We start from the raw sequence: 56,874 nt of genomic DNA on the forward strand, positions 1-56,874 counted from the left end.
TGCCTCCCCATCCGTTGCACGCTGTCCGACGCCGAAACCAATTGTGCCCACAGTCCGCCGCTATGCACGACACGCGGCGGCGGACGATGGTTGTGCGCCTACCCCCGCCTCAGCGACCCAGACGCCCGCGGACCATCCCCACGAGCGAGTTGAGTTCCTCGATCCGCATCCGGCGGGCGGCGACGAAGAAGACGCCGACCAGCACCGCACCACCGGCGACCAACGCGGCGAAGGAGCCGATGACGCCCTGGCCGAGCGTGTGGCCGATGCCGTAGCAGGCCGCGCCGCTGAGCAGGGCCGCCGGTACCGAGGCGATGCCTAGCCGGGCGTAGGTCCGCAGCACCCGTGTGCCGTCCAGATCGCCGCCCAGCCGCTGGGACAGCCGCCGCCAGGCGACGCCCACACCGATCGCGTAGGCGAGGCCGTACGCGGCGGCCATGCCGGCCACCGCCCAGCGGGTCGGCAGCAGGAAGTAGCAGAGCGCGGAGGCGCCCGCGTTGACCGCAGCCACGATGACGGTGTTGTAGAAGGGGGTGCGGGTGTCTTCGTAGGCGTAGAAGGCACGCAGGACGACGTACTGCACGGAGTACGGGATCAGGCCCAGGCCGAAGGCCATCAGCATGTAGCCCATGTTGGTGGCTTCGCTGGTGCCCGAGGAGCCGAAGATCAGCGTGCACATCGGGATGCCGAGCGCGACGAAGCCGAAGGCGATGGGGACGATGGCGACAGCGGTCGTCCTCAGGCCCTGGGAGATGTCGTCACGGACGGCGCCGCTGTCACCCTCGGCGGCCGAGCGCGAGATGCGCGGCAGCAGCGCGGCCATCAGGGACACCGTGATGATGGCCTGCGGCAGGCCCCAGATCAGCTGGGCGTTGGCGTAGGCGGCGAAGCCGGTGCCGTCGATGTGGGAGTGCTTGCCGGCGGCGGTGGACAGCTGAGTGACGACGATGGCGCCGGCCTGGTTGGCGAGCACGAAGAGCACGGTCCACTTGGCGAGCGTCGCCGCCTTGCCCAGGCCGTGGCCCTTCCAGTCGAAACGCAGGCGCAGCCGGAATCCGGTCTCGCGCAGGTACGGGATCATCGCCAGAGCCTGGACGACGAGACCGAGGAGGATACCGACGCCGAGAAGGCGCTGGGCCTCCGGCGGGATGTTCGTGACCTTCATCCCGGAGTCGGCCGCGGTGCCGTACACCCAGATGAACATGCCGAGCGTCACGATGATGACGATGTTGTTGAGGACCGGGGTCCACATCATCGCGCCGAACTTCCCGCGGGCATTGAGGATCTGCCCCATCACCACGTGGACGCCCATGAAGAAGATCGAGGGAAGGAAGTAGCGGACGAAGGTGATGCCGACCTGGTTGGCCGCCGGATCGTCCGCCACCGACGGGGACAGCGCGTGGATCAGCAGCGGTGCGGCCACGACCCCGAGCACGGTGAGCGCGCCGAGCGCCACCATCACCAGGGTCAGAAGCCGGTTGGCGTACGCCTCGCCGCCGTCGTCGTCCTCCTTCATCGAGCGCACCAGCTGCGGTACGAAGACCGAGTTGAGGCCGCCGCCGACGGTCAGGATGTAGATCATCGTCGGCAGCTGGTAGGCGACCTGGAAGGTGTCGCCGAGCACACCGACACCCAGTGCCGAGACGATCAGCGCGGAGCGGACGAACCCGGTGAGGCGGGAGACCATCGTGCCGGCCGCCATGACGGCGCTGGACTTGAGCAGCCCGGAGGCGCGCCCGCCCTTCTTCGCGGCCGGAGCCGCGGGCGCGGAGACCTCGGATGCACCGGTGGGCTCAGGGGCCGCGGCCGGGGCCGGTACGGGGGGCTGCACCGGGTTTCCGGCTGTGGGGCCACCGGCCTGGTAGGGCGACTCGGAGTAGTGGCCCGCATACTGCGGGTTCTGGGTGTGCGGCGGCGCCGGGTACGGGGTCACGGAGCCCTGACCGACACCCGGTGCGGCGGCCGGGCCGGGGACGGCCGGGGGATTCACCGGCGCGGGCGCCCCGCCCTGCTGCTGGTCCCGGAAGAGGTGTGCGAAGGCATCCGGCTGGTGGTACTCCTCGCCGGAGTGCGTGACCAGGTCGTCCACGCCCACGAACTGGGTCGTGCGGGGGTCGTCGCCGTACGGCAGGTACTGGCTCGCGCCGTCGGGCTCCGGCGCCGGGGTCTGCGCCCACACGCGCGGATCGGGCGCGTACGGCGACTGGGCCGGCGGAGCGTACATCGGCTGCTGCTGCTCGTATGAGCCCGCGGGCGGCGGCGGGTGCGCGGCACGGTCGTAGAGCGCCTCGGCGACCGGGTCCTGGGCAGTCAGATCGTGCGCCCGGTAGGGGTCCTGGTCGTAGGCGTCCTGGAGGTACATGTCCGCCGGGTGCTGCGGCGGCGTCTGACCGGGCCCGGGCGGCGGCTCGGGGTAGCCCGAGTCGGCCGCGCCCTGGCCGCGTTCACCGTCGTACGGCGCGTTCATGGTTACCCCACCTCATCGTCCCGGGCCACACCGGCCACGACATCGCTCAACGGTCCACTCTCTCACCCGTCCCGGACGGGTCGGCGCTTTCCGGTGCGGTGTCCGGTGCAGGGTCACTCGGCTGCCCCGGGGCGTCTGCCCCGGAGGAGGCATCGGACTCCTCCGGGAGACGGTCTCCGGGGCTGCCGGGGTTCCCGGGGCCGTCGGGGGTGCCCTCTCCCGCCGGGTCGGGGCCGTCGTCCTCGGCCTGCCGGGCGGCCGCCCGCTTGCGCTGGGTGTACATCCGGAACCCGGCGAGGACCAGGAGGAGCACGCCGCCGCCGATGACCAGCATGACCGTGGGCGTGACCTCGGTGACCTTCACGTCGAAGCTGACGGGCTGGCCGTACTCCTGGCCGTCCTCGGTGAAGAGCTGTGCGGTGACCGTGACCCGGCCGTTGGCATTGGCCGCGGTGGTGAACTTCACGGACTGACTGTGTCCGCCGGACACCTCGACGCGCTGCTCCTCGTAGGCCTTGCCGCCGATCTTGAGGCGGGTGGGCATGGCCGAGGTGAGCCGCAGAACCAGATGGCCCACGGGCTGGACGAGGTTGTTCTGGACGGTGACCGGGATGGTGGCGCTGCGCCCGGAGAGCTTCGTCTCGGACTTGTCGATCAGCTTGACCTGGTCGATGAGTTCGTCGAGCCAGTCCTCGACGCCGGCGCGGAAGCCGTCCGCCTCCCCGCTCCGGCCCCGCCACGACGTGGACATCTCACGGTTTATGGCTCGCCCGAACGGCGTGACCACGCGGGACTGGTCGCTGAGGATCACCTTGAAGTTGTCGAGCTTGTCCTGGGTGCGCGCGATCTGTTCGAAGGCCGTCCCCGGGAGCTCCCGCTTGCGCAGCGAGGACGGGTACACGGACGTCGACGGGATGCGCGTGGTGGCATCCGGGTCGGGCTTGGCCTTGGCGGTCGCGGTCAGGTCCTGTGCCTGGGACCAGGTCCCGCCCTGGAGCGCCTTCAGCGCCGCCGCCATCGCCTGGGCCTGGCTCGCCGAGGGCATGCGCTGCGGGGCGACGACGATGCTGCGCTGCTGGTCCGTCTGCGCGGTCACCTCAAGGCTCTGCGCCAGGAACTGCTGGACGGCGAGCGTGGCCGAGTCCGCCTTGGTCAGATCTCCCTCGAAGGACGTGGACAGCCGGGCATCGGCGACCACCGCGGTCGTACCGCCACCGATGGGCCGGGCGGCGGAGGGGGTGTAGGACAGCCCGGCGGTCTCCTGGAGGCTGTCGCTGCGGGCGATCACCCGGTCGGCGCCGGCGGAGGTGGCGACCTTGATGATCGACGGATCGACGGCGCCTTCCACCGGCCAGGCGAAGTCGGTCGTCGGTGTGACGTGAAGCACGGTCTTCACGGTGGTGGCGGCGACGTCGGTGGCGTCCTTGAGGTGGCTGAGCGAGCCGGTGACGCGGGTGCCGTTGTGCGCGAGGGAGGCCAGGTCCGGGTCGGCGTAGGGGAGCGCGACGACCTCCTTGCCCGCTACGGCCTTCTGCAGGCCCGCCAGCCACTGCTTGGCGACCGCCTGATGGGTGCCGGCCGTGGTGGTGCCGTCGTCGTTCTGAACGCGGTAGTTGCCCGCCATCGCGTCCACCGAAGCCAGCAGGTCCGGGTCGATCACCCAGGTGACATCGAGGTCCTTGCCCAGCTCCAGCATCTGCGCCAGCCGGCCGCCCGGCGCGATCTCCTTGGCCAGGTCGTCGTTGAGGAAGACCGGCGTCTGCAGCTCACCGGCGCCAGTCTTGGCCGTCATATGGGCCGTGGAGATCAGCGGCCACAGGAACGTCGTCTTCGTCTTCGTGTCAGCCTCGGACGGCTGCCACGGCAGGAAGGTCCGCTGGATGCCGAGCACCTGGTCCCAGGGCTGCGCAGACGTCTGACCGGACAGCGAGACACCGAACTGGTAGACGCCGTCCTCGCCGAGGTCCAGCTTGTCCACCGGCACGGAGATGCTGAAGTGCTCGGCGATCCCCGGAGCCAGCTTGGGGAAGTTCTCCACATACTTCCCGCCGACCTCGGCGCCGGTGCCGCCCTGGAGATCGTCGGAATGCCGGGCGATACCGTCGATCGCCGACCGGGTGTTCAACAGGGGACCCACACGCAGACCGACGTGGGCGCCGGTGACGGACTGCTTGCCGTTGTTGGTCACCGTGCCGGACACCGTCAGCGTGTCCCCGTCGGTGGGGGCGCTGGGGCTGAGCGAGTCCACGGCGACGGATACGGTGTCCGAGGTGGCGGCCTGCGCGGGCGCTGCAGCGGGCAGCTGAAGCAGCCCGGCCAGCAGGGGCGCCCCGGCGAGCAGTGCTCCGGTGCGCCGGACCCACCGGCGGGCAGGTGAGGGACTGATCCCCTGGAAGTCTGCCGCCTCGGCCACGCGCTCGTCCGTCCCTCGTCGTCTTCAGTGGTCGTCGGAATGTGCGTCCACGCATGGTAACGATGCGCGCCGAGGGGAAGTGCCGCGGTCTGCCTCACAAGATCGGTAGCCGGCGACCACGCGTCCTCTATATCCAGTATCGAGCGGACAGCGGCGGTGTACGTCACAAGGGCAGCGCTTGTGCGGGTATGGCTGGAGGGGTCCGCGCCCGCGTAATGGAGGCGCCCCCGGTCGCCCGGGCCACGTACCCTGTTCTGTTGTGCCGAACCCCAACGAAGACACTCCCTCTGCCCTGAGCCAGGCGCAGCAGCGCGCGGTGAGCGAGCTGCTGCGGGTGGCTCCCGTTGCCGATGACCTCGCCCGCCGATTCCAGGAGGCCGGGTTCTTGCTCGCCCTGGTCGGCGGCTCGGTCCGGGACGCGCTGCTCGGCCGGCTCGGCAACGATCTGGACTTCACCACCGACGCGCGGCCCGAGGACGTACTGAAGATCGTGCGGCCATGGGCGGACGCCGTCTGGGAGGTCGGGATCGCCTTCGGCACGGTCGGCGCGCACAAGGGCGGCTACCAGATCGAGATCACCACCTACCGGTCGGAGGCGTACGACCGCACCTCGCGCAAGCCCGAGGTGTCCTACGGCGACTCCATCGAGGAGGATCTGGTCCGGCGCGACTTCACGGTCAACGCCATGGCCGTGGCGCTGCCGGAGAAGGAGTTCATCGACCCGCACGGCGGCCTCGAGGACCTCGCGGCCCGGATGCTGCGCACCCCCGGCACACCTGAGGAGTCCTTCTCGGACGATCCGCTGCGGATGATGCGGGCCGCCCGGTTCGCCGCCCAGCTGGACTTCACGGTCGCCCCCGAGGTCGTCACCGCGATGTCGGAGATGGCCGGGCGGATCGAGATCGTCTCCGCCGAGCGGGTCCGGGACGAGGTGAACAAGCTCGTCCTCTCCGCGCACCCGTGCAAGGGACTGACCCTGCTGGTCGACACCCGCCTCGCCGACCACGTGCTTCCGGAGCTGCCGGCCCTGCGCCTGGAGCGTGACGAGCACCACCGGCACAAGGACGTCTACGAGCACACCCTGATCGTGCTGGAGCAGGCGATCGCCCTGGAACAGGACGGTCCCGACCTCACCCTGCGTCTGGCCGCGCTGCTGCACGACATCGGCAAGCCGCGCACGCGCCGCTTCGAGAAGGACGGCCGGGTCTCGTTCCACCACCATGAGGTGGTCGGCGCGAAGATGACCAAGAAGCGCATGACCGCCTTGAAATACTCCAACGAACTGGTGAAGGACGTCTCGCAGCTGGTCGAACTGCACCTCCGGTTCCACGGATACGGCACCGGGGAGTGGACGGACTCGGCGGTCCGCCGCTACGTCCGTGACGCCGGCCCGCTGCTGGACCGCCTGCACAAGCTGACGCGTTCCGACTGCACCACGCGGAACAAGCGCAGGGCGGCCGCGCTGTCACGGGCCTACGACGGCCTGGAGGGCCGCATTGCCGAGCTGCAGAAGAAAGAGGAGCTGGACGCCATCCGCCCGGACCTCGACGGCAACCAGATCATGGAGATCCTGGGCGTCGGGCCGGGCCCCGTCATCGGCAAGGCGTACAAGCACATGCTGGAGCTGCGCCTGGAGCACGGCCCGATGGAGTACGACGCGGCAGTGGCGGCCCTCAAGGAGTGGTGGACCGAACAGAGCTGAGGCCGTGGGACGGGTCATGTTTCACGTGAAACATGAGCGGCCGGACGGTGTCGAGGGGCGATGTTTCACGTGAAACATCGCCCCTCTTGCTGTCCCGCCCTCCGGAGGAAACGTGCCAGAGCTACGGCGACCCCGGCATAGATCAGAGCGACCAGTGCCACCAGCACCGCCGAGCGACCGTCTGGCGGCAGCATCAGGGCGGCGACACCGGCGGCGCCGACGAAGGCCACGTTGAAGAGCACGTCGTAGACGGAGAAGACCCGACCACGGAAGCCGTCCTCGACGGAGGCCTGGACGATCGTGTCCGTGGCGATCTTGGCGCCCTGGGTGATCAGACCCAGAACGAAGGCGGCCACCAGTAGGGGGGCAGTGGCGAAGGGAAGGCCGAGCGCGGGTTCCAGAAGGGCGGCGGAGCCGGAGCACACCACGATCCAGTAGCCGGGGCCGAGCCGGTCCACTGCCCACGGAGTCACCACGGCCGCCGCGAAGAAACCCGCGCCGGACACTGCCAGCGCCAGCCCCAGCAGCCGGAGCCCGACATCGGGGCTCGAGGAGAGGGTGTACCGGCACAGCATGAGCAGCAGGACGAGCAGGGCGCCGTAGCAGAAGCGCATCAGCGTCATCGCGGCCAGCGCCCACACCGCCTTACGCCGTCGGGGTCCAGCCAGATGCCGGACGGCGGCGAGAAGGTCGCGTGCGGTGTCGCTGAGCGCGGTCCGCAGCCGGGGCTGTGACCGTGCCCGGTCGGGGCCGAGCAGGGCGGGCGCCATGCGGAGCGAGGTGAGCCCGGCGCACAAGTAGAGGAAGGCGCCGAGAAGTACCACCGCGGCATCGGATCCCGACGCCACGAGCCGAACGGCGAAGGCAAGGCCGCCGCCCGCGGTCGCGGCGAGCGTGCCCGCTGTGGGAGACAGTGAATTGGCCAGCACCAGACGCTCGGCGTCGACCACGCGCGGCAGGGCGGCGGACAGTCCCGCGAGGATGAACCGGTTGACGGCTGTGACACACAGTGCGGAGACATAGAACAGCCAGTCCGGTACATGGCTGACCATCAGTGCGGCCGTGGCTGCCGCCAGCAGCGCGCGCAGCAGGTTGCCGTACACGAAGACCTGTCGGCGCCGCCAGCGGTCCAGCAGGACGCCCGCGAAGGGGCCGACCAGTGAGTAGGGGAGCAGCAGGACGGCCATCGCCGAGGCGATCGCCGTGGCCGAGGCCTGTTTCTCCGGGGAGAAGACGACATACGCGGCGAGCGCGACCTGGTAGACGCCGTCGGCGCCCTGGGAGAGGAGACGGACGGACAGCAGACGTCGGAAGTCCCGCAGGCGCAGCAGGACGCGCAGGTCACGGACGACGGGCATGGGGCACAGCCTCACACATGCAGAGGGTCCCCGGGTCGGAACCCGGGGACCCTCATAGCCCTGGCAGGAGCGTTCTCTGCGGTGCGCTCAGCACACCGCGCCGTGTCGATCTAGCGCACCGCGCGCTGTCGACCTAGCGCTCGACTTCGCCGCGGATGAACTTCTCGACGTTCTCGCGGGCCTCGTCGTCGAAGTACTGAACCGGCGGGGACTTCATGAAGTACGAGGACGCGGACAGGATCGGGCCGCCGATGCCGCGGTCCTTGGCGATCTTGGCAGCGCGCACGGCGTCGATGATGACACCGGCGGAGTTCGGGGAGTCCCAGACCTCGAGCTTGTACTCCAGGTTCAGCGGGACGTCACCGAAGGCGCGGCCCTCGAGACGGACGTAGGCCCACTTGCGGTCGTCCAGCCAGGCCACGTAGTCGGACGGGCCGATGTGGACGTTCTTCTCGCCGAGGTCCCGGTCGGGGATCTGGGAGGTGACGGCCTGCGTCTTGGAGATCTTCTTGGACTCCAGGCGCTCGCGCTCGAGCATGTTCTTGAAGTCCATGTTGCCGCCGACGTTCAGCTGCATCGTGCGGTCCAGGATGACACCGCGGTCCTCGAACAGCTTCGCCATGACGCGGTGCGTGATGGTGGCGCCGACCTGGGACTTGATGTCGTCACCGACGATCGGCACACCGGCCTCGGTGAACTTGTCCGCCCACTCCTTGGTGCCGGCGATGAAGACCGGGAGGGCGTTGACGAAGGCGACCTTGGCGTCGATGGCGCACTGGGCGTAGAACTTCGCCGCGTCCTCGGAGCCGACGGGCAGGTAGCAGACGAGAACGTCGACCTGCCTGTCCTTGAGGACCTGGACGACGTCGACCGGCTCGGCGTCGGACTCCTCGATGGTCTGGCGGTAGTACTTGCCGAGGCCGTCGTGGGTGTGGCCGCGCTGGACGGTGACACCGGAGGTGGGCACGTCGCAGATCTTGATGGTGTTGTTCTCGGAGGCGCCGATGGCGTCCGCGAGGTCGAGGCCCACCTTCTTGGCGTCGACGTCGAACGCGGCGACGAACTCGACGTCACGGACGTGGTAGTCGCCGAACTGCACGTGCATCAGGCCGGGGACCTTGGACGCCGCGTCGGCGTCCTTGTAGTACTCGACGCCCTGCACCAGCGAGGCGGCGCAGTTGCCCACGCCGACGATGGCTACGCGAACCGAACCCATTCCGGTTGCTCCCTGTGTGTACGAGTGAGGCCCTGAGTGGGTCTCACGTGGCGGTGTCGCCGGGCGTATCCGTCCGGGGGGTGTCCCCGGGACGGGGCAGGCCGCCCGTCGCTCCATGTGTGGTGTCCTGCTGAGCGGACCCCCCGGATGCGGAACCCTTCAGGTCCCGACCGGCCCGCTCGCTCTCGATGAGCTCGTTCAGCCAGCGCACTTCGCGCTCCACGGACTCCATCCCGTGGCGCTGGAGCTCAAGCGTGTAGTCGTCGAGGCGCTCCCGGGTGCGCGCCAGGGAGGCGCGCATCTTCTCCAGGCGCTCCTCCAGGCGACTGCGCCGGCCCTCCAGCACACGCATGCGCACGTCGCGCGACGTCTGCCCGAAGAAGGCGAACCGTGCGGCGAAGTGCTCGTCCTCGTACGCGTCAGGACCGGTCTGCGAAAGAAGCTCCTCGAAGTGCTCCTTACCTTCCGCCGTCAACCGGTAGACGATCTTCGCGCGGCGTCCGGCGAGGGGAGCGGCGAGGGCGTCCTCATGGGTGGTGCCCGGTTCCTCGATCAACCAGCCGTTGGCGACCAGCGTCTTGAGGCAGGGGTACAGGGTTCCGTAGCTGAACGCCCGGAACACACCCAGTGACGTGTTGAGTCGTTTGCGCAGCTCATAGCCGTGCATCGGGGACTCGCGCAGCAGCCCGAGTACGGCGAACTCAAGGATGCCGGAACGCCGGCTCATGCTCGCCTCCTCTCGGTCCGCAGCGTCTTTATCTCGCGCTGATGTATCGACTCGATACATCACGACGATAGAACGGCCTTCCGCACGCGACAAGAGGGAGGACGGTGAACGGGATCACATCACCGATTCGTGGGAGGCGAGTTGCCTGTTTTGGGGTGAACTTCGAGCCTCGACAGGTTTTGGTGGTGCGTAGTCTGTGCGGCATGCAGACCACCGGGAACCAAGTGACGCCTGGGGAGCGTCCTCGTCCCCGGTGCAGTACGGGTGAATGCGAAACCGACCACATCCGTACTTCGGGGGGACCGGAAACCAGCCGCCGTTCCAGGCGCGCAAGGGTGCGCCTGCCCGAGGAGTAATCGTTCGATGAGCGAGCACCGTCGCAAACCGCCGCCGCCGCAGGGAGGCGGACGTGCCGCGGCCCGACGCGGTCAGTCCGGCTCGTCCTCCGGCCGTCGTGCGGCACCGCGAGGCGCCACCGGGTCTTCAGCCGACTCCTATGGTTCCAGTTCCCATGGGTCGGACTCCTACGGCTCCGGGGGTGACGAGCGCCCCTACAACAGTCGTGCCGAGGCCCGGCGGGCGGCACAGAGAGGCAGCGGCCGACGTCGGGCCGCCGACAACGCGGGTCCGGGTGGCCGGCGCGGCGGCCCGGGCGGACCGACGGGTCCCGGGCGCGGCAGAGGCCGCGCGACAACAGGACCTGACAAGAAACGGTTGATCGACTACCCCCGGGCGGGCAAGTACGGCTGGCACCGCTGGGTGCCGTCCTGGAAGCTCGTCACGGGTCTCTTCGTCGGCTTCGTCGGCAGCCTGGTCGCCATGGTGGGCATCGGTTTCGCCATGGTGCAGGTCCCCAACGAGAACATCGCCGCCCAGTCCCAGAACAACGTCTACTACTGGGCCGACAGGTCACAGATGGTGGCCACCGGCACCGGTGTGAACCGCCAGAACGTCACCATCGACAAGATCCCCGATGCCATGCAGTGGGCCGTGATCTCGGCCGAGAACAAGAGCTTCTACCAGGACTCGGGCGTCGACCCCATGGGTATCGCACGAGCCCTGGCCAACATGGCACGAGGCGGTCAGACGCAGGGTGGTTCGACCATCACCCAGCAGTTCGTCAAGAACACGTACCTCAGCCAGGATCAGACGGTCACCCGCAAGTTCAAGGAGATGTTCATCTCCATCAAGGTGGGCACGAAGTTCACCAAGCCGCAGATCCTGCAGGGCTACCTCAACACCTCGTACTACGGTCGGGGCGCCTACGGCATCCAGGCCGCGGCACAGACCTATTTCGGCAAGGACGCCGTCGAGCTCAAGCCGACCGAGTGCGCCTTCCTCGCTGCGCTGCTCAAGGGCCCGACGTACTACGACCCGGCCGGTAATCCGGACCTCGACAAGGCGGCGAGCCAGCAGGCCAACGAGAAGCGCTCCAAGGCGCGCTGGTCCTGGATCCTCGGCGAGATGCACAAGGACAAGCGCCTCACGGACGCCCAGTACCAGGAAGCCATCGCGAAGTACCCCGTACCCGAGGGCCGCAAGGCGACCAAGGGCATGACCGGCCAGATCAGCTACCTGGTGGACACGGCGAAGAAGTACGTCCTTACGCACTCCGACATCACGGAGGCCGAGTTCGACAAGGGCGGCTACCAGATCTACACGACCTTCGAAAAGAAGAAGGTCAACGCTCTGAGCGCGTCCGTGAAGAAGATCCAGAAGGAACGCCTCAACCCGAAGCGGAGCCTGGACAAGTACGTCCAGTTCGGCGCGGCGTCCGTGAAGCCGGCGAACGGTGCGATCGTCGCGCTCTACGGCGGTGACGGCTACGAGAACGGCCACTTCACCAACAACGCCGACACCTCCGGTGTCCCCGTCGGTTCGACGTGGAAGCCGTTCGTGCTGGCCGCGGCCATGGAGTACGGCACGTACAGGTCACCGGGCACGCCGGTCTCGCCGTTGAGCAAGTACAACGGCAACGACCACCTGAAGGTTCTGAACTCGGACGGCTCGTCCTACCTGAACAAGGACAATTCCTTCTTCTTCCAGAACAATGAGAGTCCACACAAATGGGGCTACATCACCTTGCGCAAGGCGATGGAGCAGTCCATCAATACGCCGTTCGTGCAGCTCGGCATGGACGTCGGGATGACGCACGTGCGGGACGTCGCCCGGTCGGCCGGCATTCTCCAGCAGAGCATGTCGGTGGACCTCAACCCGTCGTTCGCCATCGGTACGTCCACTCCGAGCGCGATCCGCATGGCCGACGCCTACGCGACCTTTGCGGCGTCGGGCAAGCAGGCGGATCCGTATTCGGTGACCGAGGTGAAGAAGGACGGCACGGATCAGTCCGGCTTCGAGAAGCCCAAGGTCAAGCAGGCCATGGATGCGGACATCGCCAACAACGTCACGGACGTCCTGCAGAACGTGATCCAGAACGGTACGGGTACGAACGCCAAGGCCCTGGGGCGTACTGCGGCGGGCAAGACCGGTACCACCGACGCGAACAAGTCGGCCTGGTTCGTCGGCTACACCCAGCAGCTGTCGACCTCGGTGGCGATGTTCCGTGAGAATCCCAAGGACCACGAGCTGCTCTCCATGAACGGCACGGCGGGCAAGGACTCCATCCACGGTGGTGACATCCCGACGCTCGTATGGACCGAGTACATGAAGGCTGCGCTGAAGAACGCGAATGACCCCGGTTTCCCGGAGGCCGTCAAGATCGGCAAGGTCCAGGACGAGGCAGGGGCGCCCTCCCCGACCCCGTCGGTCACCATCACGCCGAGCCCGACGCCGAGCAACACTCCGAGCCCGACACCCAGCGTCACGACTCCGTCCCCGACTCCGACGCCCAGTGACTCCTGCCAGTTCGGCTGGGGGAACAACTGCAACGACATCGGCGGCACAGGGAACGGCGGCACCGATGGTGGGACGACACCCACGCCGACAGCCACTGACACCACCGGCACCGGTAACACCAGAGGCAATGGCAACGGAAACGGCAACGGAGGCTTCTTCGCAGGTCAGACCGGCCAGTAAGGCGTTCTGACCGGTTGGCGGTCATTTCGCCCGCCAAGGCTGTTTCACGTGAAACATGGGCCGCCGCACCCACGAGGTGCGGCGGCCCTCGGCGTATTCCTAGACAGGTACGGCAGGATGTGGCCCATGCCCAGTGCAGAGATGACGCCCGCGAGCAAGCACGAGCCCGAGCCCGTGCCGTCCGCCCAGGCGGAACCGGTGCGGCCGACCCGGGAGGACGAGATCGCCGCGGCCGGGAGTGAGCTGATCGGTGGCCCCATCGGGCGTCGCGCCCTGCTCGGGACGTCCTGGTGGACTCCCGTCCGGGTGGTCGCGCTCGTCGCGATCGGCATGTTCGCCCTCGGCCTCATCCAGAAGGCGCCCTGCTACCACAGCGCCTGGTTCTTCGGCGCGAGCTCGCAGTACACGCACGCCTGCTACTCGGACATCCCGCACCTGTACCAGGGCCGCGGGTTCGCCGACGGGCTGGTGCCGTACTTCGACAAACTCCCGGGCGACATGGACTACCTCGAGTACCCGGTGCTGACCGGTGTGTTCATGGAGGTGGCCGCCTGGCTCACGCCGGGCAGCGGCAGCATTCAGCACCAGGAGCAGTGGTACTGGTTCGTCAATGCCGGAATGCTGATGGTGTGCGCGGCCGTCATCGCCGTCTGTGTGACCCGCACCCACCGGCGCCGCCCCTGGGACGGCCTGCTGGTCGCTCTGGCGCCCGCTCTCGCGCTCACCGCCACCATCAACTGGGATCTGCTTGCGGTGGCTCTGACGGCCGCCGCCATGCTGATGTGGTCGCGAGGGCGTGCCCTGGCCTTCGGTGTCCTTCTGGGGCTCGCCACGGCCGCCAAGCTCTATCCGGTCTTTCTGCTCGGTCCGCTCCTGGTGCTGTGCTGGCGGGCCGGCAAATGGCGGGAGTTCTTCCAGGCGGCCGGTGGTGCGGTGGTCGCGTGGCTGGTCGTGAACCTGCCGGTGATGCTCTTCGCCTTCCAGGGCTGGTCGAAGTTCTACACGTTCAGCCATGACCGGGGCGTCGACTTCGGTTCCTTCTGGCTGATCTGGGCGCAGAACTCCAGCAACCCGCCCACCACCGACTTCGTGAACACCGTCGCCACCGTGCTGGTGGTGCTGTGTTTCCTCGGCATCGCGGCACTCGCGCTCACCGCCCCGCGCCGGCCGCGCTTCGCCCAGCTCGCCTTCCTGATGGTGGCGGCCTTCATCGTCACCAACAAGGTCTACTCCCCGCAGTACGTCCTGTGGCTGGTGCCGCTCGCGGTCCTGGCCCGGCCCAAGTGGCGGGACTTCCTGATCTGGCAGGCGTGCGAGGTGGCGTACTTCCTGGGGATCTGGATGTACCTCGCCTATACGACCAGCGGAGACGCCCACAAGGGCCTGCCGACGCAGGGATATCACTCGGCGATCTTGATCCACCTGCTGGGCACGCTGTACCTGTGCGCCGTCGTCGTACGGGACATCCTCATGCCCGAGCGGGATGTGGTGCGCCGGTCCGGGGACGACGACCCCTCGGGCGGGGTGCTCGACGGCGTCGAGGACGTGTTCGTGCTCGGCGCGGCGGCCCGTCCCCCACGGCACGCCACCCCTTTCAGCGGGCCTCAGGTGGACTGGGGAAGGCCGGAACTGCCGCCGTACGGGGAGCGTTCGCTCTGAGTGAACACTCCCCGCGGTGGCCCCTCGATGCCGCCTTCGGCGGGCCTTCGATGCCTCCTTGGTGGGCCTTTGGAGGCCCGGCGGAGGGAGCATGAAGAAGGCCGTACACGAGCGACTCGTGTACGGCCTTTGCGCTTCAGCAGCCCGGACTAGCGGTCCACGATCCGGTCGAACTGCGTGGTGGTGTGCCGAAGGTGGGCGACCAACTCGTCGCCGACATGCGGCTCGGGGGCGTCCGAAGGGACGAACAGGATCGACACCTGCATGTGCGGCGGCTCGGCGAACCAGCGCTGCTTGCCGCCCCAGACGAACGGAGAAAGGTTCCGGTTGACGGTGGCGAGGCCGGCCCGTGCGACGCCCTTGGCACGCGGCATGACGCCGTGCAGGGCCTTCGGGGCCTCCAGGCCCACCCCGTGCGACGTACCGCCCGCCACGACCACCAGGAAGCCGTCAGAGGCCGCCTTCTGCTGCCGGTAGCCGAAGCGGTCACCCTTGGCCACGCGCGTGACGTCCAGGACGGCGCCGTGGTACTCGGTGGCGTCGTGGTCCCCCAGCCACAGCCGCGTGCCGATGCGGGCGCGGAACCGGGTCTGCGGGAACTGCTGCTGCAGCCGGATGAGTTCCTCGGCCTTGAGGTGGCTGACGAACATCGTGTGCAGCGGCAGCCGGGCCGCGCGCAGCCGGTCCATCCAGCCGATGACCTCCTCGACGGCGTCCGAGCCGTCGGTGCGGTCCAGCGGCAGGTGGATGGCGAAGCCCTCCAGCCGGACGTTCTCGATGGCGGCGTGCAGCTGCGGAAGGTCCTGCTCGCTGATGCCGTGCCGCTTCATCGAGGACATCACCTCGATGACGACACGGGCGCCCACCAGGCCGTACACGCCGTCCACGGACGAGACCGAGCGGATCACACGGTCCGGCAGCGGGACGGGCTCCTCACCGCGCCGGTACGGCGTCAGCACCAGCAGGTCACCGCCGAAGAAGTCCTTGATGCGTGCGGCCTCGTACGTGGTGCCGACGGCGAGGACGTCGGTGCCCAGACGCGTGGCTTCCTCCGCCAGGCGTTCGTGTCCGAAGCCGTAGCCGTTGCCCTTGCAGACCGGGACGAGACCCGGGAACTGCTCCTGCACGTGCTTGTGGTGCGCACGCCAGCGCGCGGTGTCGACGTAGAGCGTGAGCGCCATGGCCGGACCCGGAACCTTTCTCGTGGCTGCGGTGAATCAGAGATGTGAAGGCTGTGAAGCCTATGGAATCAAACGCCCGCGGATCAGCGGCGCGACATGTAGATGTCGAGCGCCTTGTGCAGCAGCTTGTTCAGCGGGAAGTCCCACTCGCCCAGGTACTCGGCGGCCTGTCCACCGGTGCCGACCTTGAACTGGATCAGGCCGAACAGGTGATCCGTCTCGTCCAGCGAGTCGGAGATGCCGCGCAGGTCGTAGACGGTGCCGCCGAGCGCATAGGCGTCGCGCAGCATCCGCCACTGCATGGCGTTCGAGGGCCGGACCTCACGGCCGATGTTGTCGGAGGCGCCGTAGGAGTACCAGACGTGTCCGCCCACGATCAGCATGGTCGCGGCGGACAGGTTCACGCCGTTGTGGCGGGCGAAGTACAGCCGCATGCGGTTGGGGTCCTCGGTGTTGAGGGCCGTCCACATGCGCTGGAAGTACGACAGCGGGCGGGGCCGGAAGTGGTCGCGCACAGCCGTGATCTCGTACAGCCGCTGCCACTCGGCCAGGTCCTGGTAGCCGCCCTGGACCACCTCGACACCGGCCTTCTCGGCCTTCTTGATGTTGCGGCGCCACAGCTGGTTGAAGTTCTTGTGGACCTCTTCCAGGGAACGGTTGGCCAGCGGCACCTGGAAGACGTAACGGGGCTGCACGTCGCCGAAGCCGGCGCCGCCGTCCTCGCCCTGCTGCCAGCCCATGCGGCGCAGCTTGTCGGCGACCTCGAAGGCGCGCGGCTCGATGAAGTCGGCCTCCATGTCGCGCAGGCGCTTCACATCGGGGCTCTGGATGCCGCGCTTGATCGTCTCTGCGTTCCAGCGGCGGATGATCACCGGCGGGCCCATCTTCACCGAGAAGGCGCCCTGCTGCTTGAGGTGCGCCAGCATCGGCTGGATCCAGTCGTCCAGATTCGGCGCGAACCAGTTGATGACCGGGCCCTCGGGGAGGTAGGCGAGGTAGCGCTTGATCTTGGGCAGCTGGCGGTACAGGACCAGGCCCGCGCCGACCATTTCGCCCGTGCGCTCGTCGAACCAGCCGAGGTTCTCCGAACGCCACTCAGCCTTTACATCGGCCCAGGCCGGGACCTGCATGTGGCTCGCCGCCGGCAGGCTCTGGATGTAGGCCAGATGCTGCTCGCGGCTGATGGTCCTCAGGGTCAGGCTCATGTCGGGGCGCTCCTCGGGCTGGTGTGTCCCCATGGGTACAGGGGCTCCGGCTCTCGCGCCGAAGCCTACTGCGCCGTGCGAGCGCCCCGACTGGGCGTACGGCACCTTCGCCCCGGCGGCGGGCCGACGAGGCGTTTTCACGGTGTCCGGACAGGTGCCGCAGGGGCGGCGTCCGGATGGTGCGGGACCGCCGGCCGGGAGGGTCAGCCGATGAGCCCGCCGAACAGCCCGCCGTGTGCCATGCCGATCATGAAGCCGATTCCGGAGGCACCGAGACCCAGGATCAGGCCGGTCCGCTCACGCGTGGTCTCCGAGATCCACTGTCCGTACGCGCCGACGAGGATTCCCAGCAGACCGGTCCACGACGTGAGCAGGTGAAGGCCGTGGAAGAAGGACGTGATGAAGGCGATCAGGCCCAGGACCAGCGTCACCGCCATCAGAGTGTCCTGGAGCGGACGGACCTTGCCGTCGGTGGCGAAGAGGGATCCGGCCGTATTGGGTCGCAATGCCTGTGTCATGAGGCACCTCCTGCGGATCGCGGCGCACAGTAGCGCCTTACACACCCGATGTGTACAGACTGACGGCCTCCACCGCCGGATTTCAACCGGAAGCGGGTGTGCAGGTAGTCTGTACCGTCTGCACCGGTGTCTGCCCATGCCCTTACAGGTCATGCGGGGATTCCCAGCGGAGCCCCCCGACTGTCAGTGGTGGCCGATACCGTTGCGTACGCATCACAACCCTCCTGCCACGGAACGACCGTGGCCGCTGAGTCCAAAGGAGGTGGGTTCCACATGCGTCACTACGAGGTGATGGTCATCCTCGACCCCGATCTGGAGGAGCGCGCTGTCGCCCCCCTGATCGAGAACTTCCTCGCCGTCGTCCGTGAGGGCAACGGCAAGGTCGAGAAGGTCGACACCTGGGGCCGTCGTCGTCTCTCGTACGAGATCAAGAAGAAGCCCGAGGGCATCTACTCGGTCATCGACCTGCAGGCCGAGCCTGCGGTCGTGAAGGAGCTCGACCGCCAGATGAACCTGAACGAGTCGGTCCTCCGGACCAAGGTCCTCCGCCCCGAGACCCACTGAGCTCTTCCGCTCAGCTGATCTCGGGATTCGAGTAGCAGCAAGCAGCCAGCAGCAAACCCGCCGAGAGGTTCCCCCATGGCAGGCGAGACCGTCATCACGGTCGTCGGCAATCTTGTCGATGACCCCGAGCTGCGCTTCACCCCGTCCGGTGCGGCGGTCGCGAAGTTCCGCGTCGCGTCCACTCCCCGCACCTTCGACCGTCAGACCAACGAGTGGAAGGACGGCGAGAGCCTCTTCCTGACCTGCTCGGTCTGGCGTCAGGCGGCGGAGAACGTCGCCGAGTCGCTCCAGCGTGGCATGCGCGTCATCGTGCAGGGCCGGCTGAAGCAGCGGTCCTATGAGGACCGTGAGGGCGTCAAGCGCACGGTCTACGAGCTGGACGTCGAGGAAGTCGGCGCCAGCCTCCGCAACGCCACGGCCAAGGTCACCAAGACCGCCGGTGGCGCTCGCGGTGGCCAGGGTGGTTACGGCGGCGGTGGCGGCCAGGGTGGCGGCGGCTGGGGCGGCGGCTCCGGCGGTGGCCAGCAGGGCGGCGGCGCTCCGGCCGACGACCCGTGGGCTTCCGGCGCTCCCGCCGGTGGCCAGCAGGGCGGCGGCGGTGGCGGCGGTGGCGGCGGCTGGGGTGGAAACTCCGGCGGCGGCCAGCAGGGCGGCGGCTACTCGGACGAGCCCCCCTTCTAAGGGCTCGCATCCCCACTTCTTGATCACACAGGAGAAACACCATGGCGAAGCCGCCTGTGCGCAAGCCTAAGAAGAAGGTCTGCGCTTTCTGCAAGGACAAGGTCACGTACGTGGACTACAAGGACACGAACATGCTGCGGAAGTTCATTTCCGACCGCGGCAAGATCCGTGCCCGCCGCGTGACCGGCAACTGCACGCAGCACCAGCGTGACGTCGCCACGGCCGTCAAGAACAGCCGTGAGATGGCGCTGCTGCCCTACACCTCCACTGCGCGATAAGGGAAGGGTGACCGACACATGAAGATCATCCTCACCCACGAGGTCTCCGGCCTCGGTGCCGCGGGCGACGTCGTCGACGTCAAGGACGGTTACGCTCGCAACTACCTGATCCCGCGGAAGTTCGCTATCCGCTGGACCAAGGGTGGCGAGAAGGACGTGGCGCAGATCCGCCGCGCCCGCAAGATCCACGAGATCCAGACCATCGAGCAGGCCAACCAGGTGAAGGCCCAGCTCGAGGGCGTGAAGGTTCGTCTGGCAGTCCGCTCTGGCGACGCCGGCCGTCTCTTCGGTTCCGTCACCCCGGCCGACATCGCTTCCGCGATCAAGGCTTCCGGTGGCCCCGAGGTCGACAAGCGCCGCATCGAGCTGTCCGCCCCGATCAAGACCCTGGGCGCCCACGAGACGTCCGTGCGTCTGCACCCCGAGGTTGCCGCCAAGGTCAACGTCGAGGTCGTCGCGGCCTGATCGCCGCATGATCGCTGCGCTCGCTTGAGCCGGTGAAAGGGGCCGCACTCTTGACGGGGTGCGGCCCCTTCCCATGCCCGAGGTGGCTGCGGCCCGCTCACGTTTCACGTGAAACGGTCACCGCGTCGCGCCCGTCACGATCCAGCGTCCCGATCGGGCGCGCAGCCATAGGGTTGCCATCCTGACCGTCATCATGAGCGTCATGGCTGCCCACAGCGCGGTGAGTCCTCCGCCAAGCGTGGGGACGAGCAGTGCCACAGGCGAGAACACCGCCAAGGTGATCACCATGGCCCAGGCCAGGTACGGTCCGTCGCCGGCACCCATCAGGACACCGTCCAGGACGAAGACGATGCCGCAGATGGGCTGCGAGAGAGCCACCATCAGTAAGGCAGGCAGCGCGGTGTCCTTGACCACGGAGTCACCGGTGAACAGCGGCAGGAACAGCGGCCGGGCGGCCACCACGAGCAGGCCCAGTACGACTCCGGCGGCGATGCCCCACTGGACCATACGACGGCAGGCCTCGCGGGCGCCGTGGGCGTCGTCAGCACCCAGGTAGCGGCCGATGATGGCCTGTCCGGCGATGGCGATGGCGTCGAGGACGAAGGCCAGCAGGCTCCACAGGGACAGGATGATCTGATGGGCGGCGATGTCGGCGTCGCCGAGGCGCGCAGCGACGGCCGTGGCGATCATCAGGATCGTGCGCAGGGACAGGGTGCGGACGAGCAGAGGGACTCCGGCCTGCGCCGAAGCCCGGATGCCGGCGGTGTCCGGACGCAGGGATGCACCGTGCCGCCGGGCGCCGCGGACGACGACGCTCAGGTAGACGGCTGCCATGGCGCACTGGGCGATGACGGTGCCCCAGGCCGAGCCGGCGATGCCGAGCCCGGCGCCGTAGACGAGACCCGCGTTGAGGCCGGCGTTGGCGACGAAGCCCCCGACGGCGACGTACAGCGGGGTCCTGGTGTTCTGCAGACCGCGCAGCACACCGGTGGCGGCGAGGACGACCAGCATGGCCGGGATACCGAGTGCGGAGATGCGCAGATACGTCGTGGCGTAGGGGGCCGCGGTGGCGGACGCACCGAAGAGGTCCACGATGCCCGGGGCCAGAGGGAGGACGAGGGCGATGACCGCCCCACCGAGGAGCAGTGCCAGCCAGATGCCGTCCATGCCCTGGCGGATGGCTGCCTGAAGATCGCCGGCTCCGACGCGTCGGGCAACGGCTGCCGTGGTGGCGTAGGCGAGGAAGACGAAGACACTCACCGCGGTGGTGAGAAGGGCTGAAGCCACACCCAGGCCGGCGAGTTGGGCGGTCCCTAGGTGGCCGACGATCGCGCTGTCCGCCATGACGAAGAGAGGCTCGGCGACGAGTGCGCCGAAGGCCGGGACGGCCAGCGCGACTATCTCTCGGTCGTGCCGCCGTCGGGTGGCCTGGGGTATCGCAGGAGCCTGTGTCATGAGCATCAATCTAATCGTCCACAGGTAAGAGATGCAATTGCCTTATGCCCCTTACTCTCGGTCTCGGCCCGTGCACTTTCGTGCACCGTTCGAAGCGATCTTGAGCCGACCGGGGAAGTTTTTCTTCTGCACAGCCGGTGGACGGTAAAGGTGCAGGTCAGGGCGGTCGTCCTGGTAGGATCGAGGGCTTGTTCACAGCGCTGTCCACCGGGTCGTGCACAGGTTTCGGCGGGTTCTCCACAGCATCGGGGCCGTCGTCCACATGGCCTGTGGATAACCAGATTGGCTGACGGTGCCGCGGGGCCTACCGTGGTCCGGCGCCCGCTCCTGTCCTCGACCCGGTAAACGTCACAAAACCGACGCGTCAGAAGCGGAGTTGGGCCTCTCGATTTGTCAGTGTCGTGCCGTACAAAAGAGACCACGGCGAGGTCCGCCGTGCGGACGGGAGGAGGTTGCTCGGTGAGCATTTCCGAGCCCTTGGACGATCCGTGGGCGGACAGCGGGCCCAGCGATCGTCTGCCGGCCTCCCGTCGGCGGAGTGATGTCGGCCGTGGCCGTGACGAACAGCACGACCGGGGCCGGGAGAACGGCGCCTGGGACGGCGGAGGCTCCTCCTTCGAGCGGGTGCCGCCGCAGGACCTGGACGCCGAGCAGTCCGTCCTGGGCGGCATGCTGCTGTCCAAGGACGCCATCGCCGACGTGGTCGAGATCCTCAAGGGCCACGACTTCTACAAGCCCGCGCACGAGACGATCTACCAGGCGATCCTCGACGTCTACGCGAAGGGCGAGCCGGCCGACCCCATCACCATCGCCGCCGAGCTCACCAAGCGCGGCGAGATCAACAAGGTCGGCGGCGCCTCGTACCTCCACACCCTCGTCCAGACGGTGCCGACGGCGGCGAACGCCGAGTACTACGCGGAGATCGTCCACGAGCGGGCCGTTCTGCGCCGCCTGGTCGAGGCCGGCACCCGCATCACGCAGATGGGATACGCGGCCGACGACGACGTCGACGAGATCGTCAACCGCGCCCAGGCCGAGATCTACGCCGTCACCGAGCAGCGCACCAGCGAGGACTATCTGCCGCTCGGCGACATCATGGAGGGTGCCCTCGACGAGATCGAGGCGATCGGCTCGCGCAGTGGCGAGATGACCGGCGTGCCCACCGGATTCACGGACTTCGACTCGCTGACGAACGGTCTGCACCCGGGTCAGATGATCGTCATCGCGGCCCGTCCGGCCATGGGTAAGTCGACCCTCGCGCTGGACTTCGCCCGGGCCGCCTCGATCAAGAACAACCTCCCCAGCGTCATCTTCTCGCTGGAAATGGGCCGCAACGAGATCGCGATGCGTCTGCTGTCGGCCGAGGCACGCGTCGCGCTGCACCACATGCGGTCCGGCACGATGACCGACGAGGACTGGACCCGGCTCGCCCGACGCATGCCCGACGTCTCGGCCGCCCCGCTCTACATCGACGACTCCCCGAACCTGTCGATGATGGAGATCCGGGCCAAGTGCCGGCGTCTGAAGCAGCGCAACGACCTGAGGCTGGTCGTCATCGACTACCTCCAGCTGATGCAGTCCGGCGGCTCCAAGCGCGCCGAGAGCCGTCAGCAGGAGGTCTCGGACATGTCCCGTAACCTCAAGCTCCTCGCGAAGGAGCTGGAGCTCCCCGTCATCGCGCTCTCCCAGCTGAACCGTGGTCCCGAACAGCGCACCGACAAGAAGCCGATGGTCTCCGACCTGCGTGAGTCGGGCTCCATCGAGCAGGACGCCGACATGGTCATCCTGCTGCACCGCGAGGACGCCTATGAGAAGGAGTCCCCGCGTGCGGGCGAGGCCGACCTGATCGTCGCCAAGCACCGAAACGGCCCCACGGCGACGATCACGGTCGCCTTCCAGGGCCACTACTCCCGCTTCGTGGACATGGCCCAGACCTGATCCGGCCGGGTGCAGGGCCTCGGATTCCGTCAGATTCCGTCAGATTCCGTCAGGTTGGAAGAATGCGAGCATTTTCTGGGCGGCGTCCGGCGACGTCAGCAATTCGTGCATGTCCGCGGACATGCGGGCGGCAGCGCTGGTGCGTTCGAACATCTCGCGTTCGTATTCCTTGACGGCGGAGGCGAAGTCGTCCGGGTGCGCGGCCAGCGCGAGACCGAGCAGGGCGCCGTCGAGCAGTGCCATGTTGGCGCCCTGTCCCACCGGCGGCATCAGGTGCGCGGCATCGCCGATCAGCGTGATGCCTGGCGTCGACGGCCAGGTCAGGCCGATCGGGAGAGTGGTGATCGACCGCGGCACGACCGTGTCGTCGCAGGCCGCGATCAGCGCGGTGAACCGTGAGTCCCAGCCGGGGAGCAGCTCGATCAGCCGCGCCCGGGCGGCGGCCGGTTCGTCGAGCGGTATCCCGCTGGTGGCGAACCAGTCCTCGGCGGTGTTGTAGAAGCTGAGGCCGATGCGAACGCGGCCGTCGCCGTTGCGCTGGGCCGCCAGGGACAGTCCGTTGCCGAGCACCCAGTAGTTGCCGCGCCCGACCATCGCCGCGAGGCCGGGGTGCGTGCGGTCGATGTCGGGAATGCCGATCTCGACGACGTTCTGGCCGATGTGTTCCGGGCGGGCGTCGGTGAGCAGTGCGCGGACCCGGGACTGCGCGCCGTCCGCGCCGACCAGCAGGTCATACGCCGCACTGCTGCCGTCGGCGAAGTGCAGCAGACCGTTGTCGGCGGACTGGAACGCGTGCCCCCAGCGCACCACGTCTTCGGGGAGCGAATCCAGCAGCAGGTTGCGCAGATCGGCGCGGTCGACCTCGGGTCGCTCGAGCGGGGCGTCGTCGGGTGTGTCCTCCTGGAGCAGCAGGGTGCCGTCCGGCTCGAGAAGACGCATGTCCTGGCCTTCACCACGGGCGATCGCGTGGAACTGGTCCATCAGACCGGCCTCGCGCAGCGCCCGCTGGCCGGAGTGGATGTCGAGCATGCCGCCCTGACCGCGCGCATCGCGTGACGATTCACGTTCGTACACGACGGCGTCGATGCCGTTCACGTGCAGTACCCGGGCAAGGGCCAGGCCGCCCAAGCCGGCTCCGACAATGGCGATGGTCATGATTGCCTCCTTCGATACCTTCAATACCGTCGATACGCCGTACTGGCCGATACACTGTATCGCTCGATGCGATGTATTGTTAGCGGCATGTTGGTGTGGGAGAGGCCGGAGCCACCGAATCGACCCGTGCCGGCCCCGTTGAGCCGGGAACGGATCGTGCGAGCGGCGATCCGGCTGGCCGACGCGGACGGCCTGGATGCGGTGTCGCTGCGCAAGGTCGCCACCGAGCTGGATGTCCGTCCGATGCGGCTGTACGGCTACATCGCCAGCAAGGAGGAGTTGCTCGACCTGATGGTCGACGCCGCCTACGCCGAGATCCGGCCGGTCGGAGACGGCTGGCGGGAGGTGCTCCGGTCCCTTGCCGAAGTCACTCGGCACGCCGCTCACGAGCACGAATGGCTCGCCGATCTGCTGGGCGGCCGGCCCCAGCTGGGGCCGCACGCGCTGGCCAGTGGGGAGACCGTGGTGGCCGCACTGGGCGATGTCGGCGTGGACGCCGTCATGCCGGTGGTCGCCGCAGTCCACGCGTACGTGATCGGTGCGGTGCGTCGGGAGATCGCCGAGCGGCGTGCCGAGCGGGCCACCGGGATGGACGAGAAGCGTTGGCAGGCCTCACTCGGGCCGTATCTGGAGCGGACCTTCGCCACTGGCCGATTCCCCGCGCTGGCCACGGTGGTGCGCGATGCCGCCCACCTGGACGCCGACCACACCTTCCGGATCGGCCTCGACTGCCTGCTCGACGGCATCGAAGCCCGCATCTCAAGGTGACGCGCGGAAGAACCACAGGTCACAGCCCCGTCAGCGTGTGCCGTGCCGCCGTACGGACGGGAACGCCAGTACCACTCCGACCGCGGTCAGCTGCCACAGCACACCGAATCCGAGGAGCCGGTCCGCCCCCACGACGTCCGACACCGGCCCGGCCAACGCCAGCCCGAGCGGCCCCAGGGCGAAGGCACCCAGACCGTCGAACGCACTGACACGTCCGCGGACCTCGGCGGGGATCTCGCGCTGGATGACGGTCGTCACGAGGGTGTTGCACACCGCTGCCCCGGCCCCTGCGAGAAGTGCGGCCGCGGCCACCCAGCCCAGCGGCAGCCTCGCCGCCAACGCCGCCGCCGGAGCTGCCCAACCCGCGGATGCGGCCACGGACCAGACGAGTGCCCGGCGGGGGTTCCAGCCGAGCATCGCCAGGCCGCTGCCGATCGAGCCGATGCCGTACAGGGCCAGCACCAGCCCCCAGGCCCTGGCACCGCCGAGCCGCTGCTGGGCAAGAGCCGGTCCCAGCACCAGGAACGGTGCCCACAGGACGAAGTTGAAGAGGCTGATGTGCAGGGTCGTGATCCACAGCCACGTGCGGGAGGTGAACTCCTTCCAGCCGCGCCCCAGGTCGGTGAACAACCTGTGGCGGGGCGTGGCCGGCTGAGAGAGGGGCAGCCCAGCCAGGGCCAGGACGCTCACGCCGTAGCTGACCGCGTCGACGGCCACCACTGTGCCCGCATCAGAAACAGCGATGAGCAGACCGGCCAGACCCGGACCTGCGACCGAGGCCACAGCCTGGGCGATCTGCAGCAGCGAGTTGGCATCCGCAAGGTCGTCTGCGGGGACGAGGCCGGGCACCAGAGCCGTCAGACCCGGGCTGAACCCTCCCTCACCGATTCCGAAGACCACGGCCAGCGTGACCACTTCCCAGATCCTCGCGCTGTGGGTGAGGAGCAGCACAGCCAGCACGCCCTGGGCGGCCGACCGGAGCAGATCCGCTGTCAGCATGACTGCACGGGCTCCGAGCCGATCGGTGAACACGCCTCCGAGCAGCAGCACGACCAGTACCGCGAGGATCCGCGCCGCCATCACCCCGCCGACGGCGTCGACCCCGCCCCCAGGCAGCTGCAGTACGGCGAAGGTCGTAGCGATCGTGTTCATCCCCGAGCCGAGCAGCGATGTGCCCTGGCCGATGAGGAGGCGGCGGAACCGGGGGCGCCGCAGCGTGCGCAGACGGTTGGCGGCTGTCCGGGGCCCGGATGCAGCAGAAGGGCGGGTCCGAAGGGTCATGGCTCCGCACTGTTCCTCCGCCGAACCATTCCCTGCAAGTGCTTCCAGTAAAGAAAACTGAGTCCTTTACGAGCAATTTTACTTACGGGTCAATTGACGCAGTAAATGGCAGGTATTTACTGCAACATGCCTGGTGGTAGGCTCGGAAGTCGAAGAATGGCGCAGGCTGCATACAGTTCATTTACTGCGGATGGTCAGCATGAGTCAGCACCAAACCGACGGTGTGAGCACACCTCGGTCGGCACCGGTGGAGTACAGCGCCGCCGTCGACCGCTACCTCGCCGCGTCCGATCTCGGCAGTGCCTCCCGCCGCGTCTACCGCATCTCGCTGGCCGGGTGGGCGTGGCCGCTGGTCGACCGCCGGGCCCCGACCGGTCGCGAGCGCCGGGGTGCCCACCCGCCCGTCGTTCCTCTCGCCCTGCTCGACGACCCGAACGCCCCGGAGCGGCTGCGACGAGGACTGGCCGACCGGGCCGCCGCTGCGGAACCACGCACACTGGCCCGCGAGCTGGCCTGCCTTCGAGCCGCTACGGCATGGTGGCTGGCTGCAGGCTGGATCACCGCAGACCCGGCCGCCGCACTGGCACCGCCGACGCCCTGTCCCGGACCGGCACCGGCCCCCTCTGGCGCTTCCACTGCTACGAGGGTGATGACCCCCGACCCGGATCGGGCCCGCGCCTGCCTGGCCTTGCGGGCTCCGCTCAGGGAGTTGGCTCTGTGGCACCTCCTGCACGAGTCGAGAGCCCCCGTCGAACAGGTGCTCGCCCTCAACATCGACCACCTCGACCTGCCCGGACGACGCACCAGGGTGCGCGCGGCAGCATCCCTGAGCTGGGGAAGGGGCACGGCACGTCTGCTGCCCATGCTGCTGGCCGGGCGCACCGCGGGGCCGGTGTTCGTCACCGACCGACGGGCCCCCGCCACCACACCGGCGGCCGACCGCTGTCCGGTGACCGGCCGAGGGCGGCTCTCCTACCGCCGGGCCGCAGAGCTCTTCACCGCCGCGACCAGGCCACTCGACCCAGCCGGCCGCGGCTGGACCCTGCTCGTCCTGCGCGACCGGACACCCTGAGACAGGCCGGTCCCCGGATGGCGTACCGGCGAGCTGCTGTCAGCAGACTCTCGACGACGCCCGCTCCCCGGTCACATGACAACGAAGTGGAGGCCCTGCTCCGGGGGCCCGGGGAAATGAACTCGACGCTCGGCGCCCGAGCGGATGGACTGGGCCCATGACAACTTCTCAGGAAGAGCTGCTCCCGGGGACCCGGCGGGCGTTGCTGCACCGGATCGCTGTCGCGCAGGCCGAAGGGCGGGCGCCCTCGCTGGTTGCCGCGGTCGTGCGGGGCGGACGGACCGTCTGGCACGGCGCCCGGACGTCGGTGCACGGACATGCACCGGACGACACGGTGCAGTACCGGATCGGCTCGATCACCAAGACGTTCACCGCCGTACTGGTGCTGCGGCTGCGTGATGAGGGTCTGCTCGATCTGGGTGATCCGCTGGAGAAGCATCTGCCGGGCACCGGAGCCGGGGAGGCGACGATCGCCGAACTGCTCGCGCACACCGGAGGTCTGGCGGCGGAGTCCCCCGGGCCTTGGTGGGAGCGGACTCCGGGCTCACTGCGTCCCGAGCTGAGCGATGTCCTGGGTGAGCAGCCGCTCCTGCACCCGGTCGGCCGGCGCCACCACTACTCCAACCCGGGTTACACGTTGCTCGGCGCGCTGGTGGAGGAGCTTCGTGGCGCCCCCTGGACCGAGGTGCTGCGCAGCGAGGTGCTCGAACCACTCGGCCTCCGGCGCACCAGCGCCCAGCCGCAGGCGCCGCACGCGGGTGGTTGGGCCGTGCATCCCTGGGCCGACGCGTTGCTGCCCGAGCCGCTGGAGGATCTCGGCCGGATGGCGCCCGCCGGCCAGCTGTGGTCCACCACCGGGGACCTCGCACGGTTCGCCGCCTTCCTGGCCGGGGGAGACGACCGGGTGCTGAGCGCGCAGTCGGTGCGTGAGATGCGGACTCCGGCGGCGCCCGCCGAGGCCGCCGACGTGGTGGACGGAGCCACCTATGGGCTCGGCATGCAGATCCAGCGCCGCGACGGCAGGCTCCTCGTCGGGCACTCCGGCTCGCTGCCGGGCTTCCTCGCCAACCTCACTATCAGCGTGGACGACGATGTGGCGGCAGTGGTGCTGGCCAACTGCACCAGCGGCCCGCTGCTGGGAGCGGTGGGTGCCGACCTGGTCCGTATCGTCGCCGAGGCGGAACCGCGTATCCCCGAGCCGTGGCGGCCGCTGCCTGAAGTTGATCCAGCGGTGCTGGAGCTGGCCGGGCAGTGGTACTGGGGGACCCATGCCTTCGGCTTGCGGGTGGCGGCCGACGGGCTCCTCGCGCTGGGCCCGCTGAGCGGCGGCGGCCGCCGGGCCCGGTTCCGCTCGAACGGAGAGGGGACGTGGACCGGTCTGGAGGGTTACTACGCCGGTGAGCTGCTCCGGGCCGTACGCCGTCCGGACGGGTCCGTGAGCCATCTCGACCTGGGGTCGTTCGTGTTCACCCGGCAGCCGTACGAGGAAGGCGCCGGAGTGCCCGGTGGCGTGGATCCGCAGGGCTGGCGAGGGATCGCGGACTAACCGGTCCGTCGGGGGCGGGCGTTTCACGTGAAACGTCCGCCCGGCTGTCGTCAGAGCTGAAGCTTGAAACCCACGTGCGAGGCGATGAAGCCGAGCCGCTCGTAGAAACGGTGGGCGTCCGTGCGGATGTTGTCGGAGGTCAGCTGCACCAACTGGCAGTCCTGGCGCCGAGATTCCTCGATCGCCCACTCGATGAGCTGTGTGCCCAGGCCGCTGCCGCGCTCGTCGGCGTGGATGCGGACGCCTTCGATGATCGAGCGGGTCGCTCCCTTGCGGGTGAGCCCGGTGACGATCGTGAGCTGGAGTGTGCCGACCACCCGGCCCTCACGGACGGCGACCACGAGATGCTGGTTCGGGTCCGCATTCAGCCGCTCCAGCGCTGCCCGGTACGGCGTCAGGTCATCAGGTGACTCGCGTTGGGCGCCCAGGCGATCATCGGCCAGCATGGCGACGATCGCCGGCAGATCGTCCGCGGTCGCACGGCGTATCTCTAGATCTCCCATGCCTGCACCTTATGCGGGCACGTTCTCATGCCTGCACTCTATGCGGGCACGTTCAAGGACTCGACGACCCTCACCAGCGGGGCCAGCTCGGGGTTCCTGGCGGCCTCGTCGAGAGCCTCACGCAGAGCCGCGTCGTTGGTCGGCCGCGCCTCCTCCAGCAGCCGCAGACCCGCCTCGGTGACATTGGTGTAGATGCCGCGACGGTCGGTGGGGCACAGGTAGCGCTCCAGCAGGCCGCGGTCCTCCAGGCGGGTCACCAGCCGGGTCGTGGCGCTCTGGCTGAGGACGACCGCGTCGGCGACCTGCTTCATCTGGAGATGCCCGCCCTCGCCGTCGTGCTGTCGGCTGAGCACGTCGAGCAGCGAGTACTCCCGCACGCTCAGGTCGTGCTGCGCCTGCAGGGCGCGCTCGATGTGCGCCTCGATCCTCCCGTGCAGCAGAGAGAGGGCGCACCAGCCCTGGGCGAGGGCGGTGAGCGCGGGGTCCGTCGCTGTCATTGGCGTTCTCCTCCGTCCCGGAGCGGCTGAATCCAGAGTAGAGCACCTCCGCAATTGTCCGCGCTTGCACTTAGCCCGCGTCTGCAACTATTGTGAACGCAGGCAAAGCGCTCCTGCAATCGTTTGGGAAAGGTGTACCCCTCCATGCCTCTCGCGCTTCTGGCCCTCGCGATCGGGGCCTTCGGAATCGGAACGACAGAGTTCGTGATCATGGGCTTGCTGCCCGAGGTGGCGGGCGACTTCGGGGTCTCCATCCCGACGGCGGGCCTGCTCGTGACCGGATACGCCCTCGGTGTGGTGATCGGGGCCCCGCTGATGACCGTGCTCGGCACCAGGGTCCCGCGCAAGCGCATGCTGATGCTGCTGATGGGCCTGTTCATCGCCGGGAATCTGCTCTCCGCCGTCGCACCCACCTTCGCGATCATGCTGATCGGCCGGGTCGTCGCCTCCCTCGCCCACGGCGCCTTCTTCGGCATCGGCTCGGTGGTCGCCGCCGAACTGGTGGCTTCGGACAAGAAGGCCGGCGCCATCGCCATGATGTTCACCGGCCTGACCGTCGCCAACGTCGTCGGCGTCCCGCTGGGCACACTCATCGGCCAGAACATCGGCTGGCGCGTCACCTTCGGCGTCGTCGCCGCCCTCGGTGTCGTGGGACTGGCCGGCGTCGCCAGGCTGGTGCCCGAGATGCCCAGGCCGCAGGGTGTGCATCTGCGTCACGAACTGGCCGTCTTCAAGAACGCGCAGGTGCTGCTCGCCATGGCGATGACCGTCCTCGGCTTCGGCGGTGTCTTCGCGGCCATCACCTACATCGCACCGATGATGACCCACATCACCGGCTTCGCCGACGGGTCGGTCACCTGGCTGCTGGTTCTGTTCGGCCTCGGCATGGTGGGTGGCAACCTCATCGGCGGCAAGTTCGCCGACCGCGCTCTGATGCCGATGCTGTACGTCTCGCTGGGCGCCCTGGCCGTCGTTCTCGCGCTCTTCACCCTCACCGCACACAACAAGATCGCGGCTGCCGTGACCATCGCCCTGATCGGCGCCCTCGGTTTCGCGACCGTCCCGCCGCTGCAGAAGCGCGTTCTCGACCAGGCGCACGGCGCCCCCACGCTGGCGTCGGCCGTGAACATCGGCGCATTCAACCTGGGCAACGCCCTCTCGGCCTGGCTCGGCGGCATCGTGATTACGGCCGGCTTCGGCTACACGGCCCCCAACTGGGTCGGCGCCGCCCTCGCCACGGCCGCCCTGGTTCTCGCCGTACTCTCGGCCGCCCTGGAGCGCCGTGACGCCGTGCGCAGCGCCGTGGTGGCCTCTGCAACGCCCTCCGAGCAGCGGACCCCTGTCCACCACTGAGCCCGCCCCGGCCCGCACGGCCTCACCGCCCGAACCCGGCCACAGCTCCCACGCAGAGGCGCGCCCTCACCACGGGCCCGGGCGCGCACCGCCCCGGCCCCCACAGCACCACCTCACCGTCCGCACCGTCGCACCAAGGAGAACGCTCCATGAGCACCACCGCCGTCGTTCCGCTCACCACCGAGGACGCCGAGCTGCTCGTCGCCACGGCCCGCCGCGCGGCCGAGGACGCCGGAGTCACCGTCAGCGTCACCGTCCTGGACGTCGGCGGTCATCTGCTCGCCTTCCGCCGGGACGACCGGGCCGTACTCATCTCCGGCGAGACCAGCACCCGTAAGGCCTACACGGCGCTTCAGCTGGACTCGGCCACCGCCGACCTCGTCGACGCCGTCCAGCCCGGAGGTCTCCTGCACACGCTGCCCACGGCCCTCGACCGGCCCCTGCTGTTCATCGCGGGCGGTGTCCCCGTCCACCGGGACGGTCGTCTGATCGGTGCGATCGGGGTCGGCGGCGCCGCACCGGACCAGGACCACGGCTTCGCCACCGCAGCTGTTCAGGCGCTCGCCTGATCAGAGCCCCCGAGCGTGACAACGACGGTCCCCGCTCCTGAGCGGGGACCGTCGCTTGCCGTGCGATCACTCAGCCCGCGGCCACCGTCAGGGGCGCGAACCGTCGTGTCCAGTCCCCCGGCAGATCCGTGATGCCGTAGGTCATGACGGCGTTGAAGGCAACGGAGTCGAGTCCTCGCGCCTTCGCCCAGGCCAGCAATTCCTCGTGTCGTACATCGATGTCGGTACGCAGCGGGCGGTCCGTATGGGCCGCGAGTGAAGTGATGAGGGCCTGGGCCGTCTGTGTGTCCCGGGCGATCAGCGGGCCGACGACATGGGTGTCCATATTGGGCCAGGCGGCCGTGTAGCCGATGATCCGGCCGCGGTCCTCGGCCACCCGCAACTGGTCGGCGAAGGCGGGCAGGCGAGTGATGAGGGGGGTGCGGTCGGTGCCGAACACCTCCTCGTCGAGCCGGACGATCGAGGGCAGGTCCTCCGCGGTGGCAGCGCGGGTCTCCACTCCGGATGCCGGTCCGCCGGGAGTGAAGTGTCCCGTCAGCATCTCCGCCCGGCCGATGACCTTGAACCCCAGCTCTTCGTAGAGCGGGCGTCCGTTCGGGGTGGCGTGCAGGGTCAGCGGTGTGGTGCCCATGGTCGATACGACATGTCGCATCAGGCGGCGTCCGACGCCGCGGCGGGCGTGGCGCTCGGCCACCAGGACCATGCCGATGGCGCCCAGGTCCGACCGTTCCCAGGAGCCGTACTCCGTGACGACACACGCGGCGACGAGTCCGCCGTCGGGGTCGTCGATGCCATAACCCTTGCCGGCCGTGAGGAGGAAGCCCCACTTGTGTTCCTCGCGCGGCCACCCCCGGTCTTCGGACAAGTCGGCGCAGGCGGTGAGATCCCGGAGCGTCAGACGGCGGATGGGCAGAGCAGCGAGGGAAGGAGTCGGCACGCAGGTCAGGCTGTCCGACCGGCACCCCTGACGTCCACCTGTTTCGATGCAGACGCAGGTGCTTTTGGCCATGCCGTGGCCAATCCCACAGGGCGTGAACAGGCATGGGTGTTTCACGTGAAACAACCGAAGCCCATTAGCCTCGGGCTCCATGGCGAGACTTCATCTCTTCGACCTTGACGGCACTTTGCTGCATGGCACCACCGCGCCGGTGGAGATTTCACGCCAGTTGGGCAGAGAGGCGGAAACGGTGGCGCTGGACCGCGCTATTGCCGCCGGGAGGATCGGTCCGCCGGAGTACGCGAGCCAGGTGCATGCCCTTTGGGCGGACCTCACCGACGTGCAGGTGAGCGCGGCCTTCGAGGCGGCTCCATGGCTGGCCCGGATCCGCGAGGTCTGGGCGGAGATCAGAGGCGTGGGCGACTACTGCGCGGTCGTGTCCCTCTCACCGTCCTTCTTCGTGGAACGCCTCCTCGACTGGGGTGCGCACGCGGCCCATGGATCACGCTTCCCTGCCGTGCCGTTCACCGAAACCGTCGACCCGGCCGGGGCGCTCAGCGCCGCGGCCAAGGTGACGATCGCGGAGCGGCTCTGCCAGGAGTTCGGGGTGTCGCGTACGGCGATTCGCTGTCGGACAAGGATCTCTTTGCTGCCGTACCGGTTTCCGTGGCCGTCAACGCGGACAGCCACCTGGCCGGGCTCGCCACGCACTCCTACACGGGGCGGGATCTGTGGGATGCCTATGAATTGGTGAGGAGCGTCCGGTAGTTGAAGGAGCTCACGGTTCGCACCTTGCCCGCTTCGTGAGGAAGGAAGTCGGGACTTGTGTGCGTGGCCACGGCCGGTAGGGTCGACTCCGGTTCACGTCCGGGATGGAGTGCACGCATCCCGTGCGGGCCGAGAGCAGGGCAGGCAGCCTAACGGGACGAAGAGATCGAATACCCGCGTTTCCGAGTACATGGCCGCGGTATCCGCTCACGATGGGATGCTGCGGAAAGTGCTACGGCCGGCCGCCCGCCGGGGGAAAGCGTGCACCTTCCGGGAGGGGGTGCGCAGACCGACCGACAGATGTTCGAGGCGAGGGCACACCATGGACGCTCCGACCACCACGTCGGGGGAGAACGGCATAGCGGGCGGGGGCGGCTGGTTCATGCCGCGCAAGTCTTCGGCCCCGCCGGACGGTGATCAGGGACCGGCCGGGGACCGCGAGCCCGCGGCCGGTGCCTCCGAGGCCCCTGCCGCGCAGCCCGCCGGGCCTCTCACGTCCGGCCCGGCCGCCCGCCAGCACGTGCCCGCCCAACGCTCGGCTCCGCCTGTCGCGGAGGGCTCACCGGATGCGCTTGTCATCCGCCGCACGATGGCCGAGATCGCTCCCGTCGCCGACAAGGTCACGTCCTACTTCTACGCGCTTCTCTTCGTCCGCCACCCCGAGGTACGGCCGATGTTCCCGGCCGCCATGGACACCCAGCGGGACCGCCTGCTGAAGGCGCTGCTCACCGCGGCCGAGCACATCGACAACACGCCGGTCCTCGTCGACTACCTGCAGAACCTGGGCCGCGGACACCGAAAGTACGGCACTCGCCCGGAGCACTACCCGGCTGTGGGCGAATGCCTGATCGGCGCGCTGAGCAAGTACGCCGCCGCCTGGAGTCCGGAGACCGAGGCAGCCTGGGTACGGGCCTACACGACGATCTCCCAGGTGATGATCGACGCCGCGGCGGCAGACGAACTGCGGGCCCCGCCCTGGTGGCACGCCGAGGTCGTCGCACACGACCTCAGGACCCCCGACGTCGCGGTCCTCACCGTCCGCCCCGACCAGCCCTATCCGTTCCTCGCCGGGCAGTACACCAGCGTGGAGACGCCCTGGTGGCCTCGGGTCTGGCGGCACTATTCCTTCGCCTCGGCGCCCCGCTCGGACGGCCTGCTGACGTTCCATGTGAAGGCGGTCCCGGCAGGCTGGGTCTCCAATGCGCTGGTGCACCGAGCCCGGCCCGGCGACGTCATACGCCTCGGCCCGCCGACCGGCTCGATGACCGTCGACCACACCACCGCCAGCGGACTGCTGTGCCTGGGAGGCGGCACCGGCATAGCTCCCATCAAAGCTCTCGTCGAGGATGTCGCCGAGCATGGCGAGCGTCGTCCGGTCGAGGTGTTCTACGGCGCCCGTACCGACCATGACCTGTACGACATCGACACCATGCTCAGGCTTCAGCAGAGCCACCCGTGGCTCTCGGTCCGGGCGATCATCGACCAGCAGGCCCGTCTCCAGCTTCCCGACGCCATACGGGAGTACGGTCCCTGGAACGAGTACGACGCCTATCTCTCCGGCCCGCCCGGAATGATCCGGAGCGGGGTCGACGTGCTGCGGAACAGCGGGGTCTCCTCGGACCGCATACGGCACGACTCGGTCGAGGAACTGGTCGTCACCGGCTATTGAGCGGCTGATGGGCTACCCGAGATCGGGAGCGTGCATGGCGCGGACTCCCTCGATGTTGCCGTCTAGATAGTGCCGCAGGGACAGCGGGACGAGGTGGACGGAAGCGATCCCGACCCGGGTGAACGGTACGCGGACGATCTCGTACTCGCCCATCGGCTCCTCCACTTCAGGGCCGTGGCGCAGGGAGGGGTCCATGGACTCCAGCCGGCAGACGAAGAAGTGCTGTACCTTCACGCCGGTTGCGCCGCCGTCCTCCCCGATGTGCTCCACGGTGTCCACGAAGCAGGGGACGACGTCGGTGATCTTGGCGCCGAGCTCCTCGTACACCTCGCGGTGCAGGGCGTCGACGACGGTGGGGTCCCCGGGTTCGACCCCGCCACCGGGAGTGACCCAGTAGGGATCGACACCGGGCTTGGTGCGCTTGATCAGGATCAGGTCGTCACCGTCCAGGAGAACGGCACGGGCGGTGCGCTTGACCACGGGTCGGACGGTCATGGGAGAAATGTGGCCCGGCTGGTTCCACGTGAAACATCGCGCAGCGCCACCGGCCGAGTGCTTCGCGCAAAGGCCCGAAAAGGCGGGCTCAGCACCAGCTCGCAGCCGCACGTTGGAGCCACTCGTGCGCCCGTGCGATGTGCGGCATTGCGAGGGTGCCCGTACGCACGACCAGGAAATACGTCCGCAGCGGCGGTACCGCCGGGTCGTGCAGCGTGACGACCTCGCCGCGGTCGAGGCCCGACGCGCACAGATAGCGGGGCAGAACCGCCAGTCCGGCGCCTGCGATCGCACAGGCGAGCACCGCGCGCAGATCGGGGACGATGACCATGCCCGAGGCGGCCGGGCGCGAGTCGAAGACGGAGGCCCAGTAGCGCGAGACAAAGGGCAGTGACTCGTGGACCTCCACGACAGGCAGATTCTCCAGGGCGGGTGCCCCCTTGAGGCGCAGCGCTCCCGGGCCGATCCGCTCGGCCCAGCGCGGGGCGGCGACCAGCACATGCTCCTCGTCGCAGAGCGGGGTGGCGGTCAGCAGGGCGCCGCGGGGCCTGGCTGTGCTGATGGCCAGGTCATGGTGGCCTGCGGCCAGCCCTTCCAGTGCTTCTTCTGCGGTACCGAAGGAGGTGCGCAGTGCGAAGCCCTGGCCGTCGTCGCCGGTCAGTTCCGTCAGGGCGGGAAGCGCGCGTTCGGCGGTGAACTCAGGGGGGCCGGCCAGGTGCAGCGTCCGTAGCGAGGAATCGTCGTCCAGGCCGCTCTCAGCGATCTCCACCAGGGCGTCGAGGTGGGGCGCCGCCTTGTGAGCGAGTTCGTCGCCGATGGTCGTGGGGGTCACCCCGCGGGCCTGGCGCAGGAACAGGGGGCGGCCCAGCTGACGTTCGAGGGTGCGGATCTGCGAGGTGACGGCCGGCTGGGAGAGGCCCAGCAGGGCCGCGGCGCGGGTGAAGGAACCGGCCCGGTGCACGGTGACGAAGGTGCGCAGCAAGGCCAGATCCATGGCATGCCCTCCCCTGTTCCCTGCCCCCCTCCGGCCCCCAGGCAGACACCAACTATAAATAAGTCGATAGGTCTCTGTCGCTACCGTGATTGGACACTGACAGAGAGTCAACTAGCCTTGTTCGCGCGGTTCTTCGCGCGCGGAACCGCAGGCGGTCCGAGCCACGAGGGGGGAGGCTCGGACCGCCCAGAAGGCCTCTGGAGAGGCCCCGCCCGGTCACCCGGCGGACTCGTCCAGAGCGCGCAGGACATCCGTCACCAGGTCCTCGGGGTCCTCGGCGCCGACGGACATGCGGATGAAGCCCTCCGGGACCGCGTCGCCGCCCCAGCGGCCACGGCGTTCGGCCGTGGAGCGTACGCCGCCGAAGCTCGTCGCGTCCTCGACCAGACGCAGTGCCGCCAGGAAGTGCTCGGCACGCGCGCGCGTGGGCAGCGTGAAGGAGACCACACAGCCGTAGCGGCGCATCTGCTGCGACGCGATCTTGTGCGAGGGGTCGTCGGACAGCCCCGGATAGCGCAGTCCGGAGATCTCGGGCCGCTGCCGCAGGGCCTCGGCGACCGTGAGGGCGGTGGCGTTCTGCCGGTCGACACGCAGCTGGAGCGTGGCGATGGAGCGGTGGGCCAGCCAGGCCTCCATGGGCCCGGAGATGGCGCCGACGATCTTGCGCCACCGGCGCACGGCGGCCATCGCCTCGGCGTCGCGCCCGGTGACGTAGCCCAGCAGGAGGTCACCGTGCCCGGTCAGCTGCTTGGTGCCGCTGGCCACGGAGAAGTCGGCGCCCAGTTCCAGCGGGCGCTGGCCGAGCGGGGTGGCGAGGGTGTTGTCGACGGCCACCAGAGCCCCCCGCTCATATGCCGCCTCCACCAGCCGCCGGATGTCGCAGACGTCGAGTCCCGGGTTCGACGGCGACTCGATCCACAGCAGCCGTGCGCCGTCGAGGACCTCCAGCTGGGCGTCACCGCCGGTGGGCGCGGTGCGCACCTCGATGCCGTACGCCTCCAGCTGGGCCCGGACCAGGGGCAGCACCTGATAGCCGTCGGAGGGCAGTACGACCGCGTCGCCGGCGCGCAGCTGGGAGAAGAGCACCGCGGAGATCGCCGCCATGCCGGAGGCGAACACCAGCGTCTCGACGTCCTCCCGGCCGGGCGCCTCCAGCTCGCCGATGGCGCGCTCCAGCAGCGTCCAGGTGGGGTTGTCGTCCCGGCCGTAGGAGTACGGGCCCGTCACCTCGCCCGGGAGATGGAAGTGCGCGGCGAACACCGGCCCGGGCAGGGTCGGCTCGTGCTTCACCGCCTCGGGCAGTCCCGCCCGTACCGCGCGCGTGCCGTCGCCGGTGCGGTCCGCGTCCTCGGTGGTGTCGCTCATGCGGCCCGTCCCTCCAGTTGTTCCCGTACGGCGGCGAGCAGCCCGGTGCTCGCCGCCTCCACCATCTCAAGGCACTCCTCGAACCCGTCCCGGCCGCCGTAGTACGGGTCCGGTACGTCGAGGTCGTCGCCGGCCGCGGGGTCGTACGAACGCAGCAGACGCACCTTGCGCGCGTCCTCCTCGGTGGGCGCGAGACGGCGCAGGGCCTTGAGGTGACCGGCGTCGAGGGCTATCACGAGGTCGAGGCGGGCGAACCAGGAAGGCTCGAAGCGGCGTGCCGTGTGGGCGGTGCCGTAGCCGTGTTCGTCGAGGACCGAGACGGTGCGCGGATCGGCGGCGTCCCCCTCGTGCCAGCCGCCGGTGCCGGCGCTGTCGATCTCGACCAGGCCGTCGAGTCCGGCCTCTTCGACGCGCGCGCGGAAGACGGATTCGGCCATCGGGGAGCGGCAGATGTTCCCCGTGCACACAAAACAGACGCGGTAGGTCACGGCGCGCTCAGTCCTCGTCGGGCAGGACGACGTGCAGCGCCCAGGAGACGACGGAGATGATCAGGCCGCCGAGCACGGCTGTCCAGAAGCCCTCCACGTGGAAGCTCAGGTCGAGCTTGCCGCACACCCAGGAGGTCAACAGCAGCATGAGCGCGTTGACGATCAGGGTGATCAGTCCGAGGGTCAGAATGAACAGCGGAAAGGTGAGCACCTTCACGACCGGCTTGACCAGGAAGTTCACCAGGCCGAAGATCAGCGCGACGATGATCAGCGTGCCGATCTTCTTGCCCGTGTTGTCGCCGGTCAGGGTGATCTTGTCGAGCAACCACACGGCGACCGCGAGGGCACCCGCGTTGGCGATCGTCTTGACTACAAAATTCTTCATGTGTCTGATCGTGGCAGACCAGATCTACGGTGAGCAGTGGGGCGAGGACGGACGACGGCGATGAAGGCATTCCGGCTGGACGAACTGGAGGCGGAGCGCGCCGCCAACGAGGGGGCCTACCTTCAGTTTCTGCGGGAGCGGAACATGTCGGTCGGCCTGTACGCCCTGAACGCGGGCGAGCACGACCCGCAGAAACCGCACAACCAGGACGAGATGTACTTCGTCGTCAGCGGACGGGCGTCGATCACGGTCGGCCTGGAGACGACCCAGGTGGCGCGGGGCAGCGTGGTCTACGTGCCGGCCGGCGTCGCCCACAAGTTCCACCACATCAGCGAGGACCTGAGGGTTCTGGTCGTCTTCTCTCCGCCTGAGGCCTGAGTGCCGGCCCCGGGATTCCCTAGGGGGAGGGTCAGGGGAGGAACAGGGATGCGAAGCCCCCGTTCGACCCCCCGGTGGCCCTAGCATCGAGTGCAGACATCGAGAACTGCGTCCACGAGAGTGTGCAGCACGCCGTGGACGCAACGGAACGCAAAGGACGAGGGCATGCGAGAGATCTTCGCGGGGCTGCCGTGGTGGGTGAAGTGGGTCGCGGTGCCGGTCATCGCCCTGGTCGTGTTCGGCAGCCTGATAGCGACCGTGGTGGGCTTCGTGATCGGCCTGCTCTTCAAGGCACTGATCTTCGTCGCCCTCATCGGCGGACTGATCTACATCGTGCGGAAGTTCATGTCGAACTCCTCGTCGCGCAGCGACTGGTGAGGTCCGTGGGAGCCGGTGAGAGGTAACGGACGTCACCGGTTCCCTCGGGCGGGGGAAGTTTCCCCGGGGGGCCGTCTGCACGCGGTGGCGGACGGTTAGAGTCCGGAACCCCACGCGGGGCCCGGGCCCCGCGGGTGGCGTACACCCCCACCCGTGCTCCTCGCACGGGCTGCCCCACCCTCGCGCTTCGGGAGTGCCTCTTGGCCACGGTCGACACCGCATCGACAGAACCACACGCACCCCTCACTCCGCCGCGCTCCTGTACACCTCCCGTGCAGCGGCCACCCGCCGCGGCCGTCCCCGGACAACCGGACTGCGCCGGCGCCCCGGGGCAAGCGCCCGCCGCCACGCTCATCGGATCCGTCCAGCGCGCGATGCGCCTGCTGGAGACCGTCGCGGCACACGAGTTCGGCGCGCCTGCCAAACAACTCGCCCGCGAGACCGGGCTCGCTCTGCCCACGACGTATCACCTGTTGCGGACCCTCGTGCACGAGGGCTATCTGCGCCGCGAAAAGGGACTCTTCTTCCTCGGCGACGCGGCCGAGCGGCTGAGCAGTAGCGGAGCGCAGCAGAAACGTCGCAGCACGGTGGCGGACACCCTTGCACACTGGCGTGATTCCATCGGTGTGCCGGTGTACTACGCGATGTACCGGGACGGCGAGATCGAGGTCGTCTGCGTCTCCGACTCGCCGGAGACCCCGGCGGTCGAGGAGTGGGCCGACTTCCGCGAGACCGGGCATGCCCACGCGATCGGGCAGTGTTTGCTCTCCCAGCTTGACGAGGACGCCCGCCGCGAGCACCTGGCCCGCTATCCCGTGCAGTCCCTCACGCCGTACACCGTGCGCGACAACCATGCCCTGCTGCGCCGTCTGGCCAGGATGCCGCGGATGGAGCCGGTGGTGGAGCGCCAGGAGTACGCGCTCGGGACGGTCTGTGCGGCGATTCCGATCACCATCGGCACCACGGCGGCCACGGTGGCCCTCTCGCTGCCCTTCCACCAGAGCGACCGGCTGCTGCCCGCCGCTCATCGGCTGCAGGCCGAGATCGGGCGTCATCTGGGCTCGCTGGCCCTCTCTATCAGTATCTGAAAACTCACTCCTTGTGATCTGTCGTGTACGTTGAGCAAGATTTGACCACGGTCGAAGGGTATTAATCCCGGCCAATCGATGTCATACGACGGGGTAGGCGATGCGCGAATCCGTACAGGCAGAGGTCATGATGAGCTTTCTCGTGTCCGAGGAGCTCTCCTTCCGCATTCCGGTGGAGTTGCGGTACGAGACCTGTGATCCCTATGCCGTGCGGCTGACCTTCCATCTGCCCGGCGACGCCCCGGTGACTTGGGCCTTCGGTCGCGAGTTGCTGATCGACGGGGTCGGACGGCCGTGCGGGGAGGGGGACGTGCACATCGCACCCGCCGACTCCGAGCTGCTGGGCGAGGTGCTCATCCGGCTTCAGGTCGGGGGCGACCAGGCCCTGTTCCGCTCCTCGGCGCCGCCGCTGGTGGCCTTCCTCGACCGCACGGACAAGCTGGTGCCGCTCGGCCAGGAGGGTGCGCTGGCCGACTTCGACGCGCATCTCGACGAGGCCCTGGACCGCATCCTGGCGGAGGAACAGAGCGCAGGCTGAAGCGCTGCGGCAACGGGCGCCCGGCGCTCCGCCACGCCGTCCGAGACTGTGCAGGAACGCTTCTCCAGAAGAGTTCCGGGTCTGCCCGGCCTTGCTCACCGCTTCCGGCGCCGGCCCCTGCCACCGCTGCGCGCCGGAACGGGCCGGGCCCCTGCGGGGGCTGCCGCGCCCGGTCCGGGCCGGTCGGCCGAGACCACCAGGGCGGCGAGGGCGGTGGTGACCGGGACCGAGGCCACCAGGCCGATCGACCCCACCAGGGTGCGCACGATCTCCTCGGCCACCAGTTCGCTGTTGGCCACCGTGCCCACGCTGCTCTGTGCGATCGAGAACAGCAGCAGCAACGGCAGCGCGGCACCGGCGTAGGCGAGCACCAGGGTGTTGACCACCGACGCGATGTGGTCACGGCCGATGCGGATGCCCGCCCGGTACAACCCGCGCCAGCCCATCGCCGGATTGGCCTCGTGCAGCTCCCAGACCGCCGACGTCTGGGTCACCGTCACATCGTCCAGGACACCCAGCGAACCGATGATGACGCCGGCCAGCAGCAGACCGCTCATGTCGATCGACGGGTACAGGCCGTGGATCAGACCGGTGTTGTCGTCCGTGTTGCCGGTGAGCGCTGCCCAGTCGATGAACTCCGACCCGAGAAAACCGATCAGCAGCAGGGAGACCAGGGTGCCGAGCACCGCAACGGACGTACGGGCCGACAGCCCGTGGCACATGTAGAGCGCGATGAGCATGATCGCACTCGCCCCGACGACGGCCACCAGCAGCGGATTCGAGCCCTGCAGGATCGCGGGCAGGATGAAGAGCGTGAGCACCAGAAAACTCACGGCCAGGGCGACCAGCGCCATGACACCGCGCATCCGCCCCACCACCACGACGGTGAGTGCGAAGATCCCCGCCAGCAGTGCCATCGGGATCTTCCGGTCCACATCCGTGACCGAGTACTGCAGATCCTTCGGCGCCGAGGGCTCGTAGGCGACCACGACCTTCTCGCCCTGGTGCAGCTGCCGCGACTGGTCCGGCTGCACGATCTCGATGAAGGTACGGCCCTTGTCCTTGCCGGTGTCGACCCGGACCGTCGCCTTCTTGCAGGTGCCCTTCGCCTCCTGCTGCGCCGAGTTGCCCTCGGCGGTGGAGGTGTCGCCGGTCGGTGAGTCACCCGAGGCGTTCACCGACTTGCAGCTCACCTCGACCACCTTGGCGACCGTGGCCCGCTGAGTCTGGCGGTCGAAGCCGACGCCCGTGCGCTCGTGCGAGGGAGCTCCCCCGGGCCAGAGCACCACCAGGCCGACGACGACCGCCGCGGCGAACGGGATCAGAATCGCCGCGATGACCTTGCGCAGATGCTTGGAGACGGGCGCGGCGGGGCCGTGGCTGTGGCTGTGACCATGCGAGTGGCCGTGGCCGCCGCCGCCCGAAACCGGGTCACGCGGGTGCCCATGGCCGTGCCCGGCCTCGGTGTCCCGGCCGTGTCCATCACCGGCCGCATGGCCTTCGTGGCCGTGTCCGCCGTCCTCCCCGGAGCCGTTTCCGCGTGGCGGCTCGGGGGGCGGGTACGGGTACTGCTCCATCGTGGTCACCGCCCGATCATCGCAAGAACGATGGGGGCCCTCTGTTCACCGCGCCCGAATTGACGCTAGCGTGGAGGCACCTTTGCACACGCGGGAGCTCGGAGCACCGGGCTGAGAGGGCGCTGACCTCCGTATACGCGATGTTTCACGTGGAACGAGGTTTCACGGGGCACATCGGCGGACGGAAATCGCTGCGTCGACCGCCGAACCTGTTACCGGGTAATGCCGGCGTAGGGAGTAGGTCTCATGACCAACAAGGACGCACGCACGCCTGCCTCCGCTCAGGACGAGAAGTCCCAGGAGGCCGGGAAGTCCATCGGCTGGCACAAGGCATACGTCGAGGGCACCCGCCCCGACCTGCACGTGCCGGTCCGCCAGGTGCACCTCACCAACGGGAAGTCCGTCACCCTGTACGACACTTCGGGCCCGTACACCGATCCGCTCGTCGACACCGACGTCCGCAGGGGTCTGTCGCCGCTGCGGGAGAACTGGATCATCGCCCGTGGCGACACCGAGGAGTACGCGGGCCGACCCGTCCGTCCCGAGGACGACGGGATCAAGCACACCTCGCCGCGCGGCGGGCTGCGCAACCTGGACGCGGTCTTCCCCGGCCGCCCCCGCCAGCCGCGCCGCGGCCGTGACGGTCAGGCGGTCACACAGCTCGCGTACGCGCGCCGGGGCGAGATCACGCCCGAGATGGAGTTCGTGGCCGTCCGGGAGGGCGTCTCTCCCGAGGTGGTCCGCGAGGAGATCGCGGCGGGCCGCGCGGTGCTGCCGGCCAACGTCAACCACCCGGAGATCGAGCCGATGATCATCGGCAAGCGCTTCCTGGTCAAGGTCAACGCCAACATCGGCAACTCCGCGGTGACGTCCTCCATCGAGGAGGAGGTGGAGAAGATGACCTGGGCGACCCGCTGGGGCGCCGACACGGTCATGGACCTGTCCACCGGCCGCAACATCCACACCACCCGCGAGTGGGTGCTGCGCAACTCCCCCGTCCCCATCGGCACCGTGCCGCTGTACCAGGCGCTGGAGAAGGTGGACGGCAGGGCCGAGGAACTGACCTGGGAGATCTACAAGGACACCGTCATCGAGCAGGCCGAGCAGGGCGTGGACTACATGACCGTCCACGCGGGCGTGCGCCTGCCGTACGTCCCGCTCACCGCCAACCGCAAGACCGGCATCGTCTCGCGAGGCGGCTCGATCATGGCCGCGTGGTGCCTGGCGCACCACAAGGAGTCGTTCCTGTACGAGAACTTCGAGGAACTCTGCGAGATCCTCGCCGCCTACGACGTCACGTACTCGCTGGGCGACGGTCTGAGGCCGGGCTCGATCGCGGACGCCAACGACGAGGCGCAGTTCGCGGAGTTGCGCACACTCGGGGAACTCAACACGATCGCCAAGCGTTTCCATGTACAGACGATGATCGAGGGCCCCGGGCACGTCCCGATGCACAAGATCAAGGAGAACATCGACCTTCAGCAGGAGATCTGCGATGAAGCTCCGTTCTATACGCTCGGCCCGCTGACCACGGACATCGCGCCGGCGTACGACCACATCACCTCCGGCATCGGTGCCGCGATGATCGCCTGGTGGGGCACGGCGATGCTCTGCTACGTCACGCCCAAGGAGCACTTGGGCCTGCCCAACCGTGACGACGTCAAGACCGGTGTCATCACCTACAAGATCGCCGCCCACGCAGCCGACCTCGCCAAGGGGCACCCGGGCGCACAGGAGTGGGACGACGCGCTGTCCGACGCCCGCTTCGAGTTCCGGTGGGAGGACCAGTTCAACCTCGCCCTGGACCCGGACACGGCACGGGAGTTCCACGACGAGACGCTGCCGGCCGAGCCCGCCAAGACGGCCCACTTCTGCTCCATGTGCGGGCCGAAGTTCTGCAGCATGAAGATCAGCCAGAGCATCACGGAGCGGTTCGGCGGTGCGGCGGCCGCCGGAGCGTCCTCGGAGGAGATCGCCGAAGGAATGCTCCAGAAGTCGAAGGAGTTCGCCGAGGCGGGCAACCGGGTGTACCTGCCGATCGCGGACTGACCGACGCCACGAGGCGCCGTCCCCGGAGATGTCCGAACTCTGGGACGGCGCCTGGCGGCACGGCCGGGGTGCAGACCGCCGTACGAGGGCTATTCCGGCTGGTGCTCCGGGCCGCCGAAGTCGGGGCTCGTGTAGTCCGGGCTGGTGAAGCTCGGGCGGCCGGAGGCCGAGCCCTCGTCGGGGCTGCTGAAGCCGGGGCGGTCGTAGCCGAGGCGCGGCATGCGGCCGGTGGAGGCGGGCGGGACCGTGGGGTGCAGGGCTGCCGTCCCGGGCTGGGCGAGCGCGTCCCGCAGGAACGGCAGGATGCCGCGCTCCAGCAGGGCATCCCGCCAGGCCTGTCTGGCTCTGGCCACCTGCTCGCTGGCCGCGTCGTGGGCCTTGGCGTCCGCCGCGGCGCTGTTGCGCAGGGCGGTGAGCAGCAGCCCGATCGCGGCGACGAGGATCGCGGCCGCGGCCACGGCGCCGAAGACCCAGCCCGCGGTGAGCATGGTCCGGGCGAAGCCCTGGCCGGGGTCCAGCATCTTCAGGATGTAGCCGACGAGCAGGAAGATCGCGGCGGCGGTGCCGGCGAGCACAGGAGCCAGTACCGCGACGACGGCGATGGCACCTGCTCCGGCGGTCTCCGCGGCTTCGGCGGCCTCGCCCACAGCGGTGGCGAGCCCCATCGCGCCCGAGGCAGGTTCCGCGGAACCGGAATCGTGCGCGGCCGAGGGGGCGGACGGCACCGGGTGGCGCAGTTCCTCGCGGACCTCCACGTAGTGCTGGTACTCGGCGGCCGCGGCCGCCGTGATGAGAGCGGTGGCGTTGAGCGCCATGGTGCGCAGCTGCTCGGGATTGAGCCGCTGTCCGACAGCGGCCAGTTCCGGCCGGTGCGGTGCGGAGCGCAGCGCCTCATCGAGGATCCGCTCGAATTCCTGGCGGTCCTCGTTCAGCAGGTGCTGCGGAACGCTGTTCATGTGCATCCCCCGATGCTCCGTAGGGCTGGGGCTCGCACACCGGCGAGCCGTCGGGCAGAAACGGAGGGGAGCCTGCTACGGATAAGCCGATGGTAGAGCCGTGACGGCACACGGTGACAGGGGGTTGGCGGAAATTGCGTGCCGACCTGCACGCATCCGTTCGTGGACGCGTCTGAGCGGCGCATGCCCAAGGAACGCTCAGATATCCAGGGGAAGTTGCTGGACCAGCAGCTTTCCGGCCATGGTCACGCCGCCGTCCATGGCGATGGCGAGGCCTTCCGCGTAGACATGCGGTCCCTCGACCACGGGTCCGTTGCCCTCTTCGTCGTCCTCGGAGCCGACTTCGCCGAGCAGATAGGGAATGGGGCTGTGGCCGTGAACGACGCGGGTGCCGCCGTACGTATCGAGGAGGGAGCGCACGGCGTCGGCGCCGCCCTCGTCGCGGAAGGAGAAGCGCTTGGTGAACTTGCGGAACAGGTCCCAGACTTCGTCCGCCTCGTTACGGGTCAGCGTCTCGCGGACGGTGTCGTTGACCGCCTCGATCGAGTCGCCGTAGTCGAGGTAGGCGGTCGTGTCGGAGTGGATGAGCAGATATCCGTCGACCGCCTCGACGGCGTCGAGACGGGCCATCCACTGCAGGTGGTGGTCCTGGAGACGGTCCATGTCGGTCTTCTGCCCGCCGTTGAGCAGCCAGGCCGCCTGGAAGGTGGCGGTACCCGCACCGGAGTTGACGGGAGTGTCGCCGAACCGCTTGGCGCCCAGCAGCAGCAGCTCATGGTTGCCCATCAGGGCCTTGCAGTAGCCGCCGGCCGCGGCGGCCTCGGCGGAGAGCCGCATCACCAGGTCGATGACGCCGATGCCGTCCGGACCGCGATCGGTGAAGTCGCCGAGGAACCACAGCCGGGCGGTGCCCGCGCACCACTGGCCCGAGGCGTCGATCAGGCCCTTCTCCTGCAGGGCGGTCACCAGTTCGTCGAGGTAGCCGTGGACGTCGCCGACGACGTACAGCGGTCCGGGCCCCGTCGTCGGCTGCGGCGCCGGGGCGGCAGGAGCCGGGACCGGGTCCACGGAGACCTGGAGGGTGTCACCGCGGTTGATGACGGGCAGGTCGCGCTGGGTGGGCGTGTACCCCTCGGGACAGTCCTCGGCCACGGGCGGGACGGAGTCGTCGGGGCGGGTGGAGATGTACGGACCGGTCTCGTGGACGTACGCGGGTACCCGGAAGTCGCGCAGTGTCGCCGTACGTTCCACCTCGGGTCCCTGCCCGGCCCCCTGAGTCATCCGACCCCTCCACCATCGCGCCGCATCTGCACCGCATCGGACTGCCTGGTCGCAGCGGCCCGCGGTGTCGTGGGCCCATCATAGGAATGCCCGTCGCGCCGTGTGATGACCCAGGGGTGGTGAATCGGAGCAAGACTCCAGTTCACTGCGGCTTTCGCCCCGTTTGGGCCGGGCTTCGACCTGCTGCCGGTCGCCTGCCGGACGCCCGGCGAGCCGTTCGACCCGCCGCCGCGGCTCGCGGCGGGCCGTGCGAAGCGGGGCGGCCGACCCGTGTCGGCCGCGCGGGCGATCCGCGCGAATCGGGCAGGACCGCCCATACGATCGTGCTGCCCATACGATCCCGGCCGCGAGCGCCCGTGCCCGCCGGCCGCGAGCGTCCGCGCACGGGAGGGCCGGGCCGGGCTCGGAGGATGGCCGCTCCATGGCCGCCGAGCCCGGCCCGGCCGTGTGCCGCAGCGGTCCTATCCCTGCTCCGGAGCTCGCGGCGGGCTGACGGTCGTACGCGGGGGACGCCGCTGGGACGAGGTACGCACGATCAGTTCGGTCGGTATCACCTGTTCGACGGGCTGGTCCGACTCGACGCCCTCGATGGCGTCGATGAGGAGCTGGACCACGGCCGTGCCGATCCGGCGCGGTTTGAGGGAGAGCGTGGTGATGGGCGGCTCGGTGTTGGCGTACACCGTGGACTCGCTGCAGCACACGAGCAGCAGGTCGTCCGGGACGCGCAGGCCGTAGCGGCGGGCGGCGGCGAGCAGGTCGGTGCCGTTGGGGTCGAAGAGGCCGTAGACGGCGTCCGGCCGGTCGGGCCGGGCGAGCAGCCGGTCGGCGGCGACGGCACCCGCGCACGGGTCGTGGGCCGGGTAGGCCTCGTAGACCGGGTCCTGGCCCACCCGCTCGCACCAGCGCAGATAGGCGGTGGTCGACAGGTGGGTGTACGTGTCCGTCGTCGTGCCCGTGAGCAGGCCGATCCTGCGGGCGCCCGCGTCGGCGAGGTGGTCGAGGATGCCGAGGACGGCGGCCTCGTGGTCGTTGTCGACCCACGCGGTGACCGGGAGCGAGCCGGCCGGGCGGCCGTCGGAGACGACCGGTAAACCCTGACGGACCAGTTCGCTGACGACCGGGTCCTGGTCGGAGGGGTCGATGACGACCGTGCCGTCCAGGGCCACGTTGGACCACACGTCATGTCGGGAGGTCGCGGGCAGGATGACGAGGGCATAGCCGCGGGCGAGCGCGGCAGAGGTGGCGGCCCGGGCCATCTCGGCGAAGTACGCGAACTCGGTGAAGGTGAAAGGTTCATCCCCGTACGTCGTCACGGTCAGGCCGATCAGCCCCGACTTGCCGGTACGGAGGGTCCGGGCGGCGGCCGAGGGGCGGTACCCCAGCCGGTCGGCGACCTCGCGGACATGGCGTCGGGTGGCATCCGGGAGTCGACCCTTGCCGTTGAGGGCGTCGGAGACGGTCGTGATGGAGACTCCGGCGGCGGCGGCCACGTCTCTGATGCCCGCCCGGCCCGGCCGACTGCCTCGACGTGAGGTTTCCGCGCGGCTCACCTGGTGCTTCCCTGCTGCTGTCATGGCGAGCCGATAGTAGGGCTCATGTGGTGGGGTAGTGCGGACGCATATGCACGCGTTGACAGGCACGTTTCTGCAAGGTCGGTGCAGGCCAACTGCATTAGAAAGCAAGGCAGTTAAGCGCTCTCATCCCAAGACGTGACTTGTCCGCGCGCATGGGCCTGCCAAGTGTCCGATGTCTCGAAGAGGTCTCAACTCACCTTCACGGGTGATGCGCGCCAGGGCGTGAGCTACCGGCGCATAGATATATGTACGGCGCGCCCCCCGATACGTGCGCCTTCGTGTGGCGATGCCCCTGATGCCTCCGGGACGCATGAGGTTCGCCTCTTGCGGCCCGCACCTGTTCGCAGCGGCGCCGAATCCTCATATGGTGAGGAGTATTGGAAGCCGGCGGCGTCGACGGTCCGCCGGTGGTCGCGAGGAGGACTGCGGTGAGCGAGATGAGCCCCAAGCTGCGCGCCGAGCTGGAGGGTATCCCCACCTACAAGCCGGGTAAGCCCGCCGCGGCCGGCGGTCCGGTCGCCTACAAGCTGTCCTCCAACGAGAACCCGTATCCGCCGTTGCCCGGCGTGATGGAGAGCGTGACCGCGGCCGCCTCCAGCTTCAACCGCTACCCGGACATGGCCTGCACCGGGCTGATGAACGAGCTGTCGGAGAGCTTCGGTGTGCCGCTCTCCCACCTGGCCACCGGCACCGGCTCCGTGGGCGTGGCCCAGCAGCTGATCCAGGCCACCAGCGGACCGGGCGACGAGGTGATCTACGCCTGGCGCTCCTTCGAGGCCTACCCGATCATCACGCAGGTCAGCGGCGCCCGGTCGGTGCAGGTGCCGCTCACGCCGGGCGATGTGCACGACCTGGACGCGATGGCGGACGCGATCACCGACCGGACGCGTCTGATCTTCGTCTGCAACCCCAACAACCCCACCGGCACGGTGGTGCGGCGGGCCGAGCTGGAGAACTTCCTCGACCGGGTGCCCGGCGATGTACTGGTGGTGCTGGACGAGGCCTACCGGGAGTTCATCCGTGACCGCGAGGTGCCCGACGGTGTCGAGCTGTACCGGACGAGGCCGAACGTCTGCGTTCTGCGCACGTTCTCCAAGGCCTATGGCCTCGCCGGGCTGCGCGTGGGTTTCGCGATCGGCCATGAGCCCGTGGCGGCGGCGCTGCGCAAGACCGCGGTGCCCTTCGGCGTCAGCCAGATCGCGCAGGAAGCGGCGATCGCATCGCTGCGGGCCGAGGACGAGCTGCTGGGCCGGGTCGGCTCGCTGGTCTGCGAGCGCACGCGCGTGGTCGACGCGCTGCGCGCCCAGGGATGGACGGTGCCGGAGACCCAGGCCAACTTTGTGTGGTTGCGGCTGGGGGAGCAGACGGTCGCGTTCGCGGCAGCCTGCGAGGAGCACGGCGTGGTGGTCCGGCCGTTCCCGGGCGAGGGTGTGCGGGTGACGGTCGGAGAGAACGAGGCGAACGACATCTTCCTGAAGGTGGCGGAAGGGTTCCGCAAGGAGCTGTAGCTCCCGTCGTCGAGCAGGAGTCCTAGGGAGTCCTACTCGGCGATCAGTTCCACGCGTATGGGGTCGCCGTCCCGCACGGTCGCCAGGACGGCGGCTTCCCCGTCCACGCTGCCGAGGACGTTGCACGGGCTCGCGAGGCGGCACTCGTCGCCTCGCGAGATCGGGGTGGGGCCATAGGGGAGTGCGAGGGCGTCGCCGTCCGTCCAGAAGGCCACGGTGCCCGGCTCCACGACCTGCCGGGCATCCGTTTCACGTGAAACAGACACACCCGTGTCGAAATAGACCTCCTCGCCCCAGGTGTGGGCGGTGGAGGCGAGTGGCAGCGCCTTGCCGAGGGCCTGTGCCGTCGGTGTGTTCTCAAGGGTCGCGGTGAGATGGCCCGCAGGCCACGAGATCCGTATCTGCATGAAGTGCAATTCAACAAGATGTTGAAGTTGCCGCCAAGGCCTTGACGCGAAGGCGAAGGAGGGACCCCCCTTCTATTGCCGAAAATCAGTGCGTCATAATGGCTTGTGAATGTGAACGCGTTCACAAGCGTGTCCCGGTTGCTCCCGTGATGTACGTGACAAAAGGGGCAAACTGCCGTTACCACGGCGAAGTAAGGAGCTGACGACGTGGAATTGGCCTTGGCGCCGGAGACACTGGCGCGCTGGCAGTTCGGCATCACCACCGTCTATCACTTCCTGTTCGTCCCACTGACGATCTCCCTGGCCGCCCTCACGGCCGGGCTGCAGACGGCCTGGGTGCGCACGGAGAACGAGAAGTACCTGAGGGCGACGAAGTTCTGGGGCAAGCTCTTCCTGATCAACATCGCGATGGGTGTGGTCACCGGGATCGTGCAGGAGTTCCAGTTCGGCATGAACTGGTCGGACTACTCGCGCTTCGTCGGTGACATCTTCGGCGCCCCGCTCGCCTTCGAGGCGCTGATCGCGTTCTTCTTCGAGTCCACCTTCATCGGTCTGTGGATCTTCGGCTGGGACAAGCTGCCCAAGAAGATCCATCTGGCCTGCATATGGATGGTCTCGATCGGCACGATCCTGTCGGCCTACTTCATCCTCGCGGCCAACTCCTGGATGCAGCACCCCGTCGGCTACAAGATCGACAAGGTGAAGGGGCGCGCCGAGCTGACCGACTTCTGGGCCGTGCTGACCCAGAACACCGCGCTCAGCCAGGCCTTCCACACCCTCTCCGCGGCCTTCCTGACCGGCGGCGCCTTCATGGTGGGCATCGCCGCCTACCACCTGGCCCGCAAGAAGCACATCCGCGAGATGAAGACCTCGCTGCGGCTCGGCCTGATCACCGTGGTCATCGCCGGTCTGCTCACCGCGGTCAGCGGGGACATGCTCGGCAAGGTCATGTTCAAGCAGCAGCCGATGAAGATGGCGGCCGCCGAGGCGCTGTGGGACGGCCAGAAGCCGGCACCCTTCTCGATCTTCGCCTACGGCGATGTCGACAAGGGTCACAACACCGTGGCGATAGAGGTCCCCGGCCTGCTGTCCTTCCTCGCCAACGACGACTTCACCTCGTACGTCCCGGGCATCAACGACGTCAACAAGGCCGAGCAGCAGAAGTTCGGGCCCGGGGACTACCGGCCCAACATCCCCGTCGCCTTCTGGGGCTTCCGCTGGATGATCGGCTTCGGCATGGCCTCCTTCGCCATCGGCCTCGCCGGACTGTGGCTGACGCGCAAGAAGTTCATGCTGCCGAAGCATCTGAGGGTCGGCGACGACGAGGTACCGAACCTGGTCCTGTTCAAGAACAAGGCGCTCGGCCCGAAGCTGACCACCTGGTACTGGCGCATCGCGGTCTGGACCCTGGCCTTCCCGCTGATCGCCAACTCCTGGGGCTGGATCTTCACCGAGACGGGCCGTCAGCCGTGGGCGGTCTACGGCGTGCTGCAGACCCGGCACGCGGTCTCCCCCGGCGTCTCCCAGGGCGAGGTCCTCATCTCGATGATCGTCTTCACGTCCCTCTACGCCATCCTCGCGGTCGTCGAGGTCAAGCTGCTCGCAAAGTACGTGAAGGCCGGCCCGCCCGAGCTGACCGAAGCCGACCTCAACCCGCCCACGAAGATCGGCGGCGACACACGTGACGCCGACAAGCCGATGGCCTTCTCGTACTAGGCCGAGGGGACAGTCATGGAACTTCACGACGTCTGGTTCGTCCTGATCGCCGTCCTGTGGACCGGCTACTTCTTCCTGGAGGGCTTCGACTTCGGGGTCGGCATCCTCACCAAGCTGCTGGCCCGGAACCGGCCCGAGCGCCGGGTACTGATCAACACCATCGGGCCCGTCTGGGACGGCAACGAGGTGTGGCTGCTCACGGCGGGCGGTGCCACCTTCGCCGCCTTCCCCGAGTGGTACGCCACCCTCTTCTCCGGCTTCTACCTGCCTCTGCTGGTCATCCTGGTCTGCCTGATCGTCCGGGGTGTCGCCTTCGAGTACCGGGCGAAGCGGCCCGAGGAGAACTGGCAGCGCAACTGGGAGGCGGCCATCTTCTGGACCTCACTTCTTCCGGCGTTCCTGTGGGGTGTGGCCTTCGGGAACATCGTGCGGGGCGTGAAGATCGACCAGCACTTCGAGTACGTCGGCGGCCTCGGGGATCTGTTCAACCCCTATGCCGTGCTCGGCGGCCTGGTGACGCTCACCTTGTTCACCTTCCATGGAACGGTGTTCACCGCACTCAAGACGGTCGGTGACATACGGCTGCGGGCACGCAGGCTGGCGCTGCGGGTCGGTCTCGTCACCGCTGTTCTGGCGCTCGGCTTCCTGGTGTGGACCCAGGCCGACAGCGGAGACGGCAAGAGCCTGGTGGCCCTGATCGTGGCGGTCGTGGCCCTGGTGGCCGCTCTGGTCGCCAATCAGGCGGGCCGTGAGGGATGGTCGTTCGCGCTGTCCGGCGTGACCATCGTGGCGTCGGTGGCGATGCTGTTCCTGTCGCTCTTCCCGAACGTCATGCCGTCCACGCTCAACGGGGACTGGAGCCTCACCGTCACCAACGCCTCGTCGAGCCCGTACACCCTGAAGATCATGACGTGGTGTGCGGCCATCGCCACACCGCTCGTCCTGCTGTACCAGAGCTGGACCTACTGGGTGTTCCGCAAGCGGATCGGCACGCAGCACATCGCTCCTGACGCTGCTGCCGGCGCCGCACACTGAGTCCACCGAGGGTGTGTTTCACGTGAAACACACCCTCAGGGCCGAAGGGCATGTTTCACGTGAAACCGATCGATCCGCGCCTTCTGCGATACGCCCACGCCACCCGCCTCTTTCTCGTGGCGATCGTCGGCCTGGGGGCCGTCGGGGCCGGGCTGGTCATCGCCCAGGCGATGCTGATGGCCGAGGTGGTGGTCGGGGCGTTCCAGCACGGTCAGTCGGTGACTGAACTGCGCACTCCCCTGCTGCTGTTGGCAGCCGTGGCCGTGGGCCGGTCGGTTGTCGCGTGGCTCACCGAACTCGCCGCACACCGCGCGAGCGCGGCTGTGAAATCGGAGCTGCGCGGACGGTTGCTGGAGCGCACCGCTCAGCTGGGCCCCGGATGGCTGAGCGGCCAGCGGACCGGCTCACTGGTCACCTTGGCCACCCGCGGGACGGATGCTCTGGACGACTACTTCTCGCGCTATCTCCCCCAGCTGGGTCTCGCCGTGGTCGTCCCGGTGGCCGTGCTTGCGCGGATCGTCACCGAGGACTGGGTGTCGGCGGCGATCATCGTCGGCACCCTGCCACTGATCCCTCTCTTCATGATGCTGATCGGCTGGGCCACGCAGTCCCGGATGGACCGTCAGTGGCGGCTGCTGTCCCGGCTCTCCGGCCACTTTCTGGATGTGGTCGCGGGGCTGCCCACACTGAAGGTGTTCGGCCGGGCCAAGGCGCAGGCCGACTCCATTCGCAGGATCACCGGCGAGTACCGCCAGGCCACCCTGCGGACCCTGCGGATCGCCTTCCTCTCCTCCTTCGCGCTGGAACTGCTGGCCACGCTGTCGGTGGCGTTGGTCGCCGTGACGATCGGCATGCGCCTGGTGCACGGCGAGATGGACCTCTCCATCGGTCTGGTCATCCTGGTGCTGGCGCCCGAGGCGTATCTGCCGCTGCGCCAGGTGGGCGCGCAGTACCATGCGGCGGCGGAGGGCCTCGCCGCGGCCGAGGAGATCTTCGCCGTCCTGGAGACACCCGTACCGGCGTCGGGGACCGCGGCGGCGCCCGTGGGCCCTGTGGCCTTCGACGGAGTGACGGTCCGCTATCCGGGGCGGTCGGCGGATGCCGTGACGGACGTGACCTTCACGGTGGAGCACGGCGAGACCGTGGCCCTTGTCGGACCGAGCGGCGCGGGCAAGTCGACACTGCTCCATGCGCTGCTGGGCTTCGTACGGCCGACCGAGGGCCAGGTACGCGTCGGGGGAGTCGATCTCGCCGAGGTCGATCTTGAGCAGTGGCGGTCGCGGATCGCCTGGGTGCCGCAACGGCCTCACCTGTGCGCCGGGACGATCGCGGAGAACGTGCGGCTGGCCCGGCCCGACGCGGACGACGCCGCCGTACGCGGGGCCCTGCGGGAGGCCGGCGCGCTGGAGTTCGTGGATGCGCTGCCCGAGGGGGCCGACACGGCACTCGGGGAGGACGGGGCCGGGCTGTCCGCCGGCCAGCGGCAGCGGCTCGCGCTGGCCCGGGCCTTCCTCGCCGACCGGCCCGTGCTGCTGCTGGACGAGCCGACGGCCGCGCTGGACGGGGCGACGGAGGCCGAGGTCGTGGCGGCGGTGCGGCGCCTCGCGGTGGGCCGCACGGTGCTGCTGGTGGTGCACCGGCCGGCGCTTCTGGAAGTGGCGGACCGGGTGGTGCGGCTGGAGGGCGCGGAACCGACGGCACGTCCGGCGGACACCGGCCCTCCTCCCAGGGGGCTTCACTCCCTGGACCCCGGCTTCTTGGACTCCCGTGTCCTGGACCCCGGCTCCTTGGACCCCCATCCCCTGGATCCCGGCTCCCCGGACCCTCAGCCACATCCCACCGCCATCCTGCGCGCTCAGCGGGAAGACGGCTCGACAGGCCGGTCCCCGGCGGGTTCCCGGCGGGTGCTTGCCCGGGTTCGGAGACTTGCCGGGCCCGGGCGTGGCCGGCTGCTCCTCGGACTGCTGCTCGGGAGTCTGGCGCTCGGCAGCGCCGTGGGGCTGATGGCCACCTCGGGCTGGCTCATCTCGCGGGCCTCGCAGCAGCCACCGGTGCTCTATCTGATGGTGGCCGTGACGGCGACGCGGGCCTTCGGTATCGGGCGTGCCGTCTTCCGGTACGCCGAGCGGCTGGTGTCGCACGACGCCGTTCTGCGCATGCTGGCCGACACCCGGGTCGCCGTCTACCGGCGCCTGGAGCGGCTGGCGCCCGCGGGGCTGCGCACGGCCCGCCGCGGTGATCTGCTCTCCCGGCTGGTCGCCGATGTGGACGCACTTCAGGACTACTGGCTGCGCTGGCTGCTGCCCGCCGGGGTGGCGGTGGCCGTCTCCACCGCCTCGGTGGCCTTCACGGCGTGGCTGCTGCCGGAGGCCGCAGCCGCTCTCGCGGCGGGCCTCGTGCTGGCCGGTATCGGTGTTCCGCTGGTCACCGCGGCCGCGGCCCGGCGTGCCGAGCGGCGGCTGGCGCCCGTCAGGGGTGTGCTCGCGACCCGGGTGACCGACCTGCTCACCGGCACCGCCGAGCTGACCGTCGCCGGGGCGCTGCCGGCCCGTACGGCCGCGGCCCGGGAGGCCGACGGCACGCTCACCCGGATCGCCTCGCGCTCCGCCGCGGTCACCGCGCTCGGCGACGGGCTCACCGCGCTGGTCTCCGGTCTGACCGTCACCGCCACCGCGCTGCTGGGCGCGCAGGCGGTGGCCGCGGGCCGGCTCGGCGGCGTGGCGATGGCCGTGGTGGTCCTCACCCCGCTGGCCGCCTTCGAGGCCGTACTGGGCCTGCCGCTCGCCGTGCGCTTCCGGCAGCGGGCGGAGCGGAGCGCGGAGCGCGTGTACGAGGTGCTGGACGCCCCGGAGCCCGTACGGGAGCCGGAGGTGCCCCGGCAGGCGCCGGCCGCGCCCTTCCCGGTCGTGGTCAAGGCTCTGGACGCCCGGCACGCGGGGCAGCACCGGGACGCGCTCGCCGGGCTCGACCTCACCCTGGAACAGGGGCGCCGGATCGCCGTGGTCGGGCCGTCCGGCTCTGGCAAGACGACGCTCGCCCAAGTCCTGCTGCGCTTCCTCGACCCGCTCGCCGGCTCGTACACGCTGGCCGGAGTGGACGCCTGCGCGCTGGCGGGCGACGAGGTTCGCCGGCTCGTCGGACTGTGCGCCCAGGACGCACACCTTTTCGACAGCACCGTGCGCGAGAACCTGCTGCTCGCCCGGAAGGACGCCACCGAGGCCGACCTGTGCGACGCACTGGCCCGGGCCCGGCTGCTGGACTGGGTGGAGGAGCTGCCCGACGGTCTGGACACGCTGGTCGGTGAGCACGGGGCACGGTTGTCCGGCGGGCAGCGTCAACGCCTTGCCCTGGCCCGGGCGCTGCTCGCCGACTTCCCGGTGCTCGTCCTGGACGAGCCCGCCGAGCACTTGGACCTGCCGACGGCGGACGCCCTCACCGCGGATCTGCTGGCCGCCACCGAGGGCCGTACGACGCTGCTGATCACCCATCGACTGGCGGGGCTCGAGGCGGTGGACGAAGTGGTCGTGCTCGACGGGGGCCGGGTGGTGCAGCGGGGGACTTACGCGGAGCTGGCCGCGGTGGACGGCCCGCTGCGTGCCATGGCGCACCGGGAGGCGGCGGCGGAGGCGTTGGTGGGGGCCGGCTGACGGGGCGCCAGGAGCCCCGTCGGGAGCTCCCGCC

Annotated in this window: 47 protein-coding genes and 1 pseudogene; 24 read left to right on the forward strand and 24 right to left on the reverse strand. The window is 69.1% G+C overall.

Going from position 1 to position 56,874, the window contains the following annotated elements:
- Positions 1–109 precede the first annotated feature (109 nt).
- A complete protein-coding gene (gene murJ / locus ACZ7P3_RS02880) occupies positions 110–2,467 on the reverse strand; it encodes a murein biosynthesis integral membrane protein MurJ (RefSeq protein ID WP_472078584.1) in 2,358 nt (785 codons plus the stop codon).
- 46 nt (positions 2,468–2,513) lie between these two features.
- The gene (locus ACZ7P3_RS02885; protein WP_472078585.1) at positions 2,514–4,880 is read right to left on the reverse strand and encodes a DUF6049 family protein; all 2,367 of its coding nucleotides are present in this window, start codon (positions 4,878–4,880) and stop codon (positions 2,514–2,516) included.
- Positions 4,881–5,139: 259 nt separating this feature from the next.
- Between ACZ7P3_RS02885 and ACZ7P3_RS02890 the strand changes: the two genes are divergently transcribed.
- Positions 5,140–6,582, forward strand: coding sequence for a CCA tRNA nucleotidyltransferase (locus tag ACZ7P3_RS02890; RefSeq protein ID WP_472078586.1), 1,443 nt, complete (start codon positions 5,140–5,142; stop codon positions 6,580–6,582).
- Positions 6,583–6,647: 65 nt separating this feature from the next.
- On the opposite strand, the gene ACZ7P3_RS02895 is transcribed toward ACZ7P3_RS02890, so the two are convergent.
- The 3 genes from ACZ7P3_RS02895 to ACZ7P3_RS02905 all read right to left on the reverse strand — a co-directional run bounded on the left by ACZ7P3_RS02895 (position 6,648) and on the right by ACZ7P3_RS02905 (position 9,883).
- Positions 6,648–7,940 carry an MFS transporter gene (locus tag ACZ7P3_RS02895; protein WP_472078587.1) on the reverse strand — a complete coding sequence of 431 codons (1,293 nt, stop codon included), beginning with the start codon at positions 7,938–7,940 and terminating at the stop codon, positions 6,648–6,650.
- A gap of 133 nt (positions 7,941–8,073) precedes the next feature.
- Complete coding sequence (locus tag ACZ7P3_RS02900) at positions 8,074–9,156, reverse strand: inositol-3-phosphate synthase (protein WP_472078588.1); 1,083 nt, start codon at positions 9,154–9,156, stop codon at positions 8,074–8,076.
- 43 nt (positions 9,157–9,199) lie between these two features.
- Positions 9,200–9,883, reverse strand: a complete 684-nt coding sequence (locus ACZ7P3_RS02905; protein WP_472078589.1) for a PadR family transcriptional regulator — start codon at positions 9,881–9,883, stop codon at positions 9,200–9,202.
- 363 nt (positions 9,884–10,246) lie between these two features.
- On the opposite strand from ACZ7P3_RS02905, the gene ACZ7P3_RS02910 reads away from it, so the two are divergent.
- Complete coding sequence (locus ACZ7P3_RS02910; RefSeq protein WP_472078590.1) at positions 10,247–12,919, forward strand: transglycosylase domain-containing protein; 2,673 nt, start codon at positions 10,247–10,249, stop codon at positions 12,917–12,919.
- Positions 12,920–13,045: 126 nt separating this feature from the next.
- Positions 13,046–14,578: a glycosyltransferase family 87 protein gene (locus tag ACZ7P3_RS02915; protein ID WP_472078591.1), complete on the forward strand. Its 1,533-nt coding sequence runs from the start codon at positions 13,046–13,048 to the stop codon at positions 14,576–14,578.
- Positions 14,579–14,727: 149 nt separating this feature from the next.
- Here ACZ7P3_RS02915 and ACZ7P3_RS02920 read toward each other — a convergent pair whose 3' ends face one another.
- From ACZ7P3_RS02920 to ACZ7P3_RS02930, 3 genes are all read right to left on the reverse strand, one after another.
- Positions 14,728–15,759 carry an alanine racemase gene (locus ACZ7P3_RS02920; protein WP_472078592.1) on the reverse strand — a complete coding sequence of 344 codons (1,032 nt, stop codon included), beginning with the start codon at positions 15,757–15,759 and terminating at the stop codon, positions 14,728–14,730.
- 83 nt (positions 15,760–15,842) lie between these two features.
- On the reverse strand, positions 15,843–16,964 hold the full coding sequence (gene femX, locus ACZ7P3_RS02925; protein ID WP_472078593.1) for a peptidoglycan bridge formation glycyltransferase FemX: 1,122 nt from the start codon (positions 16,962–16,964) through the stop codon (positions 15,843–15,845).
- A gap of 203 nt (positions 16,965–17,167) precedes the next feature.
- The gene (locus tag ACZ7P3_RS02930) at positions 17,168–17,482 is read right to left on the reverse strand and encodes a hypothetical protein (protein ID WP_472078594.1); all 315 of its coding nucleotides are present in this window, start codon (positions 17,480–17,482) and stop codon (positions 17,168–17,170) included.
- A gap of 273 nt (positions 17,483–17,755) precedes the next feature.
- On the opposite strand from ACZ7P3_RS02930, the gene rpsF reads away from it, so the two are divergent.
- From rpsF to rplI, 4 genes are all read left to right on the forward strand, one after another.
- Positions 17,756–18,046 carry a 30S ribosomal protein S6 gene (gene rpsF, locus ACZ7P3_RS02935; RefSeq protein WP_399083134.1) on the forward strand — a complete coding sequence of 97 codons (291 nt, stop codon included), beginning with the start codon at positions 17,756–17,758 and terminating at the stop codon, positions 18,044–18,046.
- Positions 18,047–18,121: 75 nt separating this feature from the next.
- The gene (locus ACZ7P3_RS02940) at positions 18,122–18,727 is read left to right on the forward strand and encodes a single-stranded DNA-binding protein (protein ID WP_472078595.1); all 606 of its coding nucleotides are present in this window, start codon (positions 18,122–18,124) and stop codon (positions 18,725–18,727) included.
- 41 nt (positions 18,728–18,768) lie between these two features.
- Positions 18,769–19,005, forward strand: a complete 237-nt coding sequence (rpsR, locus tag ACZ7P3_RS02945; RefSeq protein ID WP_003949403.1) for a 30S ribosomal protein S18 — start codon at positions 18,769–18,771, stop codon at positions 19,003–19,005.
- 18 nt (positions 19,006–19,023) lie between these two features.
- Complete coding sequence (gene rplI / locus ACZ7P3_RS02950; RefSeq protein ID WP_472078596.1) at positions 19,024–19,470, forward strand: 50S ribosomal protein L9; 447 nt, start codon at positions 19,024–19,026, stop codon at positions 19,468–19,470.
- 117 nt (positions 19,471–19,587) lie between these two features.
- Here rplI and ACZ7P3_RS02955 read toward each other — a convergent pair whose 3' ends face one another.
- Entirely contained in the window at positions 19,588–20,925 is a 1,338-nt protein-coding gene (locus tag ACZ7P3_RS02955) for an MATE family efflux transporter (RefSeq protein WP_472078597.1), read from the reverse strand.
- Between the two features lie 459 nt (positions 20,926–21,384).
- Between ACZ7P3_RS02955 and dnaB the strand changes: the two genes are divergently transcribed.
- Positions 21,385–22,863: a replicative DNA helicase gene (gene dnaB, locus ACZ7P3_RS02960; protein ID WP_472078598.1), complete on the forward strand. Its 1,479-nt coding sequence runs from the start codon at positions 21,385–21,387 to the stop codon at positions 22,861–22,863.
- 39 nt (positions 22,864–22,902) lie between these two features.
- Here the strand turns inward: dnaB and ACZ7P3_RS02965 are convergent, their stop codons facing one another.
- Positions 22,903–24,018 (reverse strand): FAD-dependent oxidoreductase, encoded by a 1,116-nt coding sequence (locus ACZ7P3_RS02965; RefSeq protein ID WP_472078599.1) that lies wholly within the window; start codon positions 24,016–24,018, stop codon positions 22,903–22,905.
- Between the two features lie 87 nt (positions 24,019–24,105).
- Between ACZ7P3_RS02965 and ACZ7P3_RS02970 the strand changes: the two genes are divergently transcribed.
- A complete protein-coding gene (locus ACZ7P3_RS02970; protein ID WP_472078600.1) occupies positions 24,106–24,786 on the forward strand; it encodes a TetR/AcrR family transcriptional regulator in 681 nt (226 codons plus the stop codon).
- A 30-nt stretch (positions 24,787–24,816) separates the two neighbouring features.
- Here ACZ7P3_RS02970 and ACZ7P3_RS02975 read toward each other — a convergent pair whose 3' ends face one another.
- Positions 24,817–26,067, reverse strand: a complete 1,251-nt coding sequence (locus ACZ7P3_RS02975) for an MFS transporter (RefSeq protein WP_472078601.1) — start codon at positions 26,065–26,067, stop codon at positions 24,817–24,819.
- A gap of 199 nt (positions 26,068–26,266) precedes the next feature.
- On the opposite strand from ACZ7P3_RS02975, the gene ACZ7P3_RS02980 reads away from it, so the two are divergent.
- Together ACZ7P3_RS02980 and ACZ7P3_RS02985 are read left to right on the forward strand one after the other, a co-directional pair.
- The gene (locus ACZ7P3_RS02980; RefSeq protein ID WP_472078602.1) at positions 26,267–27,139 is read left to right on the forward strand and encodes a hypothetical protein; all 873 of its coding nucleotides are present in this window, start codon (positions 26,267–26,269) and stop codon (positions 27,137–27,139) included.
- Positions 27,140–27,296: 157 nt separating this feature from the next.
- Complete coding sequence (locus ACZ7P3_RS02985) at positions 27,297–28,685, forward strand: serine hydrolase domain-containing protein (protein WP_472078603.1); 1,389 nt, start codon at positions 27,297–27,299, stop codon at positions 28,683–28,685.
- Positions 28,686–28,735: 50 nt separating this feature from the next.
- Here the strand turns inward: ACZ7P3_RS02985 and ACZ7P3_RS02990 are convergent, their stop codons facing one another.
- Together ACZ7P3_RS02990 and ACZ7P3_RS02995 are read right to left on the reverse strand one after the other, a co-directional pair.
- Positions 28,736–29,188, reverse strand: coding sequence for a GNAT family N-acetyltransferase (locus tag ACZ7P3_RS02990; RefSeq protein WP_472078604.1), 453 nt, complete (start codon positions 29,186–29,188; stop codon positions 28,736–28,738).
- A 38-nt stretch (positions 29,189–29,226) separates the two neighbouring features.
- The gene (locus ACZ7P3_RS02995) at positions 29,227–29,685 is read right to left on the reverse strand and encodes a MarR family winged helix-turn-helix transcriptional regulator (protein ID WP_472078605.1); all 459 of its coding nucleotides are present in this window, start codon (positions 29,683–29,685) and stop codon (positions 29,227–29,229) included.
- Between the two features lie 144 nt (positions 29,686–29,829).
- On the opposite strand from ACZ7P3_RS02995, the gene ACZ7P3_RS03000 reads away from it, so the two are divergent.
- Together ACZ7P3_RS03000 and ACZ7P3_RS03005 are read left to right on the forward strand one after the other, a co-directional pair.
- Positions 29,830–31,038 (forward strand): MFS transporter, encoded by a 1,209-nt coding sequence (locus ACZ7P3_RS03000; protein ID WP_472078606.1) that lies wholly within the window; start codon positions 29,830–29,832, stop codon positions 31,036–31,038.
- 149 nt (positions 31,039–31,187) lie between these two features.
- A complete protein-coding gene (locus tag ACZ7P3_RS03005; protein ID WP_472078607.1) occupies positions 31,188–31,607 on the forward strand; it encodes a GlcG/HbpS family heme-binding protein in 420 nt (139 codons plus the stop codon).
- Between the two features lie 70 nt (positions 31,608–31,677).
- On the opposite strand, the gene ACZ7P3_RS03010 is transcribed toward ACZ7P3_RS03005, so the two are convergent.
- Positions 31,678–32,544, reverse strand: a complete 867-nt coding sequence (locus tag ACZ7P3_RS03010; protein WP_472078608.1) for a GNAT family N-acetyltransferase — start codon at positions 32,542–32,544, stop codon at positions 31,678–31,680.
- 151 nt (positions 32,545–32,695) lie between these two features.
- On the opposite strand from ACZ7P3_RS03010, the pseudogene ACZ7P3_RS03015 reads away from it, so the two are divergent.
- Both ACZ7P3_RS03015 and ACZ7P3_RS03020 read left to right on the forward strand, forming a co-directional pair.
- Positions 32,696–33,312: pseudogene (locus ACZ7P3_RS03015) on the forward strand (HAD family hydrolase).
- Positions 33,313–33,634: 322 nt separating this feature from the next.
- A complete protein-coding gene (locus ACZ7P3_RS03020) occupies positions 33,635–34,981 on the forward strand; it encodes a globin domain-containing protein (protein WP_472078609.1) in 1,347 nt (448 codons plus the stop codon).
- Between the two features lie 12 nt (positions 34,982–34,993).
- On the opposite strand, the gene ACZ7P3_RS03025 is transcribed toward ACZ7P3_RS03020, so the two are convergent.
- The 5 genes from ACZ7P3_RS03025 to ACZ7P3_RS03045 form a co-directional block, all read right to left on the reverse strand.
- Entirely contained in the window at positions 34,994–35,476 is a 483-nt protein-coding gene (locus ACZ7P3_RS03025) for an NUDIX hydrolase (RefSeq protein ID WP_116149827.1), read from the reverse strand.
- A gap of 88 nt (positions 35,477–35,564) precedes the next feature.
- Positions 35,565–36,470: a LysR family transcriptional regulator gene (locus ACZ7P3_RS03030; protein WP_472078610.1), complete on the reverse strand. Its 906-nt coding sequence runs from the start codon at positions 36,468–36,470 to the stop codon at positions 35,565–35,567.
- A 216-nt stretch (positions 36,471–36,686) separates the two neighbouring features.
- Positions 36,687–37,835 carry a cystathionine gamma-lyase gene (locus ACZ7P3_RS03035; RefSeq protein ID WP_472078611.1) on the reverse strand — a complete coding sequence of 383 codons (1,149 nt, stop codon included), beginning with the start codon at positions 37,833–37,835 and terminating at the stop codon, positions 36,687–36,689.
- A complete protein-coding gene (locus ACZ7P3_RS03040) occupies positions 37,832–38,323 on the reverse strand; it encodes a low molecular weight protein-tyrosine-phosphatase (RefSeq protein WP_472078612.1) in 492 nt (163 codons plus the stop codon). Before ACZ7P3_RS03040 ends, ACZ7P3_RS03035 begins: the two co-directional genes overlap by 4 nt.
- Positions 38,324–38,330: 7 nt before the next feature.
- Positions 38,331–38,708, reverse strand: coding sequence for a phage holin family protein (locus tag ACZ7P3_RS03045; protein ID WP_472078613.1), 378 nt, complete (start codon positions 38,706–38,708; stop codon positions 38,331–38,333).
- A 60-nt stretch (positions 38,709–38,768) separates the two neighbouring features.
- On the opposite strand from ACZ7P3_RS03045, the gene ACZ7P3_RS03050 reads away from it, so the two are divergent.
- The 4 genes from ACZ7P3_RS03050 to ACZ7P3_RS03065 all read left to right on the forward strand — a co-directional run bounded on the left by ACZ7P3_RS03050 (position 38,769) and on the right by ACZ7P3_RS03065 (position 41,090).
- The gene (locus ACZ7P3_RS03050; RefSeq protein WP_472078614.1) at positions 38,769–39,086 is read left to right on the forward strand and encodes a cupin domain-containing protein; all 318 of its coding nucleotides are present in this window, start codon (positions 38,769–38,771) and stop codon (positions 39,084–39,086) included.
- 165 nt (positions 39,087–39,251) lie between these two features.
- On the forward strand, positions 39,252–39,464 hold the full coding sequence (locus tag ACZ7P3_RS03055) for a DUF5326 family protein (protein WP_067000501.1): 213 nt from the start codon (positions 39,252–39,254) through the stop codon (positions 39,462–39,464).
- Positions 39,465–39,664: 200 nt separating this feature from the next.
- Positions 39,665–40,552 (forward strand): IclR family transcriptional regulator, encoded by an 888-nt coding sequence (locus tag ACZ7P3_RS03060; RefSeq protein WP_472078615.1) that lies wholly within the window; start codon positions 39,665–39,667, stop codon positions 40,550–40,552.
- 100 nt (positions 40,553–40,652) lie between these two features.
- A complete protein-coding gene (locus ACZ7P3_RS03065; protein WP_067000511.1) occupies positions 40,653–41,090 on the forward strand; it encodes an SsgA family sporulation/cell division regulator in 438 nt (145 codons plus the stop codon).
- Positions 41,091–41,185: 95 nt separating this feature from the next.
- Here ACZ7P3_RS03065 and ACZ7P3_RS03070 read toward each other — a convergent pair whose 3' ends face one another.
- Positions 41,186–42,667: a YibE/F family protein gene (locus tag ACZ7P3_RS03070; RefSeq protein ID WP_472078813.1), complete on the reverse strand. Its 1,482-nt coding sequence runs from the start codon at positions 42,665–42,667 to the stop codon at positions 41,186–41,188.
- 246 nt (positions 42,668–42,913) lie between these two features.
- On the opposite strand from ACZ7P3_RS03070, the gene thiC reads away from it, so the two are divergent.
- Positions 42,914–44,716 (forward strand): phosphomethylpyrimidine synthase ThiC, encoded by a 1,803-nt coding sequence (gene thiC / locus ACZ7P3_RS03075; protein ID WP_472078616.1) that lies wholly within the window; start codon positions 42,914–42,916, stop codon positions 44,714–44,716.
- Positions 44,717–44,805: 89 nt separating this feature from the next.
- Here thiC and ACZ7P3_RS03080 read toward each other — a convergent pair whose 3' ends face one another.
- The 3 genes from ACZ7P3_RS03080 to ACZ7P3_RS03090 all read right to left on the reverse strand — a co-directional run bounded on the left by ACZ7P3_RS03080 (position 44,806) and on the right by ACZ7P3_RS03090 (position 48,527).
- On the reverse strand, positions 44,806–45,678 hold the full coding sequence (locus ACZ7P3_RS03080) for a hypothetical protein (protein ID WP_472078617.1): 873 nt from the start codon (positions 45,676–45,678) through the stop codon (positions 44,806–44,808).
- 192 nt (positions 45,679–45,870) lie between these two features.
- Complete coding sequence (locus tag ACZ7P3_RS03085; protein WP_472078618.1) at positions 45,871–46,953, reverse strand: metallophosphoesterase; 1,083 nt, start codon at positions 46,951–46,953, stop codon at positions 45,871–45,873.
- A gap of 461 nt (positions 46,954–47,414) precedes the next feature.
- Complete coding sequence (locus ACZ7P3_RS03090; protein WP_472078620.1) at positions 47,415–48,527, reverse strand: LacI family DNA-binding transcriptional regulator; 1,113 nt, start codon at positions 48,525–48,527, stop codon at positions 47,415–47,417.
- Positions 48,528–48,955: 428 nt separating this feature from the next.
- On the opposite strand from ACZ7P3_RS03090, the gene hisC reads away from it, so the two are divergent.
- Positions 48,956–50,035, forward strand: coding sequence for a histidinol-phosphate transaminase (hisC, locus tag ACZ7P3_RS03095; protein WP_472078621.1), 1,080 nt, complete (start codon positions 48,956–48,958; stop codon positions 50,033–50,035).
- 32 nt (positions 50,036–50,067) lie between these two features.
- Here hisC and ACZ7P3_RS03100 read toward each other — a convergent pair whose 3' ends face one another.
- The gene (locus ACZ7P3_RS03100; RefSeq protein ID WP_472078622.1) at positions 50,068–50,442 is read right to left on the reverse strand and encodes a cyclophilin-like fold protein; all 375 of its coding nucleotides are present in this window, start codon (positions 50,440–50,442) and stop codon (positions 50,068–50,070) included.
- A gap of 207 nt (positions 50,443–50,649) precedes the next feature.
- On the opposite strand from ACZ7P3_RS03100, the gene ACZ7P3_RS03105 reads away from it, so the two are divergent.
- The 3 genes from ACZ7P3_RS03105 to cydD are packed head-to-tail and all read left to right on the forward strand — an operon-like array spanning position 50,650 to position 56,840.
- Positions 50,650–52,158 carry a cytochrome ubiquinol oxidase subunit I gene (locus ACZ7P3_RS03105; RefSeq protein ID WP_472078623.1) on the forward strand — a complete coding sequence of 503 codons (1,509 nt, stop codon included), beginning with the start codon at positions 50,650–50,652 and terminating at the stop codon, positions 52,156–52,158.
- 15 nt (positions 52,159–52,173) lie between these two features.
- Complete coding sequence (gene cydB / locus ACZ7P3_RS03110; protein WP_472078624.1) at positions 52,174–53,193, forward strand: cytochrome d ubiquinol oxidase subunit II; 1,020 nt, start codon at positions 52,174–52,176, stop codon at positions 53,191–53,193.
- Positions 53,194–53,243: 50 nt separating this feature from the next.
- Positions 53,244–56,840 (forward strand): thiol reductant ABC exporter subunit CydD, encoded by a 3,597-nt coding sequence (gene cydD / locus ACZ7P3_RS03115; protein WP_472078625.1) that lies wholly within the window; start codon positions 53,244–53,246, stop codon positions 56,838–56,840.
- Positions 56,841–56,874: the final 34 nt, after the last annotated feature.

This window comes from Streptomyces sp. NPDC107581, assembly GCF_055657175.1.

Excerpts from the sequence above, each read along its gene's own strand:
- murJ (WP_472078584.1), bottom strand. The coding sequence starts at position 2,467 with ATGAACGCGCCGTACGACGGTGAACGCGGCCAGGGCGCGGCCGACTCG.
- ACZ7P3_RS02895 (WP_472078587.1), bottom strand. The coding sequence starts at position 7,940 with ATGCCCGTCGTCCGTGACCTGCGCGTCCTGCTGCGCCTGCGGGACTTC.
- ACZ7P3_RS02900 (WP_472078588.1), bottom strand. The coding sequence starts at position 9,156 with ATGGGTTCGGTTCGCGTAGCCATCGTCGGCGTGGGCAACTGCGCCGCC.
- ACZ7P3_RS02905 (WP_472078589.1), bottom strand. The coding sequence starts at position 9,883 with ATGAGCCGGCGTTCCGGCATCCTTGAGTTCGCCGTACTCGGGCTGCTG.
- ACZ7P3_RS02910 (WP_472078590.1), top strand. The coding sequence starts at position 10,247 with ATGAGCGAGCACCGTCGCAAACCGCCGCCGCCGCAGGGAGGCGGACGT.
- ACZ7P3_RS02915 (WP_472078591.1), top strand. The coding sequence starts at position 13,046 with ATGCCCAGTGCAGAGATGACGCCCGCGAGCAAGCACGAGCCCGAGCCC.
- ACZ7P3_RS02920 (WP_472078592.1), bottom strand. The coding sequence starts at position 15,759 with ATGGCGCTCACGCTCTACGTCGACACCGCGCGCTGGCGTGCGCACCAC.
- femX (WP_472078593.1), bottom strand. The coding sequence starts at position 16,964 with ATGAGCCTGACCCTGAGGACCATCAGCCGCGAGCAGCATCTGGCCTAC.
- ACZ7P3_RS02930 (WP_472078594.1), bottom strand. The coding sequence starts at position 17,482 with ATGACACAGGCATTGCGACCCAATACGGCCGGATCCCTCTTCGCCACC.
- rpsF (WP_399083134.1), top strand. The coding sequence starts at position 17,756 with ATGCGTCACTACGAGGTGATGGTCATCCTCGACCCCGATCTGGAGGAG.
- ACZ7P3_RS02940 (WP_472078595.1), top strand. The coding sequence starts at position 18,122 with ATGGCAGGCGAGACCGTCATCACGGTCGTCGGCAATCTTGTCGATGAC.
- rpsR (WP_003949403.1), top strand. The coding sequence starts at position 18,769 with ATGGCGAAGCCGCCTGTGCGCAAGCCTAAGAAGAAGGTCTGCGCTTTC.
- rplI (WP_472078596.1), top strand. The coding sequence starts at position 19,024 with ATGAAGATCATCCTCACCCACGAGGTCTCCGGCCTCGGTGCCGCGGGC.
- ACZ7P3_RS02955 (WP_472078597.1), bottom strand. The coding sequence starts at position 20,925 with ATGACACAGGCTCCTGCGATACCCCAGGCCACCCGACGGCGGCACGAC.
- ACZ7P3_RS02965 (WP_472078599.1), bottom strand. The coding sequence starts at position 24,018 with ATGACCATCGCCATTGTCGGAGCCGGCTTGGGCGGCCTGGCCCTTGCC.
- ACZ7P3_RS02970 (WP_472078600.1), top strand. The coding sequence starts at position 24,106 with ATGTTGGTGTGGGAGAGGCCGGAGCCACCGAATCGACCCGTGCCGGCC.
- ACZ7P3_RS02975 (WP_472078601.1), bottom strand. The coding sequence starts at position 26,067 with ATGACCCTTCGGACCCGCCCTTCTGCTGCATCCGGGCCCCGGACAGCC.
- ACZ7P3_RS02980 (WP_472078602.1), top strand. The coding sequence starts at position 26,267 with ATGAGTCAGCACCAAACCGACGGTGTGAGCACACCTCGGTCGGCACCG.
- ACZ7P3_RS02985 (WP_472078603.1), top strand. The coding sequence starts at position 27,297 with ATGACAACTTCTCAGGAAGAGCTGCTCCCGGGGACCCGGCGGGCGTTG.
- ACZ7P3_RS02990 (WP_472078604.1), bottom strand. The coding sequence starts at position 29,188 with ATGGGAGATCTAGAGATACGCCGTGCGACCGCGGACGATCTGCCGGCG.
- ACZ7P3_RS02995 (WP_472078605.1), bottom strand. The coding sequence starts at position 29,685 with ATGACAGCGACGGACCCCGCGCTCACCGCCCTCGCCCAGGGCTGGTGC.
- ACZ7P3_RS03000 (WP_472078606.1), top strand. The coding sequence starts at position 29,830 with ATGCCTCTCGCGCTTCTGGCCCTCGCGATCGGGGCCTTCGGAATCGGA.
- ACZ7P3_RS03005 (WP_472078607.1), top strand. The coding sequence starts at position 31,188 with ATGAGCACCACCGCCGTCGTTCCGCTCACCACCGAGGACGCCGAGCTG.
- ACZ7P3_RS03020 (WP_472078609.1), top strand. The coding sequence starts at position 33,635 with ATGGACGCTCCGACCACCACGTCGGGGGAGAACGGCATAGCGGGCGGG.
- ACZ7P3_RS03025 (WP_116149827.1), bottom strand. The coding sequence starts at position 35,476 with ATGACCGTCCGACCCGTGGTCAAGCGCACCGCCCGTGCCGTTCTCCTG.
- ACZ7P3_RS03030 (WP_472078610.1), bottom strand. The coding sequence starts at position 36,470 with ATGGATCTGGCCTTGCTGCGCACCTTCGTCACCGTGCACCGGGCCGGT.
- ACZ7P3_RS03035 (WP_472078611.1), bottom strand. The coding sequence starts at position 37,835 with ATGAGCGACACCACCGAGGACGCGGACCGCACCGGCGACGGCACGCGC.
- ACZ7P3_RS03045 (WP_472078613.1), bottom strand. The coding sequence starts at position 38,708 with ATGAAGAATTTTGTAGTCAAGACGATCGCCAACGCGGGTGCCCTCGCG.
- ACZ7P3_RS03050 (WP_472078614.1), top strand. The coding sequence starts at position 38,769 with ATGAAGGCATTCCGGCTGGACGAACTGGAGGCGGAGCGCGCCGCCAAC.
- ACZ7P3_RS03055 (WP_067000501.1), top strand. The coding sequence starts at position 39,252 with ATGCGAGAGATCTTCGCGGGGCTGCCGTGGTGGGTGAAGTGGGTCGCG.
- ACZ7P3_RS03065 (WP_067000511.1), top strand. The coding sequence starts at position 40,653 with ATGCGCGAATCCGTACAGGCAGAGGTCATGATGAGCTTTCTCGTGTCC.
- ACZ7P3_RS03070 (WP_472078813.1), bottom strand. The coding sequence starts at position 42,667 with ATGGAGCAGTACCCGTACCCGCCCCCCGAGCCGCCACGCGGAAACGGC.
- thiC (WP_472078616.1), top strand. The coding sequence starts at position 42,914 with ATGACCAACAAGGACGCACGCACGCCTGCCTCCGCTCAGGACGAGAAG.
- ACZ7P3_RS03080 (WP_472078617.1), bottom strand. The coding sequence starts at position 45,678 with ATGCACATGAACAGCGTTCCGCAGCACCTGCTGAACGAGGACCGCCAG.
- ACZ7P3_RS03085 (WP_472078618.1), bottom strand. The coding sequence starts at position 46,953 with ATGACTCAGGGGGCCGGGCAGGGACCCGAGGTGGAACGTACGGCGACA.
- ACZ7P3_RS03090 (WP_472078620.1), bottom strand. The coding sequence starts at position 48,527 with ATGACAGCAGCAGGGAAGCACCAGGTGAGCCGCGCGGAAACCTCACGT.
- ACZ7P3_RS03100 (WP_472078622.1), bottom strand. The coding sequence starts at position 50,442 with ATGCAGATACGGATCTCGTGGCCTGCGGGCCATCTCACCGCGACCCTT.
- cydB (WP_472078624.1), top strand. The coding sequence starts at position 52,174 with ATGGAACTTCACGACGTCTGGTTCGTCCTGATCGCCGTCCTGTGGACC.
- cydD (WP_472078625.1), top strand. The coding sequence starts at position 53,244 with ATGTTTCACGTGAAACCGATCGATCCGCGCCTTCTGCGATACGCCCAC.